We start from the raw sequence: 47,186 nt of genomic DNA, 5'->3' as shown, positions 1-47,186 counted from the left end.
ACTTCCGCTTCGATCTCATTGAATAGCTTCATTGCTTCCACAATACAAACGATAGAATCCGAAGTGACTTCCGAACCTACTTTTACATACGGATCGCTGTCGGGAGAGGAAGCCTGGTAAAAAGTGCCGACCATCGGAGAAACAATTTCATGTAATTTGCTTTTCTCTTCCGCCCCGGAGCTTTGAGTCGATTCAGTTGCGACAGGCGCCTGCTGCTGCGCAGCCGGCTGTTCGAAGCTGGTTACCTTTTGGGAGGCTGGCTGAGAAGCAAGCATAGGTTCTGTCACATATCGGACAGTTTCCTGAACAGGATGATTCCCTTTCTTTTTCATTTTAATTTTACAATCGTCTTGTTTATAAACAAATTCATCAATGTCCGACTGGTCAATCAACTTGATCATTTCGCGGATTTCCTGGACTTTTAACATGGAAAATACTCCCTTTCATTCTTTAACGACTTTATAAAATGCCTCGTGCAAATTCACGAAGCAAATTTTGACAGGTGATTTTGTTTTACTGATCATGGCAGCTTTATAATCATCTAAAAGCTTTGGGGCGTTCTCCTCTTCTGTTCACTTCATTTGCATTCTCGTTCGAGAGCCCTGAACCGCTCTTGTATGCCGTTTTTTCTATGTGTTTGACTACTCGGGGACCATGGCCTCTTTTTTCACTGATTATCGCTAATTACTCTGCTCATCATGATTCATAAGGGCATAAGGGGAAAAATGAAGTGCGAGAGTGCCTGCTTATCGGCGACAAGCATAAGACGAGCGGTGAAGCCACTTTCTCCGATTATTCCATTTACTCGCCTTATGACCGATTCAATAGAACGATTCTCACTAATGGCCGCACAATACTGACCTCGTACCCCCACACATTTACGAAACTCTCAAACCGTGGATGTTACCTTGATATATCCCAGCTTCTTGGAGATTTCATTGGCAGTTTCTTTCGCTTTGCGCTGGGCATATTCCATGTGTTCACCGGATAAGCGGGTGTCGGGCCCACTCACGCTAAGGGCGGCAATCACGTTTGCAGTCCGGTCAAAAACAGGGTACGAGAATCCAATTGTCCCCTCATCCTGTTCACCATAACTTAAGGTGAAGCCCTGTTCTTTCGTCCGTTGGATTTTTTCAAGCAAATCGCTTTTCTTTGTAATGGTGTTATTGGTAAATTTTCGGAATGACATTCCCGAAATAATCCTTTGCTGCTCCGCCTCGGGTAAAAAGGCGAGAAGGAGTTGGGGTCCGGAACCCAGTGAGAGCGGCGATCTTCTCCCTATTCTCGTATACAGCCGCAATGCATGATTGCTCTCCACTTTCTCAATATATACCGCCTCATCCCCTTCCCGGATCACAAGGTGGATGGTCTCGTTAATCTCTGACTGAAGATGTTTCATCATAGGCTGGGCTACCCGGCGCAATTCCAACTGATCCGCTACAAGGCTGCCCAGTTCCAACAGCTTCAGGCCGAGCCGATAGCGGACGTTCTGGTCCGAATGTTTGGATTTCACCAAAAACCCCATATGCTCCAAGGACGACAGTAAACGAAATACTGTCGCTTTGGGCAATTTCGAACGCTGCGCCAACTCGCTCAGGGTAAGGTCAACCTCAGTTTCAGTGAAAAAATTTAAGAGTCCGAGCGCTTTCATAACACTTTGATTCATTTACATTCCTCTTTGTTCACATATTTTATCGGAACGATAAAAAGCTATAAACTCATTTCTAGCTTGCCATTTTTTCAAAAACAGCTATCATTTTTTTCGACGGCTTTGTCAGCTTGCTGATAACGATAATGACAATACATGTAACGATTAATGTCGGAATCATCGGGTCAATTTCAGCCGGAATTACCCCATACCTCTGCATAAGCTTCCAACTGATGGCAATGATACTGCCGGAGATGATTCCTCCCCAGGCAGCCTCTTTTGTCATACTGCGGTAATACATGCTCATAATAATGATTAAGCCACCTGTACTTCCTGCAATTAGATAGGCAAGATTCATCATCTCCATAATATAAGCGGGACGCCAAATGCCAATTGGGACTGAAAGGGCTCCCAAGAAAATAACAAGCAATTTGGTCACAACAAGAAGCTTCTTTTCAGAAACATCCTTATTCAAAAGTTTCTGATAAATATCTCTTCCCAAACTTGTTGCTCCTGCCAAAAGCCAAGTATTTGCAGAGGATAAAATGGCTACAAACAGACCTGCCATTGCAATCCCCACAATAAATGGAGGAACAAGATCAAACGTGTATGTTAACCAAATTGTCTCCGAATCTTCTATATTTGGGTAAATGGTTTTCGCAAAGAATGAAGACCCAAAGAATATAAATGACACCGGAAGATAAATCAATGCAATGGCCATGCCTGCTTTAACAATGTCCCTGACGCTTGAAGCCGCGTAGAATCTGGTTAAGTAACCCGGATTCCCTAAATAGCCGAACAGCCAGATGAAAAGCCAAGAGAATGCCATGAATGGAGTCAATTCACCAGCATTTGTAAAGTAGTCAGGCTGCGCCGCATGTAAAGATTCAGTTACAGGGCCCCAGCCTTCGGTGGCTTTAACCAAGAAAGGCACTGTGATAACCAATGCGGCAGTCAGTATGAACATAGCGATAAAATCGGTATTAAGAACAACTACCATTCCTCCTAAAATCGTAAATATGATCACCATGGCGCAAATAATAATTGTACTGGAAGCATAACTCATACCAAATAGTTCTGAGAGCAATAACCCTCCCTGTACATATAGTGATCCCAGGAGAACAACCATCCAAACAGAAGCAATGATGGAAAATACCGGTCCTAATAGTGGACTGTCAAACCGATTGGCCAGATAATCAGGAATGGTAAGTTGACCAAACCTGCGCAGTTTCGGTCCAATAAAGAAACAAAGAACGAAATAGCTCCAGGCAATTCCTATGTTAATCCAGAGAGTCCCTGCTCCCAGATCATAATAGTAGGACATCATTCCCAAAAAGGAAGCACCGCTAATACCAGATGCGAAAAGTGAACCTAGAATGAGGTACCATTTCCCTCCCCTTTCCGCAATATAAAAGGAAAGCAAATCTTTCGATTTCATATAAGAGTAAACGGCTACCCCAAACATCAACAGTAAAACAACAGCTATACCGAGTAAAATATGTGAATTCACGTTGTTTCCTCCCTAGGATGTAAGACTTTTTGTATCGGTTTCTTTATCTTCAACCCGGTCTCTATTTTTTTCCCAAGGAAACCTATCATTTCTTAAATAGTAAGTACCAAACACAAGGGATAAAATGATCGGAGCTGCACCAAACAGCCAGATCCAAAACATATCAGTAAACCAATTCATGCTGACCACCTCAGTCGTTATTGTTTAAGCAAAGGGCGATTTCACTTCAATCCCGGCCTCTTCCAACCTTCTTTTTATAATTTTAATCATTTCCAATGCTGTCGGCGTATCTCCGTGGACACAGATTGTTTCCCCATTCACTTCTATCTCTTCCCCTGTGATTGCTTTTACCTTGCCTTCTGTGACCATCCGGATGATCCGTTCTGCTACGTACTCCGGATCCGAAATCACAGCGCCTTCTTCTCTTCTGGAAACTAATGAGAAGTCCTTACGGTAAGCACGATCCGCGAATATCTCCAACTTAAATGGAAGCCCCTTCCGCTCAGCCACCTTATGAAGCTGAGAATACGGCTTTACAAAAACCGGAAGATCAGGCCTGACAGATAGGATGGCATCAACGATATTGATCGCCAGCTGTTCGTCGGAATCAGCCATGTTGTTCAAGTTTCCATGTGGCTTCACATGTGTCATGATTACCCCGTGTTTTTGGCAAAAGATATCCAGGGCGCCAATTTGATAAATAATCAGGTTCATCAATTCATCTCTTGGAATGTCCATGTTCCTCCTCCCGAATCCAGCCAGATCCGGGAAGCTTGGATGGGCTCCGACTCCCACGCCGTGCTCTTTGGCGATTTTCACGGTATGATCCATAATATTCGGGTCTCCTGCATGAAAGCCGCAGGCCACATTGGCCGAAGAGATATATTGAATAACTTCATCGTCATTTCCCAGCTTATACTGACCGAAACTTTCACCCATATCACAATTTAAGTCAATCGTTTTTTTCATTGTGGCAATTCCCCTTTCCTATTAGCAAGTCGCTTGTAATATCCGGAAGTTATGTTCCTGCTTTCTTAGCTCTTCCTGTGCTTCCTCTATTGAAATCTTAGTGAAAGTGACGGTATCCCCCGGCTTTACCTGCCCAAGCTTCGGAAGATCAACGGCGATGACTCCCCCGATTTTGGTGTAGCCGCCGATACTCTGTCTTCCGACAAGAAAAATGATAGGCTGTCCATTTTTTGGCACCTGGATGGCCCCGTAAAAAATACCTTCCGAAATAATATCAGCCGACTCCACATGTTCAATAACAGGACCTTCCAACCTGCATCCCATCCTGTCCACTTGTTGTGTAACCTTGTAAGCGGAGGAGAGGAACGTTCGAATTCCCTTTTCTGTAAAAGATTCATCCTGAGGACCGAGAATCACTCGGATTTGGACGTCACTTGGATACTCAGGGATAAGGTTATCAGGCAGGAGCCTCCCCTTCAGCCGGCCATTTGGTTTCGGAAAGACCCGGAGAATATCCCCTTTTTTTAAAGCCCTTCCTTCCATTCCGCCTATTTTTCCAACAAGATCAGTAGATCTGCTTCCCAATACCTGTGGAACATCAAAACCCCCGGCCACAGCCAGATATGACCTGCATCCCGAGCGCGCGCCCTTGAATTCGATCACGTCCCCCTCTGCAACTTTGATAGACTTCCACATTGGCGCCTCTTTTCCGTTTATACCCGGACTGAGGTCTCCGCCGGTGATTGCGATGATACCCGGTTCTCTCACAAGCAATTTCAGCCCCATAAGAGTCACTTCCAACAACGCCGCGTTTTCACCGTTTCCTACTATAATATTAGCCATCCGGTGGGAATACCCGTCAGCGGGTCCCGATACCGCCAATCCGTATTTTTGATAGCCATGCCTTCCCAAGTCTTGGATTGTCGTCAACAATCCCGGTTTCAACACTTCAAATATGATAATCGCCTCCTTTCCCTTGTTGCATCATCCCTTTATGCGTTGGGAAGAGTGGATGTTCCAGGTTTCATTGTTTTTCATTATCATTTCAAACTCTTCTTCAGTAATTGCCTCGAAAAACACCTTGTCCCCTGACTCGAGGAGGAACGGATCCTCTTTTTCCGGGTCGTACAGGCGCATAGGCGTGCGGCCGATCAACCGCCACCCGCCGGGACTCTGAACAGGATAGATTCCCGTCTGATTGTTGGCAATCCCTACACTTCCTGCTGGTATGGAAACCCTTGGGGAGGGTAGCCGAGGGGTACTGATTTTCTCCGACATACCTCCCATAAACGGATATCCCGGAGTAAAACCCAGAAAATAGACCAAATATTCTCCCCCTGAATGAATGGAAATGACCTCTTCTGGACTGAGCTCGTTATGTTCAGCCACATCCTCCAGGTCCGGTCCCCACTCGCCGCCATATAAAACAGGAATGCGAACCTCCCTGCCAGCGGATGAACCGGTGACAGAAACTTCCTTTCCCCACTCCTGCAGCTTTTCCTGCACCTCCGCGTAGGAAAGCTTCAAAGGATTATAATGGATCAGCAAAGAGCGATAACCGAGTATGACCTCTCCCAGACCATTGTCCGACTCCATCTCCGCCAAATAGGAAAGCTGACGTACCATTGTATTTGTCTTTTGATCAATCTTATTTTCAAACTCGACCAATACAGCTTGGTCACCAGCCGGCTTACATATAAATTTCATTGAATATCACCCTAGCTTTTCGTCTAAATGGAAATTTAAGCAAACTGTTTTCTTTTTTGCCTGATAGCACTGACTGTATAATTGGTTGAAATCTGTTCGGGGTTCGCCATCACTTCATTGACGGACAATTTGTTTGCAGCCAAAGCCTCTTAAACTCTTTATCTGTATGGACCTTTACAGCGTGTACACACAGGGATCCACCCATCTTTGCAAAATCGACCAGACGTCCTGTATAGCGTCTGCTAATATAATGGCATTTTTAACCGCTTCGGCGCCGCTGATAAGATAAATCGTCTTTTTCGGAGAACTGCCCGGCACCTGGCTGTTGAATTTTTCTGCCAATTGAATATATGGACACCGGAAAACAGGGCGGATGAAATCATCCAAATGGTTTTAAAGAGTTCGACGACGGGAGCGGGAGAGTGTCCCACATTAAGTGGACCGATTCCTCCGGCTACATCTATGAATTGATTTCCGTCCCCAACCTACACTAAAGCACCGGGAGCTTCCTGCGTGCCAAACGATTAATCTTATAGAGGCATTCGGAACAGCCTCCTGCAGCCGCTTCATCAAATCCTGCGAATTCGGCCCTCTTAACGGTGTGCTCAACTTGATAAAATTCAAGAGTAAAGCCCCCTTGGCAAAATATGATAACCCTTACATTATCCTTTGAGCGAAATACCACCGTTTCATTAAATGAACCATGATTTCATTTTATGAGTTTAGTATAGCAACTCACTTTTTAAATTTCAATCTATTTATAAAATTTCATAAAAGCCCCTTCCCAGAACCCTTCATAAACAATGGATTCCTCTCCCTTTTCTTCAAAGCGATGTAAAGAACCATACACTGTTCAAACGATTGGGGATCGATCCGACTCAGCTCACTAATCTTGTTTAACCGATACATCAATGTGTTTCGGTGGATATAGAGATTTCTCGCAGCCTTGCTGACATTCATACTGCTTTCGCAGTAAGCGATAAAGGTCTCAATCAGCATGTCAGATTCGGGGAACTCCCAAATGTTCCGTATATCGTCGGCAAACATCTCAAGAAAACGAAGGTCGATATCCTCCAGAAAAATATCCGGCAGGATGGACCAACTGTCAAACGAATACACCCTTTCCTCCGGATCACTCCTCAAGCCGGCCTTAGTAGCTTTCTTGGCCTGCTGATAGGAGCGGGCCGCCCCTTCCAGTCCCGTATAACTTTTCCCATAAGCTATGGTGACCCCGCCCCGGACACCTTCCCGGTCCAAAAAGGCGGTCAGTTTGCTAACAGCATCGTCACATGTCCTTTTTAATTTTGGCTCATCCTTCGAATCAACGAGTTTGAAAACAGCCCACTGGTCTTGAGTGACAGGGCAGACAATATCCTCATTACTTTCCCGAAACAAGTGGCTGATCAAGCTTTGCAGCTGTGTTAGCGGCGGGTCTTCCTGCGAGGATAATTCTCCGAGTGCAGGAACATGAATCAGCAAACATACCCTCGGCCTGTTGAAATGCACTCCGAGCAATTGGCAGTATTCTTCAAGTTTGCTTATATCCTTCCAATCTCGATAATGAATCAGGTGCTGTACGAACAACTCTGTCGTCTTCATTTGGACAAGCTCTGACTCTGTACGGAAGCTCTCCCTGAGAAACATCTCAATATGGCTGCGGATAAATTTCACATACCTCCTAACATTTTCCGGCTCGCCAACAATGCCCAATACACCGATAACCTTGTGATCAAACCAAATGGGAGCCGCAATTCCCGGCAAAACATTCTCCAGGTTATCCACCTGTTCTTTCGTGAATACTACCTCTCTTCCCTCTTCAATCACTCGGGAAGATACCGGGTGCAGTGTCCCGATCCTCTCTTTGTTATCAGAACCGATGATGATACCCTTTTCGTCTGTAATACTGAGAGAGATGCCCAGCAAAGATGATGTCTGTTCAACAAGAGGTTGTGCAACCTGCTCAAAAAGCTTCATTTCTTTACCTCCCAACTGTCACGACTCCGGTATAGCAATGATTATACCAACAAACTGGCAATATCGTATTCTAAATTTTGTGCATATTGTTTCTTGAAAGGAAAAAAGACTTAGCTATAATTACATGTACATAACAACAGCCAAGGAGGACTGATAGAAAAAAATCTGAGTTGCATACGTAAGACGGAAACGACCTGACGGATATGAGGGACTTTGTCCGTGACATGTCCCTAAAGAGTTTTGACCCTAAAATCTGTATCGATAAGCAAATGTGTAAGCTTCAAAGCGACTGATTTTAAAAGCGTTTTATTGATTCTTATATTTTTTATTATCCAATCGCATCATTCATATTTCAAGTTTTCTAGAAATTAAACCTTTCATTGGGCTCTTAAATTGTAAAGACCAGTTTCAGGCCCCGGTAAAGCGGCGGCCCGGCATTTCAACGAATAATTGAAAGCGCTTTATTTTTAGAGAAATCATCATTTCAGCAGCAGACTTGACGCCTTTACCCATTATTTTAATCAGATCTTCCCAATCAAACAATAAGGGAGTAGATTATATGAATACGATTATTTTAGTAGAATTCATCCTCTACTGTCTCGCCATGGTCGCTATTGGTTATTATTTCAGCAGGAAAGAGATGGAACACTCCGACTTCCTGATTGGCGGCGGCAAACTCCCCGGTTGGGCTCTCGCTTTTTCCGAGAGGGCCACGGGAGAATCCGCCTGGCTGCTCTTGGGTTATACAGGATTTGTCTTTATGACGGGTTTCTCCGCCATCTGGGTGGCAGTCGGAATTGGACTGGGGGTTGCCTTCTCCTGGCTCTTCCTCGCCAGGAGATTTATGGACGAGGCGAAGAAATATAATGTCATGACACTTCCTGGATATCTTGCAGCGAGATTTGAGTCAAAGGGAAAAATCATTCTTTGGCTATCAACGATATTAATCGGCAGCTTTATGATGTTTTACTTCGGCGCTCAAATTGCCGGAGCCGGAAAAACCTTGTTCACCGTTTTTGGAATTAAGCCGCTGACCGGTATTCTCATCAGCTTTGCCATCGTCATCGCGCTTTCGTATCTTGGCGGATTTGTCGGTGTTGTTTGGACGGATATGATTCAAAGTATCATGATGCTCATCACACTCGTTGGCCTTCCCATTATGGCTCTATTCAAAATCAACTCCGAAGGCCTGTCCGTCATGGATGCCGTTGTAGCGGCAGGTCCGACAATGGACTCCTGGACCGGCGGGTTGACAGGCTTCGCTTTAGGTCTTCTGCTCTTCAATAACTTCGCCTGGTTCTTCGGATTCCTGGGCGGACAGCCTCAGCTCAGCGCTAGATTCATGGCTTTGAAGGACAAGAAAGAGGCAAGAACAGGGGCAACTGTCGCAGTAGTCTGGGTTATTTTAGCCTATGTAGGCGCCTTTCTCATTGGTTTGACTGCATTGACCCTATACCAAGGTCAGGCATTCGCTGATGTGGAAACAATTCTGCCGTTCATGATCCTCGACCTTTTCCCTGAATGGGCAGCAGGCATCTTGCTTGCCGGTATACTGGCCGCCATCATTTCAACAGCGGACTCACAGCTTCTGGTTATTACAAGTTCGGCAAGTGAGGACATTATACGTAATGCCTTAGGCATCAAATTAACTGAAAAGAAACTTGTATTAGTATCTAGATTAACTATTGTCGGAGCCGGAATCATTGGTTTGATGATCGCCCTCTTCTCTAAGTCGCTCGTCTATCTCGTTGTCGGATGGGCATGGGCCGGAGTTGGATGTACACTGTCTCCTGCGATCATACTTACGTTCTTCTGGAAAAAATATTCAGGAGCCGGAGTCATTGCAACAATCATTTCAGGATTTGTGTCAACAGTCGTGTGGATCTCCACACCGCTTGAGGAGATCATCTCCTCGCGGTTTACAACATTCTTTATCGCTTTGGCGTTTGGTATTGTCTTCAGTCTATTATTCCCAGAGAAGCAGACTGGAGCTGCAGAAGATGATGAAGATCTATCTGCCGAAAATGCGATCAACGTCTAATTCTGCGGTAAAAAAGCATCGGGCTTTAAACCCGGTGCTTTTTACTGCGGTGTTCTGCCGGCTCTTGAATGCTGCATTTTCTTTTTGCCTGATCCCGGAAGCCTTGAGGTACGCTTAACTGCCGCTTCCTCTCTTTTCATGAAAACTTGGAATCCTTGGCCCACCTTTTGGCCGATCTTCATGATATGTACGCCCCTTGGCGGTTACATGAGATCCCTTTTTCTGTCGGCAAAGTAATTAGGGGCAGGGCAGCTCCTCCATTTTCAAAGGTCACATGTTTGATAGCTTTAATGCACTTTCCATCACTCCCTGCCTCCATACACTCACACAAAAAACCGCCTAGACATCACTTTACGTGAAGTTCTGGACGGTCCCTATTGTTTATTTTAAATACATGAGGCCAAATCCCCGCTTGGGAGACTCCCACATTTAGTATCAAACCTCCATTTTCGGTGAGAAAGGAGAAATGGTATCCAATGAAATGTTTTGGCCAACCTGTTCCTTGAGTGCTTTTTCATAAAAATATCTGGCAACGACCACATCAGCTACAGCCAGTCCGACCGATTTGAAAACCGTAACCTCCCGGTCGTTATCCCTGCCCGGCAGCTGACCGCCGATAATAAGTCCAAGCTCCCCATGAATGCTATCTCTATGAAACTTTCCCTCATTGATTGGAATCAGCAAGTCACCCGCTTCTTCCATTGCTGAATCGATGGATTCCACTACTACCTTGTCTGCATTTGCTATGACATGGCTGGGCAGTTCTTGCATAGATGAGGTATAGGAACCGATCGCATTGACATGGACACCAGGCTCAAGAGCTTCCGAGAATACCGGCCTACTGGAGCTTGTGGCCGTTACGATGATATCCGCTCCCCGAATCGCTTCATTGGAATCCGAATAGATGATTATGTCCACCTCATGCCTCGCTTTGATATACTCTGCAAGGATTTCGGCCTTTTCCCGCGTCCGATTATATAACTTCAACTGAGTGATGTCCCGTACTGCCTTGATGGCCTCGAATTGTCCGATCACCTGCTCGCCCGTACCGAGTATAGCCAGCACTTTAGAATCAGCGCGTGACAAATATTGGGATGCCGCTCCAGAAAGCGCACCTGTCCGCATAACCGTCAAATAAGATCCTTCTAATAGTGCAAGCGGCTCCCCCGTATCTGTATCTGCCAGCAACACCACTCCGTTGATAGATTTTTTTCCAAGAGCGGTATTTTCGGGAAAGACGGCAACATATTTCATTCCAAGACTTTTCAAACCCTCCGCGACAGCAGGCATAAATATGGCATTGCCTTCCTTCTTCTCCAACTCCAGGACAGTCCGGACTGGAGTTATGGTCCCGGCAGCCGAATACTCCTTCAGCGACTCTCCCACAGCCTCTACCATTTCGGACATATTCAGCAACTTCTGCTGGTCCTCAGCATTAATAATCAGCATGGTTTATCCTCCTTCGCATCAGCCGTCATTTTAAACAGCCCGGTTCGTTCCACTTCTTTTCACTACAACCGTCTATCAAAATCTCAGAAATAACGGACTATTCTATTACATACTATACCGGCTCAGTACAGAAATTCATATGGGCACAATTCACAAAAAAAAGCGTTTACAATTTGTCCACTTTGCTCGTTTTTCAAGAGGCTATACCAGCCATCTGTATTTTAAAAGGCCACACATTGCCATGACTCTTCATAGATAAGGAAAGTTTCAGCTGAAAAAATGCACTCTCACGCAACTTTTCTCTAAAAAGAGGGCTTCCCTTTGTTATCTGTTTTTAAAAAAGAACCACGCCCATCCCCCTATATTTTTCAAAGAAGCGCTTGCAAAAAATAGAAAATTTATACTATAATCGTCTTAACGTATTCCGAAAAAAGGTTTTGTTGTTCCGAATTTCGGAAAATTAGGACCATTTTTGAGCCAACCATCACTTTGGAAAGAAACCACTAATTCGGAAAACAATCACTTATAACTGGAGGGTTACAGAATGAGATTACAAGATAAAGTAGCAATTATTACGGGCGGAAGCCAAGGCATTGGCGAAGGAATCGCCCGGACGTTCGGAAAGAATGGAGCAAAGATTGTTATCGCCGATGTGAACGAACAAGCAGGTAAGCAGGTAATAGACCGGTTTATCAACGAAGAAATTGACTGTCTTTTCGTCAAAACGGATGTCAGCAGCGAAGAGGATGTAAAAAACTTGATCAGCACAACAGCCGAACATTTTGGCGGTGTAGATCTCCTCGTCAATAATGCTGCGGTCAATATTCGGAAATCAGCAGTAGACACCTCATTTGAAGAATGGAATAAAGTAATCGGCGTCAATTTGACAGGAGCTTTCCTCTGCTCGAAATATGCGATCCCCGAGATGGAAAAGCGCGGCGGTGGAGCGATTGTCAATATCGCTTCCTGGCATGCGGAGAAGACGATTACAAGACTGGCAGCCTATGCAGCTTCCAAGGGAGGTATGACAGCCCTGACAAGACAAATGTCCCTTGACTGCGGCCCGCTGAATATCCGCGTAAATGCTGTATGCCCAAGTTCAGTGGACACCCCGCTGCTGCATCAGACATTCGCCAGCCTGGAGGATCCCGATGCTGCGTTTGAAGAAACGCTCAGATTCCAGCCGATGGGAAGAATCGGAACGGTGGACGATATTGCCAACGCCTGCCTGTTCATGTGTTCGGACGAAGCCTCTTACGTCAGCGGCCAGACGCTTATGGTGGATGGGGCAGCCATCAATAAAATTGCACGCCCATTGATGTTTGACTAATTCCGTTCTTCCTTTTACCGCTTCATTGCTGCATTTTACGAAAATATGCCTAGTAAAGGGTGGTCTAAATGAATAAATATGATGTGATTATTGCTGGCGGAGGCATCATGGCCTCCAGCCTGGCCTACAATCTGCGCAAAGACGGGTTCACTGGAAGCATTGCGGTTTTCGAAAAAGACCAAATGTACGAATTCTCTTCCACTCCGCGCAGTGAGGGTGGTATCCGCCTCTCATTCACAACAGAAATCAATATCCTGATGAGCCGTTACAGCCTGGACTTTTACAAAAACTTTGCAAAAGAAATGGAAGTGAACGGGGAGTCGCCACAAATTGATTTTAAGCAGAACGGATATTTGTACTTGGGTACGAGTGAAACAATGCCGAGATTGATAGAGGAAGCTAACTTCCAAAACCGGTGCGGAGCCAACATGAAAGTTCTGTCCGTGGAAGAAATCCATGATATCATCCCGGAATTGAATACGGAAGATCTGGCTGGAGCCACATTCGATACAGATGCAGGATATATGGATCCGTATACAGTCCTTCAGTTTTATGCGAAAAAGGCAAAATCAATGGAAGTGGATTATATCTACCAGCCCGTCCAGTCCCTCCTTGCTGAAAACGGGAGGATAACAGGTGTCCGGCTTGAATCCGGAGAAGAATATCATGCTCCAATCGTTGTCAATGCATGCGGCGCATGGTCTGGTGCACTGAGCGAGACCATCGGCGTCGACATCCCTGTCAAGCCGTTCCGCTATCAGATCTTCTGCCTGGATTTAACAAAAAAATTCTCTAAATCACTGCCGCTCGTTTTCGATCCGACTGGATTTTACTTCCGCGGAGAAGGAGAGAAAGTGATCACCGGTATGCCTCATAAAGATCCGTACAGCTTTGAATTCTCTTCGAATAAGTCCACTTTCGAAGAAGAAGTATGGCCAATCTTCTATGAAAGAAGCCAGCTGTTTGAACAGCTGAAAGTGGAACGCAGCTGGGCTGGATTATATGACTTCAATACGATAGACCAAAATGCGATTATTGGCGGACATCCGGTCATGAAAGGCTATTACGTCATTACCGGCTTCAGTGGACATGGGTTCCAGCAAGCGCCCGCAGCAGGAAAAGGGTTATCTGAACTAATCCGTCTTGGAAAATATGAAACTTTGGATTTGTCTTCCCTCTCTGTTGAAAGATTTGCTAACAACCAGCTGATCCTAGAAACAGCCATCCATTAACCACTAGCCGTGCTTGCCGGACGACAGTGCATCCGCGGGGCTGACAGAGCATATTCGGAATATCTCCCCGCTTTTCCCGAGTCCGGCATGGGCTTACAAAAATCTCTTGATTGCGCGGAGGTCTACCATGAATATTTTTGTATTATTGAAACGGACATTTGATACGGAAGAAAACATTGTGATTGCAAACGACACGATTGATGACAGCAACGCTGAATTCATTATCAATCCTTACGATGAATATGCAGTGGAAGAGGCGGTTAGCCTTCGCGATGAACACGGCGGGGAAGTGACGGTCGTCACTGCAGACGATGAAGAAGCGGAAAAACAGCTTCGCACCGCTCTGGCCATGGGGGCTGACAGAGCTGTATTGATCGAAACTGATGACTTGGATGAAATTGATTCGTCTTCCATCGCTTTCCTGCTTGCCTCTTATCTGAAAGATCAGGATTATGATCTGATCATTGGAGGAAATATATCCGTCGACAACGGCTCAGGACAGGTAGGGCCAAGCATTGCGGAGCACCTCGGCATTCCTCAGGTAACAACGATTACAAAGATTACTGTTGAAGACGGCAAGGCAACCCTTGTCCGTGATGTCGAAGGAGACGAAGAAACAATCGAAGCTTCCCTCCCCCTTCTCGTGACAGCACAACAAGGGCTGAACGAACCCCGTTACCCTTCCCTTCCTGGAATTATGAAAGCAAAGAAAAAGCCGATTGAAACACTGGATTTAGATGACCTCTCCATCGACGAAGACGATGCCGAAGCAAAAACAGAAGTCACGGACATCTCCCTTCCTCCTCCAAAGAGTACTGGCATCATACTGGAAGGCGATGCGAAGGATGTAGTCGCACAACTGATCTCTAACTTAAAAGAGAAAGAAAATATTTTGTAAAAAGTGAGGCTGAATCATATGGCTGAGAAAATTCTCGTGTTAGGAGAAGTGAAAAACGGAGATTTAAGAAGCGTATCATTCGAAGCGGCTGCCGCAGCGAAAAAAGCGGCCCCGAATGCTGAAATTGTCGGAGCTGTGCTCGGCGATGATGTCACAGGCCTTGCGAAAAAAATGATCCACCATGGTGCGGATAGGGCGATTGCAGTCAACGCACCGGAACTGAAGAACTATACGACAGATGCCTATCAGCAAGCGATTATGCAAGTATTGGAAGAGGAAAATCCAAGCGGTATTGTGATGGGACATACAGCGCTAGGCAAAGACCTGGCACCCCGGATAGCCGTTAGAAAAGGGCTTGCATTGATCTCTGACATCGTCTCTTTGGAACAGCAGGATGGAGAACTGCTGTGCACAAGACCCATATACTCGGGAAAAGCTTTTGAAAAAAGAAAGCCGAAAGACGATCATTTCTTCCTGACGATCCGTCCTAACAATATTCAGGCGCTGGAAGTGGACGAGAACAGAGATGGCGAAGTCAGATCCGTAACGCCTGACCTCAAGGATATCCGTACGGTCATCAAAGACATCGCCAAAAAAGCGGCAACAGGCGTGGACCTCTCGGAGGCCAAAGTGGTCGTCGCAGGAGGGCGCGGTGTCAAAGGTCCTGAAGGCTTTGAGCTTCTACAGGAACTGGCGGACGTGTTCGGCGGTGCAGTTGGCGCATCTCGAGGTGCCTGTGATGCGGATTATTGCGATTACTCCCTTCAAATCGGGCAGACAGGAAAAGTTGTCACACCGGACCTGTATATCGCTGCCGGAATTTCGGGTGCCATCCAGCATCTGGCCGGAATGTCGAACTCCAAAGTGATTGTGGCTATCAATAAAGATCCCGAAGCCCCTATTTTTGATATAGCTGACTATGGAATTGTCGGTGACCTATTTGATGTGATTCCGGTCCTCATAGAGGAATTGAAGAAAGAGCCGGCATTAGCTGGGTGACGGCAAGCTTGAACGTTTGACTGCCTCGCGCCCGCGTACCCTGGATACGAAGAGTGAGTTTTCCGACTATCTGGCACCAACTGCACAGCTCTTAAGAATGGGCGTATCATGTATATGGACTCCAATGGATTTACTGGATTGTTAATTTGCTCCCAACAACCCTAGCATTACGGAAGTTCGGAAAAATTTCGGGAACAACGCATGGAAAGCATGGCCAGGCGAAGTGCATATTGGGGAAATAGCAGGTTGTAATCATTTGCTACTAACCTAACGGGGGTTTTCATTCATAGAGTTCTTCAACAATCGGGCGCTTATCGGGAATACTGATGGCGCCCTATTTTGCAGAATCCAAGTTGTGGAATAGAGTTGTTCAAACAACACAAAAGTTTAATCCTTTCCTGAGCAGAGGGAAAGCTTGGAAAGGAAGTTGTTTGACAGATGTTTTCAGATTTGTGAACCGTCTCTGTATTCCATCTGACTATTGTTGCTTTAAAGCTCCGTTCGCCACTGGGATATTTTCCATGTCAAGGACATTCATTTTGCAGAAGTATTCCAGAAAGTTTTTAGCTTCTTTGATTTGCTCTTCATCCGTTTTTAATGCAATGATATCTTTTAGGATTTGAGCGGTCCAAACATTATCAAAATAACGAAATTTACCAGAATTCCATGTAGTTCGGTGAGGATAGTTCTTATTGACATAATAATTCCAGAAAAGCATCTTCTCTGCTTCTTGATCCGTGAGCTCGATTCTAAATTCTGCATGGGACGGGACCATTCCATCTTCGCTAAGATTGCCGGAAAACATTTCATTTACCATGTAGAGGCCTAGAATCCGTCTTCTTGTTTCTGGTTGATCCGACTCTCTTGCAGTCAGAAGGCCTGCGCTGTTTGGACGCAAACGAGCTACTCTGTTTAGCTGACCTTTATTTTTTCCGCTTTGAATCTTGCCAGTAGATACTTGCCAGTCGTTAAATACACTTTGTTGCTCTTCTTCGTCCAGCCAGAAAACAATTTGTGAGCTTTCAGAAATTCTAGGGTTCTTCAGCTTTTCCCTGCGCCGCTGTTCAAACGCCTGTCGTTCTTTCTCTTCTTCACGTTTCCTTTCAAGTTCTTCTTCTTCCATTTTCCTTTTCAAAAGGACTTTCTTTAAAGTTTCTGCAACATTCCGGTCATTTAGTGTAATAAATTTTCCAAATGCATCAGGGTAAACAAATTTTTTTACATCCTTATTAAAATCAACGGTGATGAAAGATTCATCGTGATCCACGATATTTCCTTCACCAAAGACTTTATGAGTTACTTCTTCATTAATTAAATTCACTAACTCACTCTCCTTATATAAAAATATTCAGGTATTTATTGACACCTATTTAGCCTGCTTGAATGGCACGAAAATGAGTTTTTAAATTAAAAAATCGTACTCAATCTCTGTCTAGAAGAAGTTGCGTACGATGATCAAATACTGCCTCAAAACTATTCTAACTGTAGAATATCATATAATCTATATTATTGCAAATTTATGATTGACAATAGCAATTTGTTTATCGTATAATAATTATTTATTTTAATATATAAGTGATCAGAGGGGATGAAAAAATGATATATCCATTTTGGCATTTCTATTAATGATTACCGACAAAAGACTTACATTAAAATGCCTGAAAAAGATACGAATTATTATATATGCTGTTCAAACGCTTGGTATCTTAGGATTATACTCACCTTAAAAAACCTCGCTTGGCTACTTCTCCAACATGTTCAGCGGCGATCGCCGTCGGATCTAATCTGCATGAAGCGCTTGAATCTCCCGCAATTCCTGATCGATCACCACGGAATCATACCCGATTTAATACATCTGAATTTGATAGACCCGGTCAATCATTGCTCATCAAGCTTTGCACAAACCTTCTATATTAAACGGTAAAGCATCCACCATAGCTTTACTTCCTCTCTGATGATAATTGCCCTATTAAAGTATTGTATTTGCCCATTAAAGAACTCGAAACAAAACGGGATGTCCACCGTATCCAAAACTGGTCCAGGTCAGGAACCAATTGCTCCTTCAAGATGGGTTTTAAGATATTTGAATAAAGTGGACTTACACACTTCATTTGACAAACCCACTTTTCAAAAAAAGCAAGAACCCCTCGGCCCTTGCTTTTACCTAAACCCCTATATTAATTTGACTCTACAAAAGCTTCCTGCTTAATCTTTTCTCTCTTCTTTTCCCACTCTACACACCAATTTGAGCAAAATAATGCCGGTTGTTCTTTTATGTTTACTTGTTCTATACGTTCTTCATATACCAGCTTTCCGCATACAGAACATTTCTCATATTTTTCGACATAGTAACCGTTATTTGAAAACTTCATGAGAACAGTCCCTTCCTAAATATTTTAATAGATTGTCTCCGATGCTTTTTTAGATATAAATCCATCCAGTACATCTTCCTTGATCATGTCTCTATCTCTCTCTTTCGGTGAACCATAGCCGCCACCGCCCGGTGTGACGATTTTGACTCTGTCTCCTCGTCTGATCGGGATATTTGAGAACTTACTGGACGAAACCTTGCCATAGCCCTCGACAACGTCTTTCCAATCTTCTTCGCCATTTTTCTGAACCAATGTGGCTCCAAATCCGCCTTCTTTTCCTTCAAATAATCCATAAGGAGCAATATGATGTCGATCTGTCATTTGGCTGATTGTGATTAAATCGGCATTACATTTTAGTATTTTCTCTGCGCCCAGACCTCCGCGATATTTTCCTGCACCACCAGAATCTTGGTTTAAATGAAACGACTCTACGAGCCAAGGAAATCTGGTTTCAAACACTTCAACAGGCGTTGTTCGGCAGTTTCCATTGATCGAGTCAACCATGTCATTTCCGTCAGCATATGGACGGGCCCCCCATCCGACTGCTTCCAAATCATAACAAACATAATACTCCTCATAGTCATCATGATACCCGCCAAAAACAAAATTGAGATGGGTACCGCCCTCGCAGGCAATGACTTTTTCCGGAACGGCTTTAGAGAATGCCCCAAGCACGGCAAATGCAATCCTTGGATGAGTTTCTGTATTACCGCCTACTTCCGGTGCAGGGTAATCAACGTTTACTACTGTTCCTGGAGGCGCCACTACTTTGATGGGCCTAAAGCAGCCAGAGTTTTTGGGAATGGAAGCATCCGTCAAGTTTAGCATCGCATTATAAGCTGCTGACACCGACACTCCATACGTTGCATTGATAGGACCCCTGGCTTGCGGGGAAGTCCCCTCATAATCGATAATGACTTCCTCGTCTTCAACATACACATTGGCTTTAATTGTAAAAACTTTATTTTCAATTCCATCATTTTCAACATAATCCTCAAATTGATATAAACCATTTGGAATTTCTTTAATTTCTGCACGCATCCGGCGCTCTGAGTAATCCATTAAGTCATCCACTGTTTTCATGAAAAAGTCTTTTCCATATTTATGAATCAACCCTTTTAATCTCTCTTCACCGAGATCAGCGGCACTGATAAGAGCCCTTAAATCTCCAAAGTTATATCGTGGCGTTCTCACGTTTGCTAGCATGATTTTCCATACTTCTTCGTTATCTTTTCCTTCTTTGACGATCTTGACAGGAGGAAGCCTAAGTCCTTCTTGGAAAATTTCAGTAGCCTCTCCGGCGAATCCTCCCGGAGTCATGCCCCCGACTTCGGCCAGGTGTCCAATGGCAACCGCATAAGCCACCACTTCACCGTCAATAAAAATAGGTTTAAAAACGGTGTGCTCCGGAAGATGCAGTCCACCTCTGTATGGATCATTGTGAAGGATTACATCACCCGGATTCATTTCCGATGCCGGGATCTCTTTTATGCAGTTTTCTATCAAAGTCGGCATCCCGCCAATCATGGCCGGGCAGTAATCTGCCACGGCAATAAGTTCACCTTTCGCATTGGCGAGCCCGCAGGTAAAGTCCAACGCTTCATTGAAAATGGTTGAATAGGAAGTCTTCATAAGTGTAATACCCATTTCACGACAGACGGATACCATTGACGAGTTAATAATATTAACTGATACTACATCCATATTGTTTACACTCCTATCTTTTTTCGATATGCATATTTCCAAAGGAATCAACCGTTAACTTATGCTGTGGACCTACTATTGTGGAAGAAGCATTTTCTTCAATAATGGCCGGTCCCACAATTTCATGGCCGTCTAAAAGAGTTTCCCGATCATAAATAGTCGTCATAAGAGACTCTTGATCAAAACGAACCATTCTCTCATCCTTTTGCACAGCTTGGCTTCCGTTTGCTCTAGCAATTTTTTTGGCAGCAGGTTTGTCCGTTTTACTGATAATCGTTACTTTAAATGTAACGACTTCCATCACTTCTCCATCAATCTTGAAACCAAATCGATCATCGTGCATGGAATGGAATGTATTCCATATGGTTTGGACGTTTTCTTCATTGATTTCCTCTTCGTTAAAAGGAATATCCAACTCATAGTTCTGGCCAAGATAGCGCATTTCAATCGATGTGATAATGTTGTAGTTATCCGTATAACCCTGTGAAGATAAATCCTCTAAACCTGCGTTCTTCAGTTGCTGGAAAACTTCATTCGCTCTGGAAATATCAAATTTTTTAGAGGTCATTTGAACTGTGCGCTGGAGATCAACACGGGCATCTGAATACATGAAGCCGACAGCGGAAAACTGTCCAGGATGCATAGGGATCACAGCTCTTGGAATCTCTGCAATCTCCATGAGGTCACTTGCATGCAACGGACCGGCTCCGCCAAAGTTCATCAATGTGAAATCCCTGGGATCATGCCCTTCCTCTACCAATACCATTCTCAGTGCCCCTACCATGCTGTTGTTAGCAATTTTAATAATGGAATCAGCTGTCTCTTCAGCTGACATGTTCAGTTTTTTCCCCAATCTATCCAAGGCTTGGTAGGCCGCATCATAATCAATCTTCATGGACCCGCCCAGAAAGTTATCCGGGCTTAACCTTCCTAAAATAAGGTTGGCATCTGTTACTGTTGGATTTTCTCCGCCTCTCTCATAACATACAGGTCCAGGATCTGCCCCCGCACTTTCCGGCCCAACGTTAAGCATGCCGCCATTATCAATCCAAGCTATGCTTCCGCCGCCTGCGCCGATCGTTCTGATATCTATCATCGGTACCTGAATTGGAATACCCCATTCGATTTCAAAATTGGTTGTCAGTTCTTCGTTCCCATTTTTAATGATAGCGACATCTGTACTGGTGCCGCCCATATCTAGAGTAACGAGATGGTCAATGTTGCATTGTTCCACAATCCTCTTTGCCCCTACAACTCCGCCTGTAGGACCCGAAACAGCCGTATTGATCGGAGCTTTTTTAGTAGCAGCCAAAGTCATAATCCCGCCATTTGACTTCATAATACCCACATTTTTCGTGATATCCTTCTCTTGAAAGCGCTCACTTAATTGGTCTAAATAAGAAGAAACAATTGGTTTAATATAAGCATCAGCGATGACAGTGCTTCCTCTCTCATACTCTTTCCATTTCGGAAGAACATCATAAGAAATGGAAATTGGCATGCCAGGCAGGAATTCTTCTAAGAGGCTCCTTAACTTTTCTTCATGTTTAGGGTCTACATAAGAATAGAGTGTACTAATGGCAACTGCATCTATGTTTCCTCTCTCTTTAATTTGCTCCGCCACTTGTTTTACTTCTTCTACATCAATTTCGGCTAAAGTTTCCCCTTTATGTGTTAGACGCTCATTAATTTCAAAGCAATTCCGCCGCTTCACAAGCGGTTTGGGCTTGATCCAGCTTAAATCATAATGTGACTTTCTATTGGCTCTCTGGATAAAAGGGACATCTTTGAAGCCCTTAGTGGTAATATAAGCAATCTCTGCTCCTTTTCTTTCTAAAATGGCATTAGTTGCAATCGTTGTACCATGCCGGATTTGGTCAATATCTTCTACATTCTCAAATTCGCTTAAACCCGTTAGTACCCCATTAATAGGGTGCCCAGGAGTTGTTAGGTTCTTCCAAACCTTCATTTCCTTTGTTTCTGGATCAAACGAAACAAAATCAGTAAATGTACCACCTACATCTATACCACTAATATAATTACTCATTGATGTTCCTCCCTTATAAAAACTAATGATGTAATCAAGTGCGCCTTGGCGTATTTGCGCCCAGATTTTATCGAACTCCACTCGATAAATTTCGTCTGAAATCTGAGGCATCCGCCGCAAGGCTTTAACTTTATTCAGCCGGGGTTTGAACCCCCACTGAATGGAATACCTATATGCTTTCAACTCACCACTTACAGATGTGGGAAATTTCTACTGAATGAAGTTAAAGGTTCATCATGATATTGAGTCATTTAGCACAAATAATACCTGTAATGAAAACGAAGATTATGCTCATGGTTGCCGGGATACCTGGGTGAAATTTCGAGAGTTTTTTCTCCATAGAAAATTCCTCCTTTCATTGGATAACAACAAGCCTACAGCTACGGTTACCTCATCTCCTTATAGTTAATATTTTTACTCCTCAAAAAATCAACTTCCTCTCTAAACAATTCCATATGCTCTGTCATCGTTTGGATAGCCAAATCCTGATTTCGGGTTTTTAATGCTTCAATCATCACCCAATGCTGCTCCTGCGCCTTGCTAATAATATCCAAAAAGTTACTAGTATACTTGGTCAATGAAAACGGGGATTCTTCCGTCATTTCAAAAAAAGAATGAACCAAGGCGGCAAATATACGATTTTGTGAAGAGTCAGCTAAAGCCTTATGAAATTTCAAATCACACTCTAAAAAACCGCCTACATCCATCACTTGATCCATTTCAGTGCATATCTCGATAAGCTTATCTATATCTTCCGGAGTTGCCTTCAAAACCGCTTTAGAGATGACCGATAATTCCAGCTCCTCCCTCACCTCTAAAATCTCTTCTATAGTAGAATCATATTTTTGGGCAACTCTCTTAAAAGACTCCGTTAAAATATCTTCATTGTAAGAGGTGACATAGGCACCCTTTCCCGGAGTGATTTTTATCAGCCCCTTTTCCTTAAGAACTGTTAGAGCTTGTCTAACTCCATGCCTGCTGATCTCATAAGTTCGCGTTAATTCTCTTTCCGAAGGTAATTTATCCCCTTCTTTTAGAGCCCCATCGTTTATCTTTTTTTCAATATCCACAATCACGCTGTTAAAAAGACTACTGCCGCCGTTCATATTAATCACCTATTTAAACCATTTTGTTTTTTAAAATTAAACCGCTTCCATTTTATTAGAAACGCTTGCAATTAAGTAAAATATTTTGCTGGTGAAACTGGTGGAACCAGTTCAACCGAATGTAGGGTTTACTATACTATATCCTTTTTATACTTGCAATACTTTTTTTGTTTTTTATATTAAAAATTTATCTACCTTATCAAATTTTCAATTAACTAGGGGTCTAGAAAGCCTTAAACCTTTTGAAAAATTAAAGGAGGGATTGGAAGCTAAAAATCCCCCCAATCCCTCCAATTTATTCCCATCTGAATATCTCTGTCATTACTTTAAACGCCTGGTTGAAGCGCAGCGGACAGGCAAGAAATCATTCCTTCTGCTCGGCAAAAAGCAAGAGAAAATAATTTCTTTTTTTGGCTTATATAACTGCGGTGATTACCGATACGATAAGCTTGAGGAACATTACCATCAAGACATTATGCAGTTGCAGGTATACCATTTCTCCCAATCTGTCAGAATCCTGTTAGAGATTGCCATCCAACCTTCAATGCCACTTGCGTTGATCGAATCATTAGTTGCAGTCAGCCTATCAAGCTTTCCACCGCTCCTAAACCCCCCGTTTGTTTCCCCAAACAAGGGTATGAAGCTGAGGCAGGACTTTCACGTTCCTTAACTCGTGATCTGCTATCACCTTATCAACCAGCCATCCATATTTTTGCAATAGGTGTCGGACAAGCTGTTGATTGTCCGTAGTCTGATAGTCATCATTCCCTACCTGCAAATAAAATGGAATGCCTGGATATCTGAGATGCACTTTTTTGGCATAGTCAAAATCCTGGTCATCAAATATGACCACCTTTAAACTGCTATGCGTTGAATCAACTCCTTTTAATTTCTCCAAAATCGTATCAAGAATATCGAAGTTGGTCACCATCCCGGAGCTTGGCGGTTTTGGCGAAACCGTTAATTCATCAATCTCCAAAAACCAATCCTGCCACTTGCTTCCTTGTGTTTCCAATCCAATTTGTATGTCGTTCTTCTTTAACAGTTGGGTTAAGCTGCCGAGGTTTTTTAATAATGCGGGATTGCCGCCGGATATGGTAACAAAAGAAAAACCGTCACCCCCAAGCAGCTTGAGCTCTTGCCAAATTTCTTCTGCGTCCATTTGCTTGATCGAATCTTTTCCCGAACCGTCCCACGTAAAAGAAGAATCACACCATGAACAAGAATAATCACAGCCGGCTGTTCGAACAAACATCGTCTTTTGCCCGATCACCATTCCTTCCCCTTGGATGGTTGGGCCAAATATCTCCATTACAGGTATTTTACTCAATTTCCATCCACTCCCGCCTTGTTTCCGCGTAACTGGTAGGTGTTTCATATAAACGGACAAATTCCACCTGGACACCATTATTCTTTTCCGGCCGGTTGCTCAGTGACTCCTTCATCTTTTCGTAAATCCAGACAACCATGTTTTCAGCAGTCGTGTTCATGTTGGGTAAGGTCTCATTTATATAGCGGTGATCAAGGTAAATCTCAATTTCCTCTTTCCAGATCTCTTTAATATCCCCGAAATCGATCACAAGACCGATTTCATCCACAAACCCGCTAATGCCGAAAATCACTTTATACGTGTGACCGTGCAGGTTCTTACATTTCCCTTCATAACAGTGAAGATGATGTGCCGCATCAAACGTGAATTCCTTGCTGACAAGTACGCGTTTATGATGGTATTTCAGCTCGTCTTTTTTGATATCCCTATCCAGTTTTTGCAGATCTTCTACAATCCGAAAGCCAAAGAAGTCTTTCTCCATCATTCTTTAACTCCTTTTTGCGATGCGAGATATTTTTCCAACCCATTTTTTCTCAACTTACAGGCCGGGCATTCTCCGCAGCCATCACCTATCACTCCTTCATAACAGGTCAATGTCTTCTCCCGGACGTAATCCAGTACATCCAGTTCATCGGCAAGCTTCCAAGTCTCTTCCTTGTCCAACCACATGAGCGGTGTATGAATCACAAATTCTTGGTCCATTGATAGGTTGATGGTCACATTCAGAGATTTAATAAAAGCATCCCTGCAATCGGGATATCCGCTGAAGTCTGTTTCACTCACGCCCGTGATCATGTGCTTTGCATTCACCTGGCTTGCCAAAACAGCCGCAAATGACAGGAAAATCAAGTTGCGTCCCGGAACGAAAGTAGATAGCTGCTCTCCATCACCTCCGTCTTTTATGTCAATGTCGTTCCTTGTTAATGCACTTGGAGCCAATTGATTCAGCAGATGCATATCCAACAAGTGATGCCTGACATTTACCTCTTGTGCAATCGCTTTTGCACACTCAATCTCATTTTTATGCCTTTGGTTATAATTAAAAGTAACGACTTCGACTTCCTTAAAAGTTTTCAGCGCCCAAAACAAGCACGTGGTGCTGTCTTGTCCACCGCTAAAAACAACAATCGCTTTTTCATCTTTTAACATGGATAAAACTCCTTTTCAAAAGAAAAAGCAATACCCCAAGATAGAGTACTGCTTATCTTAGTTTTTTTAACGAGGGGGGCTAGAACCTCTATTATACTTATCTGCAAATATTATAGTAACACAAAATTTGGCAGAGCGGCACAGGGTTTGCAGGCTCTCCAAATCAATAGCTGCTACACAATTCCAAGTTGGGTAGAATCGTTACAACGATTACCCTGCCACTACATCATAAACTCGTACGGGACAGAATACCTAAGATGATCAAAATAACTATCCCGTCACAGGGCACCTTGATGTGTCCACTTCTCCTGCACTTGAAAGGAAGATACCACTTGCAACAGGTCGAAGTCAGCTGGTTCAACTATCCTATCTATTTTCAAAGGCCAGACGTTTAACTTCATAATAAAGCACTTGAATAAATCTTTTCGTATTGATTCGGGTCCCAGTAGTTGATGGAGAGGATCCGCTTTTTATTTCCATCATCCTTTTTCGAACCACTTTAAAATCAAAAAACTTGGAGGCGTAATCCTGGAACGCTGGATTGGCAAAATCTGTTACACCTAGTGCGGCCAGGTGGTTTAAAGACTGGTAAACAATTCTTCGAACACGCTGCTGGGAAGCTTTGACCTCCCTGCTAATTTTGGAATGGGGTGCAGCAGAACCATATTTTGTTTGGGCAAGGAAAATAAAAATATCTTTGAGTAAGGGCGGGTTAGTCTGATATCCTTCATTCCCTTCACTTTTATACAAAAAGTTTAAAATTTCCAACAAATCCTCGCAGCCGTTTTCCCCAATCACACCTAATTCTGATAAGAGGAATCGACCGGAAGCAGTCAGTTTATCTTCCCTTAGAACACTTCTTTTTTCATTTAATTGTAAACGAGGTCCTACGTTCATTACGTTACTTAATGACTTATGTATATTAGCAATTGATCTCTCCAATTGAATACGTTCGCTCACCTTTTTTATCACTGAGAGAACTTCAAACCTATTAATGGGCTTCATGATATAGTATTCTATTCCAAGTGAATAGGCCTCAGCTATTAATTCCTTTGTCTCCACCTGCGAAATCATGATAAATTTCCCCGGGAACGAAGGGCCGATCTGGCGGATCGTTTCTATCCCATCCCTTACAGGCATTATTAAATCAATCAATACGATGTCTATCTTTTTTAAGTTCAAAAAAGAGAGATCTACTTGAGCGCCATTTTCTGCTTCCCCTACCGTTTCCCCCAAATCCTCATCTTCGATAATTTCTGCCAATATGGAACGAATGGCCTCATCATCATCAACTATATAAAAATGCATTTGCACCCCTCCTGCCTGAGAGATTACTAATAATATTTGACATCTTTCTTTATAATCCTTTATTCCTCGATGGAAGTTTTTGATTGTAAAAAGTTATGGGCTCCTGAGGTAATCGTAAACGCTGCTCATGTACTTCTTAGGATACGCGTCAATATAACCAATTATCTTTATGAACCGAATTTATTGTAGATTACTGTATCATTATGTAGTCCACCATTTACCATTACATATATTTACAGCACGTATAATCTCAAAATTTAGCGGGAGAGGAGGTCATCATTTTTTACGGTCTGCCCCAGCAGACCAACAGGGGGAAACAGTGACAATGAAATGGAGGGGATAAACCTTACTTTATTTTTCTGATTATTTGTAATATAAGCGAATTTTATGTTGTCAAAAAAATGCTTTTAAAAGAGCAGTGAAAGGGGTTATTAAAGTAATTTACAGGATTTCATCGTAATCGGGAAAACGAGGAGCTTCTTTTAAATGAATAGTATTGAAGGAGGATATATTATGAAGGATATTGTGAAAAGGGATATATGGAAGAAATTGATGTTTTTTGCTGCAGCCTTACTGTTAATGTTGATCCCGGTAAGTGAAATATCTGCTCAAGCTGTACAAGATCCAATTGAACGGGATTGGATGACCAATGATGAATTTCTCCAAAAACTAGACGAAATTGAAAAGGCTAGTTCCGGCAGGGTTAAGGTTGACGTTGCCGGCCATTCATCACAAGGAACTGAAATCATGTCTGCCCGTGTAGGTACGGGTGATCAAGTGTTATTAATCAATGGCAGCATACATGGTAACGAAAAGAGTGGCGGCGAGGCAATTGTGGAAATATTAGACTACCTTGGAACGAGCGATAGCTCCTTCGCCCAATCTGTTCGTGACAATGTTACGATCGTTACCATTCCACGTTTTAACGTTGACGGTCTCGAATTTCCACAAAGACAGAATGTATTTCCGTGGGATGAAGTTGTTACTGCCTACCCACAACTGGCTGGCGCTGCTCCGGCTTGGTACTACAATGAGAGGAATCGAGGCTTTGACATCAATCGGGATTTTCATGCTGATTTGAACTATCAAGTCGTACCTGAAGATTTACCTGGAACGACTCTTGATTTTGGTTTTTTCATAACGAAAGAGTCCCAACTTCTTAGAGATCTTTATGTAGATCTGCAAAAAGAGTTCGGTAAAGTAGAAGCTTTCGTCGATCTGCATCACATGGGTGCTCCAAAGCTTAATAAAACAGGTGAGGATGTCACCATTGCAATTGATTTCCCGCCATTAGGACCTGAAGACAGCACGAAATATGATGCTTGGCCATTATTGGATCAGGAAAAGTCCAAACGCTATGCGTTGGCTGCTGCCCTTGGCGTAAAGGAATTCTCCGATATAGAGGAACCTGGGGTATCTCAGTATGTTCACTTTCAGGAACGTGATTATCCCGGACAAGCAAGATCTGCCTTCGCTCTTAATGGATCAGCAACTGTTCTATTCGAAATGCCTGGACAACAACCCCAAGTTGGCTATGATCAAAAACTGGTGAACCGTGTGGAAAACGGGTTATGGGGGATTATTTCGCACATGGCGGATGGTTCTATCGATGATTTGAATGGCGACGACTTTCTTACCAAAATACCAAGATATTGGACTGACAACATCACTGACATGAGAGATGTTTTAGAGCGCTTTGCAAAAGAGGGTCAGTTTAAGAATAATGGCCTTGCCCGTTCATTAGCGAACCATTTAAAGTCTCTGGAAGTTTATGAAAAGCAAGAGAACAGCAAGAAAATGGTCAAGCACTTGGAAGGATTTAAAGTTGCTCTTGATAAACAGAGGGAAAAAGGGCAAATCGAACAAGAAGCTTATAACAGACTCAACAGCGATGCTAACACTTTACTAGAAAGATGGAAAAAGAAATAGTTTTATAGATTATGAGATTAGTGTTTTAAGTCCAGTTGCCCTTGCAGTAATTAATCCCCACCTGTTTTTTCAGCTGGGGATTTCCTTAGGAACTCGGTACTCCTGCAGAAATAGCCGGAAATCGGCCCATTTTATATTGGGAGCTGTCTGCTGTGTCGCATTGAGCACAGCGAATATGCAGGAACATTGCCAGTAACAATAGAAGAACCGGAAACATCAAATCAAATGAAAATGCTGAAAACAAATGAATGAGCCTGCTTTCCATTTATCAGAAAAAAATTCAAAATGCATAGAGACAACAGTGGATTTCTACTATTTTAACAATCTATATCACGAATCCAGGCTTAAGACACAAGAATCATTGCAAAAAGAATCAAAGGGCGTCTAAATATTTTTCGGGAGTGAAAATGAATGAAAAAAACAATGGTTGCCTTATTATCAATGATTCTGCTATTTTCAATCGCGACCAGTACATTAGCTGACAACAAAGAGAAGCCTAAACCCGCTGCCGCTCCTGTAGTGGAAGAGGGTGAGCTAGTCAGGATTTTAGTACCTGGCAGCGATGTCTTGGATACCCTGCAAAACAAGGGATATGATCTTGCGGGCGGTGTCAAGCGCGTGCCCGATGGCATTGAGGTGGATGCCTTACTGACAAAAGAACAACTGAACACACTGCCTGAATATGGCGTCATATTAGCTAATGATCCTAAACGGGCTGCCCCGAAAAAGGCAAAGCGTTCGTTAGCATCGACACCCGCTAAAGATAAACTCACCATCGGAAGAGTGGACTGGTTCACCACTCATGGACAAGCCTTCTTGTCAGTAGAAGCAAAAACGACAGCTGAAGATGGAGCAGATTTAACGCTGCATTGGGGTGACAAGTCTCAAAAGATGGAACTTTATAGAGATTCCGGTGTTTATATGTACCACCGGGTACTTGCTAAGGTCGACGGGCCCCGGCCTGATACAATCAAAGTTTCAAGCTCGCTCGGCACCGAAAGCAGCGCAGAGGTGAAAGACTGGCTCTACCCTGTTGAAGCCGATATTGATCGTCCGGGATACAAGAGCGCCTTTGCCGATGAATACAAAAATCCAACACAGCTGTATAAACGAATTGAAGAACTAGCAGCGGAACATCCTGAACTCACTGAAATTATTGAGCTGCCAAACAAAACGAATGGCTATCGCAGGCATGCACAGGCACAATTTGGCAATGGAACAAGCGGTGCAAACGGAGATCTCAACAGTACTTTCTATGTCACGTCAAAAAAATACGGCCATGAAGGCGGCAATGATATTTCCGTAGCGTTGAATGGCCAGTCCGACGGGGATAAAATGTCAGTCTCGGTCAAGGGGAACGATATCACTGTACATCTAACGACAGACAAAAATGACCCAAGCAAAATTGGCACGACGGCAAAAGAAGTGGTCGACGCAATTAATAATAACGCAGAAGCAAGCGCATTAGTAACCGCAAATCTTTACCGCAACGGAAATGGAAGTGGAGTTGTAAAGGAGGCTGCAGCGACTAAGCTGTCCGACTTCTTGAGTGGACCCGAGGAGATTTCCCGTGAGCCATATACAATCAAAGCCCTCCGCATAGGCAAACATAGCGATGGCTCAAAGCCTGGTGTCCTGATTCAGGCCCAGGATCATGCACGCGAATGGGTAACTCCCCTTGTAGCTCTTGAATCAGCCGAAAGGCTACTGGCAAACTATGAAACTGATCAAAAGACAAAAGAGATCGTCGATAACGTAGACATTTTTATCATCCCATCCAATAACCCGGATGGCGCTCACTATAGTTTCTTTGACCGGAATATGCAGCGGCGGAATATGACAAACCATTGCGGTCCGGAAGATGCGGATCCCGGGCGCAGGCATAACTGGGGAGTCGACCTTAACCGAAATTACTCGGTCGGTTCAGTTTACGACGGGTATTCCGGAGGGTCAACAGTTTGTACATCCGATACGTACGCCGGCCCTGGAAAACTATCTGAGCCTGAAGCGAAGAATGTTGTCTGGCTTGCAGAAAATTTCTCAAACATCAAGTTTTTTATGACTGTGCACAGCTATGGAGGCCAATTGTTCTGGCAGCCTGGCTCCTACAAAGCGGATGGCAGAATTACAACACCACGCCCTCCACTTCGCGATGAACAGTACTACTGGCAGATAGCTGAGAAAATTTTATCCAATGTTAAAAGTTTGCGTGACTCTGTTGTTCAGCCGCGGAACATTGGAGGCTCTTCCGATGTACTTTATTCCTCCGCAGGCAATGTCCGGGAGGAACTCTACAACAATTATGGCATCTATGCATTCGGATGGGAAGTCGGCGGCGAACAGTGGGACCCAGATGCTCAGAAATGGCTGGCTCCAGGCGGATTCCAGCCTGCATGGGAGGAAGGAAATCTTCAGTATCAAGAGTATGCCAGCGGTGTTATCACTATGTTTGAAATTGCGATGGAGTACGGGAAGGATAATGAGCCGGCCACTACAGAAATTGTAAAGGATAAGCAGCCCGATGGTTCCGTAAACATTACATTCTCACAAAATAAGCCGGCCAGCATTCACTATACGACTGACGGAAGCACTCCAACAACCGATTCACCAACTTATGAAGCTGCAAATATCCGTGAGCCTGGCGAGATGATCAAAGTTTACGAGAATACCAAGTTCCGCTGGATTTCCGTCGACGTTAAAGGCAACGCCGAGAAAGAACAAAGTGTCGATGTAGAGGTAGAAATAAGTGCGGCAAATATGAAAAAGCTTGTAGAAAACTTCCAGGAAGAAGGGGAATTCACAAATAACAATGCTGTCAAATCCCTGATAATGCATCTGACCGCCCTAAGCCTCTACGAAGAAAAAGGATTAACGGAAAAAGCCCATAAACATATGAAAGGCTTCAAAGTACTGCTGAACAATCATAAATCAAACAACTTCATTTCCGAAAAAGCCTATAATATATTACAGGCACACTCAGATTATTTACTCAATCAGTGGAAATAGTATTTAAGAATTTAGAATTCCCTTCAGCAATGGAGGGAATTTTTTTGGGGGTCAGACCCCCGGTACATTAACGCGTTAACGTTGTGGGGGTCTGACCCCTTTTTTGTTATTCCACCTTCAATTCAACGGCATCTTGCAGGTGTCCGTACTGATCTTCCCCATGATCCATTGATTGAACCAGATTCATGACGGGCAATCGTATTTTAAAACAAGTTCCAGTAATCTCCGGCTTGCTTTGCATCGAAATATCCCCACCGAGGCTTTCAACGAGCTCTTTTACATATGTAAGTCCAATACCCGTGGACAATTTTCCATTTTCATCATATTTAGTCGTAAATCCCGGCTTGTAAATAAACCGTCTGTGCCTGGACCCGATCCCGGGGCCATCATCCCTGATTTGGAATTCAACAACTTCTTGATATTTAAAAACGTATATACTGATAACTCCCTCACCTTTAATTGCCTCTATCGAATTGATTACAAGATTATTTACGATGGAGAGAACCTTATACACATGATACTTCGGATGTTCCCCAATCATATTAAATGAAATTTCAATGTTTTTCCCCAATAACCGCGCATATTTTTGATTAGCCTGTGCGGTAATGTTCATCAGTTCATGTGTATCCATATATTCCGAAAAGCCCTCATCTGATATCAGCTTTGAGAGCCCCGAATAAATTCTTTGATTATCTTTTTTTACCTCATGGCTCTCCCCGGCAATCTTGAGAGCGATTTGATAGAGCCTTTCGATTGGAACGCAAGTCTTTTTAACTTCAATTTCTTTTAAAAGCTGATATAAATTGTAGGCTTCCTTTGTGACATTTTCACTGTTTTTCAAAGTTTTATGTAAATGAACCGCTTCTTCATACAGGTTGGAAATAATCATGACCAGCTTGGCATTCTGTTTATGCATCTCCTCTTTCCTCAATTGAGCTTCGTATAACATGATCAAATTAAAAAAGCCCACGGTAAAAAAACCCCGGAAAACGGCGATAATACTCACCTTACGTATATCCTCATAAGTTACAGGAGATTGGAACGCAATGTATTGAAAAGTGAGCTCAGCTGAGCTTGCTAAAATATCAAACAAGACACCCAGAGATCCGATTAGCAAAGGCCGGCCATAAAAGCGGCGAACTTTTAAGAAGTAAAATAAACAACCAAAGGTAAAGTAATAGAAGAAGGTTGGATAATGAGCTTGAAAAGAATGCGGGAAATGTTGAATATCTATGAAAGTACGAAAAGCGACTACAGAGAACCCAACGAAAACACCCGATAAAATGGCAGGATACCTCTTCAATATCAATATAAAAAAGAAAAATGTAGGCATTCCAAAGCTTACTCGAAAGGTATTGTTAAAGGGATAGAATTTTACTTCACCAGCAAGAGGAACAATGAGTAGCATTAAAATAAAAATCTGCATTTCCCTATTTTTCGATAGACTCATAGCTGAATCACTGCCTCCTTTTTGCCAGAAACTCACTATGAAAATTATTTCAAGATCATTTTGTTACTTTCTGTTTATTAGTGTAGTTCGAATTTTATAATGGAAAAACAAATTTGTAAAGGAGTTGTTTAAATAGTATGAATCTTTAAGCGCAGGACTTATCAGTAAAGTTTCCGGAAATTTACAAAGCAAAAAGCTCGCAGTAGGTTTTCGGGACTAAGTTGCCAATCTCCCTTTGCTTGAAATCCGGGTCTTAAGATTGGTAAGGAAAGCTTGGCTGCCATGCCTTTGTACCTCGAACGAACAATTTGAATGAGGAGGAAATATGATGAGGAGGATTGCAAGGTTAGGACTATTAACTCAAATTTTAATCGCTTTTGTAATCGCTGTCATTTTAGGGATTGTTTTTGGACCTGCCATCAATGTTGTTCAGCCATTGGGCGACCTTTTTTTACGCCTGATTAAGTTCATTATCGTGCCGCTCATCCTATCAACTTTGGTAATGGGAGTAGCGAGTACAGGCGATATTAAAAAATTAGGTAGAATTGGAAGTAAAACCATTGGTTATTTTTTAATCACTACATTTGGCGCGGTTTCTATCGGATTAATTCTCGGCAGTATATTTTCTCCAGGAAAAGGGGTCAATATTTCAGTCCCCTCTGAAGCAGCCCCTCCCCCTGAGACAGAAGGCGTCATCAATATTTTATTAAACATCATCCCGACTAACCCTATTGCCGCTTTAGCGGAGGCCAACATACTGCAAATTATCTTCTTCGCCATTTTCATCGGGTTAGGAATCACAATGGTGGGGAAAAAGGCGCAGCCTCTTCAGGATTTCTTTATTGGGCTCTCCGAAGTAATGCTTAAGATCACCGGAATCATCATGAAGTTTGCCCCCATCGGCATATTCGGTTTAATGGCCCCCATTATCGGAGAATATGGGGCTTCCGTTTTGCTTCCTTTGATCAAACTGGTACTCTCTGTAGGGGTCGCCTGCATTTTACACGCCGTGGTCATCTACTCATTTACAGTAAAAACCTTCGGGAAAATGAGTCCCATCAAATTTTTCAAAGGAATCTTGCCTGCCAGCGTAGTAGCCTTCAGTACACAAAGCAGCTCGGGAACATTGCCTGTCAGCATGAAAAACTGCGAAGATAACCTGGGTGTTTCCAATGAAGTCAGCAGCTTCGTCTTACCGCTGGGCGCAACCATCAATATGGATGGAACAGCAATCTACATGGGCGTTGCAACCCTATTTATCGCTCAATTTTACTCCGTCTCACTGACATTTGAACAATTTCTTCTGGTCATTCTCATCGCTACATTAGGATCCATTGGCACTGCAGGTGTACCGGGAGCCGGATTAGTGATGCTGACAATGGTGCTAACCGCTGTCAACTTACCTTTAGAAGGAATCGCTCTCATAGCTGGAGTGGACCGCTTCTTAGATATGTTCAGAACCTCTGTCAATGTCACGGGAGATGCTTCAGCAGCCGTGATTATCAACACATCGGAAAACAAATTAAACGTAGCCTTGGAGCAAAGCTCCAATAAAGTGGTCTAATGTTGAAGAACATTTTATAAGGATTCAATATCAAGGGCATTCCGGATTGGGATGCCCCTTTTAAACACAAACACTACTGTCTCTTCGGGTTCTTCAAATGATTCAATGCCCAAAAGGTTGCTTTACCGTTATACTTTCCAATGCTTTAAGGTTCCAATTCCGGTAAATCTGCCTCTCTTTTAAAAATTCTCTTTGTGTCATCTAAAAATATCAACTCCATTAAAAATGTTAATCATGCCATGTAAGCCATTACTACCAACCGTCATTCGTTAAACAGATAGTTCGCCCTATACCAACTCTTTAATTTGAATAGTATAATTATTCGTAATATATGTAAAAGGAGGCATTATTTTGAAGAAAAAACTGTTTTACCTTGTACTAACAGTTCTTTTTGTCCTCTCTTACTCTACTTCAGCCTTGGCCAAGCCTATGTCGCCGGAAGAAATCCATTTTAATTCTATTATTACAGACGGCCACAGCGACACCATGAGCAATGTTGTTGATTCCAGCACTTGGCTTCCAAAGGTGGACATCGGAAAAGATACACCCTTTGAGGTTGACATACCCAAACTTCAGGCAGGAGGCCTCAACGTCCCTTTCTTTGCTGCCTATACATCCGGATACTATAATAATACTCCTCGAAGCATCAGTCGAACGCTTGCCTTGATCAATGCACTGTATTGGACAGAGAAAAATAACCCTGACACATTTAAGATTTCAACTTCTTTAAAAGAAATTGAAAAAACAGTCCATGCCGGTAAAATAGCAGCCGTTCCAACCATAGAAGGTGCTTATTCCATGGACGAAGAAAATGCGATTGAGCTTTTACATCAATATCGTGATCTGGGAATCAAAGAGATTGGATTTAACTGGAATTACTCCAATGCACTTGGTGAAGGAGCCAACAGGGAATACAACGATCCGAATAGAACGCCTTCAGAGGGCGGCTTAACGGATCTGGGAGCCGAAGTGGCAAAAGAAATGAATAAATTGGGAATGGTGATTGACGTTTCCCATATGGCCGAAAGTACTTTCTGGGATGTCATTCAAGTTTCCAAAGCGCCTATTGCAGCCTCCCATTCAGGTGTTAAAGCCATAAAAGACCACCAACGCAACCTTTCGGATGATCAATTAAAGGCCTTGAAAGAAAATGGCGGTGTGATCAACATCGTTTTCTACCCGGCATTTTTGACAAATAAACCCAACACTTATATTACAGACGTTGTCGATCATATTGATCATGTTGTGAATTTGATTGGCATCGACCATGTTGGACTCGGTTCAGACTATGACGGCGCCACCCTGCCCGAAGATCTCCCAAATGTATCCTATCTGCCTAAATTAACGGAGGAGTTAGTGGATAGAGGATACACAAAGCAGGACATAGAAAAAATCCTTGGAAAAAATATGCTTCGTGTCTTGAAGGAAGTGGAGAAGGCAGCTGAGCATAACCCTGCGAATGTTGGCAAAGGACCTACAATTAAACCGGAGTATCAAATGGGAGAGATCATCCAGGATAGAACGCCGCTTCTTTCCGCTAAAGTGACAACAGAAAAAGGTGCTAAAATAGACGCGAACAGCTTTAGAGTCATTGTTGACGGCATCCCCTATACCCCTGCTTTTGACAAAAAAACATCTACAATATCATTGGAGCTGAATGAAGGCTTAAAAGAAAGATTCCATGTTGTCACCTTTGAAGCAGCAAACAAGGCTGGAAAAGTGACAAGGGAAACGAGAATCTTTTATATTAACGATTAGAAACGTGAGAACAGGATGATTTAAAGCATCCTGTTCTTTTTCGTTACATGGACATTTTATTATCTTCCAGTCCCTACATTCATACTATCTATGGTCCCTACGTGGAGCAACTCTCTTAAATAAACATATATGTAAACTTCATTAGTACTTGTAACATCTCAAACTACCTACATAGATGCAGGTGGACTATAAAGGAATGCAGGTAAAACCCTTTAGGGAAAACTCATTAAGTCAGTAACGAATGAACCGCTTATTAGGATATCAATCCCTATTAGGTTCTACTCTTTTATAAAAATATCAGAAATATTATATCGGAATTTAGAAATGTTTTTATGGAAATTTCTCCTACAATCATGACCTTTAAATTATGTCAGCATTGCTGATTCCGCTCGAGTTCCCACAGGATATCCTTTTCCTAAGAAGCGCTCATTATTAAAGCCTTAAGAGCATCAAATTCAGGATGATCATCCCTGTACTATTCCACAATCTCCACCATTGAAGCAGCAGTGAGAAAGAATTATGCCAATCCTGCACCATTTTGCAGAACTAGATGGGATATAGCCATATACTTCTATTTGCCATTGAGTTTGTCGATACCTTGATAAAAGTAAATTGTTTCTAGGATTCAGGCTGAATAAATGATTAAGAAAAATAGTATCGCACCTTTTCTATTGAAAACTACTACTAAATATTAGACAATGTAATCTGCAACTATTTTGTAGGAGGAATATATTTTGAAGAAGCTACTTTTATTACTAGCAGCTGCTATGCTTTTTTTATCAGCATGCGGTGATAATACAGCTGCACCAGAGAACAAAGAGCCCAAAGAAGATGCAAAACAGGAAAAGAAAGAGCGAGCAAAAGAAGAAGCGAAGGATCAGCCAAAAGATGAACCCACAGAAGAATCAAGCATTGATACCAGTATGTATAAGTATTCAAAGAGTGTGGAAGTAACGGACGGAATTGACATAAATAATTATGTATCATTGATCATTAAAATGAATGATAATCTACAACCCGGAATGGCATTTCAGCATGCGACAACTCAAACCTATGACTTTTTGCAACAGCCAGAAATCGAAGGGGCTGAAATAGTCGGCATCAATATAATTTTGAATGACAAAAAGATTGCGATGTACGAGGTTGACATAAGCAAATTTCAGCCAAATGATGATGAACCAATGGCAGATGTGGTGATGGAAGCATCTGTGGTAGAGATGATGACACCAGAAGTAGAAGAATATTCAAACAATATGGACATACCCTTGAATAAAGAATAATTATAATAACATCTATCCAGTTGGGTAGATGTTATTATGATGCGCAAAAACAGACTCTGTTCCGCCTTCTCTTGATGAATCAGCTTTACATCATCAGATTGATCGGTGAGATGCTCCACAAAAGATTCTATAAGAGGAAGCCACCATTTCATTTTTTGAAACTAAACCAAAAAATGAAAAATTGAAGCTTCCCCGGGATTGTCAAATAAAGTGTGTAAGTACACTTTATTTGACAATCCCCGCACTTCACCTGTTGACTCTGTTCCCATCAATTGATTTCTTCATTCACTCGCCCCTCGAAACCCTTACAATAAGAATCTTTTATAACCAACAAACAATTCTCCACCATAATGATCAAGTGTAGATTGAATGAATGAAATGAGTTCAGTTTTATCATTTGTATTCATGTATGTTTTTGTATATTTAACTAATTTATCACACATAACTTTATCATATGATTTAAGATTCCTGGCAACCCACTTTCCTTCACCAAACCAATGGCCATCTGCCCTTAAAACCAGTTCAGTTAACGTATTTATTAACTTATTTAAAATAAATAAACTTTCTTCGAAGTCTTCTGAACTTCTAAAGTCTGACAAAAAGTCTGTCATTTGATACCTTGCTTTATTTACTTGATCCTCATCCCAAGGTTGAGGACCCTGTTCATAAAGCTTTTTTGCCTCTTGTTGGAGTTCCTTTCCCTTCCCTTGTTTATCTTCTAAAAGCAGACCTTCGGCACACATTTTAATAATGGTGGGCATTCCTATATATCTAGCTGTTTGAAATTCAACCTCTAGAGATAAAGCCGTAAAAATAAATGCCTCTATTTTCCATCCAAGAAAGTGATAACATTCAATTCTTGGTGTTTCGGTTTCATCCATAATAATTAAGTCAATATCAGATTCTGTTGTTAAATTTCCATAAACAGCACTTCCACCTATCAAGACTATATCTGATTCAGGAAAGTGGGAATCGATAAACTGTTGGGCTATTCGCTTGATCGAGTCTCTCATATGAAATACCTCCCATATCAGGATATTCATGGAGATGGTTAGTGTTCTAGAACGCAGGAGCTATTTGTAAAATACTTCCTGACCATTTGTAACCGTCAAGTGGTCTGAACATTTTTTGCTTGAAACAAAGTCTCTCGATACTTGATTCTATGACTGGCTCCGTCAAACTGAAGCACTTCGAATAAAAGCATTCAAACATTGTTAGCCATGGGAGGGGATCCAACCTCTCAGGAGTGCACCACCATCTGAATGGTTATCTACCACTAGGTCTCCTCCATGCCGCCTCATGATTTTTTTTGAAATAGTCAATCCTAACCCCACGCCTCCGGTTGAACGATTTCTCGATGCTTCCCCACGATATAAAGGTTCAAATACTCGTTGAAGGTCCTCCGAGGAGAAACCCTCCCCTGTATCCTGAACAGTAAAGATCACTTTGTTACCATCCTTAAAGCATTGGACAAAAACTTTACCGTAGCATGGTGTATGTCTGACCGCATTATCCAATAAATTGCTCATGGCTCGCTCCAGCAAGTGCGAATCGCCCATGATTACGCAATCCTCCCCAAAATGATCCACGATAATCGAGATGTGCTTTTTCCGAGCTGAAGGAGTCAGGCTGTCAATCGACTTCTGTAATACAAGCGGAAGATCGACCGTGTTTTCTTTCAGTTCCACATCCAAATATTCTGTCTTTGTAAATGTAAAAAGTTCCTCTACAAGCCGGTCCAATTGCGCTGACTTTTCTTTACAAACCGCCAAATATTTTGCCATTTTATCCGGCGAATTGGCAATGCCTTTCTCCAGGCCGTCCAAATAACCCCGTAAGGCGAATAACGGTGTCCGTAAATCATGGGCAACAGCAGCAATCACAAACCGCCGTTCATCATCTAATTCCACTTGTTTTTGAAAAGATTCATTTAGACCATCTACCATCACTTTAAATCCGTCATGAACCTCAGCAATTTCTGTGATCCTAGATGAAGGTAACTGAACATCCAAATCTCCTTCTGAAATCTGCCGAGCACAGTGGCTCGTTTTCTCCAAAGGTATGAGAATATATCTTCGAATGGCATATCCGACAATAACAAAAGCCGATAATAGACCAACGAATGCCGCAAGCATTTGTGTTACTTTTGAATTTGCTTGATACATAGCAACCCGTCCAAGTACTTGATCATCCTGAATGATCGAAAAATGTTCTGCTCGCTTAAAGGAGGGCTCCCGTTCAGAATCCGTTCGGAAAATCTCCTGATTAGAGTCGGATAGAATCGAGACATCCATATTCATTTTCTCTAATTGTCTGCTCAATTGTTCTTGCCAAGCGGGGTCTGTCCATTTATCGGTGTTTGTCTCGATCAAGCGAATCGTTGATTCAACATTCTCTTTTTGAGAATCATCCATTCCTAGCCGGACAGTTTTCGTTTCAATAAAATGGGCGGCTACATAGAATAACCATGGCAGAGTGAGGATGAGAAATAAGCTGAGTATTGTAAACTTGCGAATGCGAATTGTTTTCATTTTATTCACCTTTGAAACGATAGCCGATGCCCCATACATTGACTATGAATTGTGGATCATTCGGATCGGCTTCAATTTTCTCACGAAGTCGGCTTAGATGGACGCGAATGGTATGTTTGTCGCCAATTCCACTCCAAAATTTTTCAAGTAATTGGTCATATGAAAAAACATATTTTGGATGTTCGGCAAACAATAGCAGCAAATCATACTCTTTCGGTGTGAGTGAGATGGGCCGCCCTCCTACAAATACTTCTCTTGTGGACAAATCCAGCGTAAGACGTCCATAATCCAAGACCCTCCTCTTTAATTCTTGGTGAGAACTGGAGCGTCGTAATACAGCCTTCACTCTGGCAACAATCTCACCCGGTGATGCGGTTTTAACTATATAATCATCTCCTCCAAGTGCCAGACCGCGAATCTTATCTACATCATCGCTGCGAGCACTCAAGAAAAGGATAGGTACGTTGCTTTCTATACGAATCTGTCGACATAACTCGAAACCATTCATTCCTGGCATCATGATGTCAAGTATGATGCAATGAATTGTACCTTGTTTAAGCACTGCCAGTGCCTGAATAGCATCATATGCAGTTTCCACATGAAAACCGTCATTCTCTAAGAAGTCCCTCAATAGTTCGGCAATGCTTTTGTCATCGTCCACGACTAGAATCGTCTGTAATTCCTTCATGAAAATCCCGCCTTTCCTCCGATGACTCTCCCTGGATCATAACCGATCAATCTAATTTCATATTTAGTCTATCATTTTTTACATGAGGAACAAGGAAAGTTATAGGTTTGATAATGGATTGTGATTGTATTGTGACTTTTTTGCACCATCGTTTGTGATACTTAGAGGTTATTCTTTCATTGTGAACAATCGGCGAATATCCATTACAAACTGAGTGCAATGTTTCACCCACTCTTTAACTACTTGAAAGGAGGAATTTCAAATGGGGTTCGAAAATGACAGTTTCGCATTTTTTCCATTCGGTGCATTGTTTTGCCTTGTCCTTTTCTGTTTTGCCGCGGTTCGAGTATTTGAAATTCGATACCGATATCGTGCTTCCAAACAAGGAGACCGAAACATCACCTCGATTCTTCAAAGCCGGTTAGCCAAGGGAGAACTTGACGAGGCGGAATATCAAAGGTTGAAAGATCTTCTTACAAAATAAGAAAAACCTCAAGCGTCACTGAATCTCAATTCATTAGATCGGATGGTTTCGCCTGATCTTAAAATGGAGGAATATGTATGCATGTTCAAATTGTTTTATTTGATGGATTTGATTTATTAGATGCCATTGCACCATATGAAGTATTTTCCTCTGCTGCCATGCTCTCCAATGAGGAGATAACAGTAGAGCTTGTGTCCGCTGAAGGTGCGGGAATGGTAACAAGTGGAATTAATCGGTTAAAACTCCAAGCAACTGGTACATTGGATTTATCCCGTAAAGGAATCATTCTTGTTCCGGGAGCATCCGGTACCATTCATGATAATGGGCCAGATTCCATTCCAGTAAAATTAAAAAAAGCCGCTGAATCTGAATTAAGCAATCTACTACGAGAAGCAATGAAGAAAGCCGATATTTTACTTTCCACAGTTTGTGGCGGTTCTCTCATTTTAGCAATGGAAGGCTTATTAGAAGGCCGCCATGCAGTAACGCATCATATGGGAATGGGTCTTTTGAGTGCTACCAACGCTATTCCAGTTAATGCTCGTATCGTAGATGATGGCGATCTTGTTACTGGCGGTGGCGTTACTTCGGGGCTCGATGTTGCCCTTTACTTAGTTGAACGTGAATTAGGCCCTCGGATAGCACTTGCTATGGAACAACTATTTGAGTATGAACGTAGGGGTACTGTTTGGAAAGCTGAAGGAAATGCACCAAAGGAAAGCCAGCAAGAAAATTCAAATGAAACGACAAGGGATCATTCCTCCATCCAAGCTAATCAGAATGTTAATTTTCAAGGGAAATGGGATACTACCATTTCCACTCCTATTGGAAATCTTTCCGCTATATTAGATTTAACTTCTAAAGATGGACAAATAGTAGGAACTGCAAAGCAAGGAGAAGAAATGGTCACTTTGGACAAACCTGTACTTGAAGGGAATCAATTAAAGTGGTCCATGAAAGTGACGAAGCCCATGCGTCTAACTTTAAAATTTATCGTTACTATAGTTGAAAACAAGATGTATGGTGAAGCAAAAGCTGGAATGCTTCCTTCATCTAAATTAACTGGACATCGTATTTCTTAAATTGGGGTGGGAACGATGTATTCAATTATTGTACTTTTTCATGTAGTGAGTGCTTTATTTTTGGGAAGCTTGCTAGCTCTCCCTTTAGTAATAAATAGCTTTTTTTCTCGCACGAGTAATGAATTAAAGACAGCACTTAAAACAGCTTTAAGCTTTACTCGAGCAAGTCATTATGCATTAGTTTCTTTAATGATTTCAGGGGTTTGGATGGTCGTTGCGCATTCATCCTACCCTTCTATCTTATGGATAGGGATTGCCATCCTGCTACTGATCCTTATTGGTGGCCTGATAGGAATGATGCATAAAAACATAAAACGGATCATATTTGCAGAAAACCCTGAGAAGAAATTATTAGAGCATGTGTCAACGTTAAAATGGTACAGCTGGATCACATTTTTACTCATCATTGCTTCTATCTTTATGATGACAAATCGCAGCTTATTTGCCTAAAGGAGGAATAGACCTGATGAAAAAAGCCATTGGAATAATCGTTTTAATCCTCCCAATCATGTGGGTATTACATACATTTTCAAAGAATTTTATGATCGATCCTGCTTTCGAAAAGTTTATTTCAAGAAAAGATCTGATTCTAACAGATCAATCCCTATGGATATTCATGATTCGTATTCATATTTCGCTGGCTATTATTTCGCTTCTCACGGGCCCGTTAGGCGTTATTAAAAGAATACGAGTGAAATCTATCAAGTTCCACCGTTGGAATGGCCGATTGTATGTCTTGTCTATCATTTTAAATTTCATTCCCGGAGTCTATGTCTCTTTCTTTGCAACCGGGGGATGGCCAAGCACAATAGGGTTTCTTATTTTAAATACATTATGGTTCGGAACAACTATCCTCGGTTATTGGTATATCAAGAGACAAAAAGTAACCTTACATATTCAATGGATCATTCGAAGTTTCTTTCTTTCCTTTGCGAATATGACTATTTATATAATCGTAGCCATTGCCCATAACGCGTTGAATTTTTCCTATGGAAATGCCTATACGATCGCTGTCTGGTTATGCTGGACACTTAATCTGCTTATAGCTGAATTCATCATTAGAAAGAGAGCATTCTCATAAACTTCGACTATGTCATTTTCGTTGGGATTCCTTTCCCTTTGTGTATATACATTTTCACATGAGGTAAAAGGCTTAATCAGTAAAGCTGACTAAGCCTTTTTTAGGCAACTATTTCATAACGGTTGGAACATTTTTTCCCCGATTTGTCCTTTTCAAAAAGAAAACTAGCCAACGAATTTGATAAGCCACTCTTTGTCAAGCTAATTTGATTGACCACTATTTGTGTGGTAAGGATTACCGTAACGCATCAAATGAGATTTTTCCTATATTTATTTTTTTAATTGCAAAAGTTCATTCACTGTAACAAATTTGTATCCTTCGTCTGATAATGCTTGTAAAATTCCTTTAATTGTTTTTAGTTCTTCACCAGTATTATCATACATTGGATGTATCAGGATAATCGAACCTGGCGTTACATTCTTTTTGACATACTTCACTTTATCAGCGGCAGAGGAGTAATGGGTATCCGGTTCAAGGGTCCAGGTTATCGTATCTCTATTATGTTTATCTAAATAGTAAGGCAATCCAATAAGTTTTTTCCCATTCGGCGGACGAAAGTCTATTTTACCTTTATAGCCGGCTTCGCGAATCAGCTTGTCTGTTTTTTCAATCTCATTTTTAATGTAAGAAGGGGATTTAAACACCATTCGCTGATGGGAATACGTATGACTCCCAATTTGCTGACCCGCGTCCACAATCTTTTTTGCCTCTTCAGGATTTTTTTCGATTTCATTTCCAATTAGAAAAAAGGTGGCTTTTGCATCGTATTGATCCAGCAATGGCAAAATTTTATCAACATTTTTTGTCGGCCCATCATCAAAGGTCAATGCCACTACTTTTTGGTTCGTCTCCACATGGTCAGTTATCCTGCCAAACAACTGAAAAGTTCTCGAATTCATTAACTTATAGGTACCAAATAAAAGAAAGACAAACAGCAAAATACCTATCCCAATAAAGATTAATTTCTTTTTCATTAAATATTTTTCCTTTCATTTTATCAATAATAGTTTGATGTACGATTGCCTATACAAACATTCTCTGGTAGTTAACTTTAGCCAAAAGTAATAGAACGTTATAAAGACAAAATACAGGACACACATCATAAGGCCATTGGCAAAAAGAACCTGAAATGTATGGACTACTTTTGTAACTTAACTAAATTTATTATACTATTAATTTCAAATTTTCAAATCTTCGCATCCGAAAAGTTAGTTGAAAATTCACTTGAGAAATAAATCTAAAAGTGAAAAAAGACCACTTATTACTATAAGTGGCATCCTTTAAAAACCTCATTTACTTATGATACGGTTCACCGTACCGGTTTATATAAGCCAAAATTAGTTACAGGGCAGCAGGTTGTATTTGCCGCTACCTTTAATCCTACTGGATATATAGAGATGCTGATTGTAGGATGGAGTCTCTGTAATCCAAATAGACAAAAAGTGCATGTTATCATGGATTTTCTGACCGAGGAAGAAAAAGAAATCTTCGAAAAAGGCTTTAAGATCAGTATTCATATCTGTGAAGCGATACTTATTGCACGAAAGGAGCAGGTTAGTGGAAGAAGGATTAGTAAAAATTGAAGGTGAATAGTACTGTAATAAAAGATCCTCAGATGGATTTGCTTTTTTTATCAACATATATTATACTAGCCAAATCTATTTACTAGTATTAAGAAAGGAGGCAAAAAGCCATGGGAACTGTTTTCAGAAGGATTGCAACAGAAGTAAAGTCATATTTACATCTAGGTGATTTACTTTCAATGGGACCAGTCTGTCCTTTTTTAAGCAAACTTCATATAGAGACCAGCTACCGGAAGCTTTTTGTCTATTTATTTTAGAATCTGTAGAAAACCCTTGAATTGTGCATTTTGGTTAAATACTAAGCAATAACTAGACGCAGATTTTATATGGCGTCTTTTTGCATTTTTACAGGTAAACAATTGAGATGAATATGTATATACAGCCTCTTGTTGGATGAAACTCATGAAAAAGTGAGGTAGTAAGGGACCCCCAAATACCGAAAAGCCTAGTTGTAATAATTCGTGTAATCCCAATAAAAAAGTTTTTAGAAAGGGTGAGACATTTGTTTAAAAAACTTAGGCAAAATAGAAACGTTTCAGTGTTCCAACCGCTTCTAATTTAGAAAAATAATTAGAAGCGAGGAATAATAATATGAAAAACCAAAAAATCTTTAATAAATCATTTCTATTTTTATTTATAAGTAACTTTTTAGTTTTTATAGGGTTTGAAATGTTGCTCCCTATTTTACCAGCCTATTTGTTAAGCATGAATGCTTCTTCCATTCAAGTTGGTCTAATGACAACATTATTTACACTAGGTGCTGTTCTAATCAGACCTTTTATAGGGTACTACTTAATTGATAACCAACGGAAAAGTCTTGCCATTATTGCAAGTGCAGCTTTAATGTTTATTACAATGCTGTATCCTTTTTTAAATATTATTTGGCTTTTACTATTGTTACGACTTTTCCATGGCGCAGCGTGGGGAGTATCAACCACAGCCAATAGTACAATGGTAGTGGATTTAATTCCTAAGACAAGGTTAGGAGAAGGTATAGGGTATTTTTCTATTTCAACAACGGTAGGGGCTATCATTGCGCCGAGTATAGGTATCCTTATCTATGACTCTTTTTCCTTCAATATTTTAATCTGGTCATCAGTAGTACTCAGTCTATTGGCAGTAATTGCGCTTCAATTTGTATATTCACCTACTCCTGTTAAACATGAGAAGCGACAATTTCAATTTTTTGAAGCGATTTTTGAAAAAGACGCATGGTTCCCAGCATTACTGACGGTTATTACAACGCTTGGTTTTGGAGCGATTATTACTTTTTTAGTTCTTTTTGGAAAACAAAAGGGATTGGATCATATTTTTCTATTCTTCCTTATAAATGCGACTGTCTCAACTTTACTACGTCCATTTACAGGAAAATGGTATGATAAAAAAGGACCTTGGTCTATCATCGTTATATCAGCATTGCTAGGATTTTTGTCACTTGTAGTGCTGTCTTATACAACAAATAATCTTTATCTTATGATTGCAGCGATTTTATTTGGTGCAGGTTATGGAACTGTTATGCCATGTTTACAAACATGGACGGTTCAAAAGGTAAGTCAAGAAAAAAGTGGCGCAGCCAACGCGACCTTTCTTTCAAGTTTTGATGTTGGTGTTGGAGTTAGCGCATTTGTATTAGGGATTCTAGCTGAATGGATTAGTTTAGACATAATCTTCCGGGTCGTTAGTCTAAGTTTTATTTTTGTTTGTTTATGGCACACTAGAAATGTAGGAAACGGCAGCTAATTTATGTACATAAAAAAGGCCACTTGCCAACATCCGAAAAAATACATACACTCCTGTTTGGGCATATCTTTACAGGAGGTAGTATAGGAGATGTTAGCAATGGCTGAAGTTAATTATATCAGATACGAAACGAATACAAAAGGTCGCAGCTATGCAGAAGTAGCACGGCAGATGGGGGTAGATCGGCGGACGGTGAAAAAGTATTCCGACATGGAAGATTTCAATCCGGAGAAACCG

The 47,186-nt window shown here is 41.9% G+C and carries 41 protein-coding genes; 17 read left to right on the top strand and 24 right to left on the bottom strand.

What is annotated here, in order from left to right; all coding sequences use genetic code 11:
• The 7 genes from accB to pxpB form a co-directional block, all read right to left on the bottom strand.
• Positions 1-428 (bottom strand): acetyl-CoA carboxylase biotin carboxyl carrier protein (gene accB, locus C509_RS0120940; RefSeq protein WP_018708898.1); only part of this gene is annotated, 428 nt, incomplete at its 3' end.
• 461 nt (positions 429-889) lie between these two features.
• A complete protein-coding gene (locus C509_RS0120935) occupies positions 890-1,666 on the bottom strand; it encodes an IclR family transcriptional regulator (RefSeq protein WP_018708897.1) in 777 nt (258 codons plus the stop codon).
• Between the two features lie 58 nt (positions 1,667-1,724).
• Positions 1,725-3,158, bottom strand: coding sequence for a sodium:solute symporter family protein (locus C509_RS0120930; protein WP_018708896.1), 1,434 nt, complete (start codon positions 3,156-3,158; stop codon positions 1,725-1,727).
• A 12-nt stretch (positions 3,159-3,170) separates the two neighbouring features.
• On the bottom strand, positions 3,171-3,338 hold the full coding sequence (locus C509_RS26270) for a hypothetical protein (protein WP_018708895.1): 168 nt from the start codon (positions 3,336-3,338) through the stop codon (positions 3,171-3,173).
• A 24-nt stretch (positions 3,339-3,362) separates the two neighbouring features.
• Complete coding sequence (locus C509_RS0120920; RefSeq protein WP_018708894.1) at positions 3,363-4,127, bottom strand: LamB/YcsF family protein; 765 nt, start codon at positions 4,125-4,127, stop codon at positions 3,363-3,365.
• 21 nt (positions 4,128-4,148) lie between these two features.
• Positions 4,149-5,075: a 5-oxoprolinase subunit C family protein gene (locus C509_RS0120915; protein WP_018708893.1), complete on the bottom strand. Its 927-nt coding sequence runs from the start codon at positions 5,073-5,075 to the stop codon at positions 4,149-4,151.
• Positions 5,076-5,111: 36 nt separating this feature from the next.
• Complete coding sequence (pxpB, locus tag C509_RS0120910; RefSeq protein WP_018708892.1) at positions 5,112-5,834, bottom strand: 5-oxoprolinase subunit PxpB; 723 nt, start codon at positions 5,832-5,834, stop codon at positions 5,112-5,114.
• 342 nt (positions 5,835-6,176) lie between these two features.
• On the opposite strand from pxpB, the gene C509_RS27285 reads away from it, so the two are divergent.
• Complete coding sequence (locus C509_RS27285; protein WP_281168099.1) at positions 6,177-6,305, top strand: hypothetical protein; 129 nt, start codon at positions 6,177-6,179, stop codon at positions 6,303-6,305.
• A gap of 297 nt (positions 6,306-6,602) precedes the next feature.
• Here C509_RS27285 and C509_RS0120900 read toward each other — a convergent pair whose 3' ends face one another.
• Positions 6,603-7,808, bottom strand: coding sequence for a CdaR family transcriptional regulator (locus C509_RS0120900; RefSeq protein ID WP_018708890.1), 1,206 nt, complete (start codon positions 7,806-7,808; stop codon positions 6,603-6,605).
• Between the two features lie 559 nt (positions 7,809-8,367).
• Here C509_RS0120900 and C509_RS0120890 point away from each other — a divergent pair.
• Positions 8,368-9,849: a sodium/proline symporter gene (locus C509_RS0120890; RefSeq protein WP_018708888.1), complete on the top strand. Its 1,482-nt coding sequence runs from the start codon at positions 8,368-8,370 to the stop codon at positions 9,847-9,849.
• A gap of 41 nt (positions 9,850-9,890) precedes the next feature.
• Here C509_RS0120890 and C509_RS26265 read toward each other — a convergent pair whose 3' ends face one another.
• Together C509_RS26265 and C509_RS0120875 are read right to left on the bottom strand one after the other, a co-directional pair.
• Positions 9,891-10,031 (bottom strand): hypothetical protein, encoded by a 141-nt coding sequence (locus tag C509_RS26265; RefSeq protein WP_018708887.1) that lies wholly within the window; start codon positions 10,029-10,031, stop codon positions 9,891-9,893.
• Between the two features lie 253 nt (positions 10,032-10,284).
• The gene (locus C509_RS0120875) at positions 10,285-11,298 is read right to left on the bottom strand and encodes an ornithine cyclodeaminase family protein (protein WP_018708885.1); all 1,014 of its coding nucleotides are present in this window, start codon (positions 11,296-11,298) and stop codon (positions 10,285-10,287) included.
• A 544-nt stretch (positions 11,299-11,842) separates the two neighbouring features.
• On the opposite strand from C509_RS0120875, the gene C509_RS0120870 reads away from it, so the two are divergent.
• From C509_RS0120870 to C509_RS0120855, 4 genes are all read left to right on the top strand, one after another.
• Positions 11,843-12,628, top strand: coding sequence for an SDR family NAD(P)-dependent oxidoreductase (locus C509_RS0120870; RefSeq protein ID WP_018708884.1), 786 nt, complete (start codon positions 11,843-11,845; stop codon positions 12,626-12,628).
• A gap of 68 nt (positions 12,629-12,696) precedes the next feature.
• Positions 12,697-13,860: an NAD(P)/FAD-dependent oxidoreductase gene (locus C509_RS0120865; RefSeq protein ID WP_018708883.1), complete on the top strand. Its 1,164-nt coding sequence runs from the start codon at positions 12,697-12,699 to the stop codon at positions 13,858-13,860.
• 127 nt (positions 13,861-13,987) lie between these two features.
• Positions 13,988-14,758, top strand: coding sequence for an electron transfer flavoprotein subunit beta/FixA family protein (locus C509_RS0120860; protein WP_018708882.1), 771 nt, complete (start codon positions 13,988-13,990; stop codon positions 14,756-14,758).
• Between the two features lie 18 nt (positions 14,759-14,776).
• The gene (locus C509_RS0120855; protein ID WP_018708881.1) at positions 14,777-15,757 is read left to right on the top strand and encodes an electron transfer flavoprotein subunit alpha/FixB family protein; all 981 of its coding nucleotides are present in this window, start codon (positions 14,777-14,779) and stop codon (positions 15,755-15,757) included.
• A 478-nt stretch (positions 15,758-16,235) separates the two neighbouring features.
• Here C509_RS0120855 and C509_RS0120850 read toward each other — a convergent pair whose 3' ends face one another.
• Positions 16,236-17,078 (bottom strand): hypothetical protein, encoded by an 843-nt coding sequence (locus tag C509_RS0120850; RefSeq protein WP_018708880.1) that lies wholly within the window; start codon positions 17,076-17,078, stop codon positions 16,236-16,238.
• A 468-nt stretch (positions 17,079-17,546) separates the two neighbouring features.
• On the opposite strand from C509_RS0120850, the gene C509_RS27280 reads away from it, so the two are divergent.
• The gene (locus C509_RS27280) at positions 17,547-17,681 is read left to right on the top strand and encodes a hypothetical protein (RefSeq protein ID WP_281168097.1); all 135 of its coding nucleotides are present in this window, start codon (positions 17,547-17,549) and stop codon (positions 17,679-17,681) included.
• A 253-nt stretch (positions 17,682-17,934) separates the two neighbouring features.
• Here the strand turns inward: C509_RS27280 and C509_RS0120845 are convergent, their stop codons facing one another.
• The 8 genes from C509_RS0120845 to C509_RS0120805 form a co-directional block, all read right to left on the bottom strand.
• Positions 17,935-18,129: a hypothetical protein gene (locus C509_RS0120845; RefSeq protein WP_018708879.1), complete on the bottom strand. Its 195-nt coding sequence runs from the start codon at positions 18,127-18,129 to the stop codon at positions 17,935-17,937.
• Positions 18,130-18,153: 24 nt separating this feature from the next.
• A complete protein-coding gene (locus C509_RS0120840) occupies positions 18,154-19,833 on the bottom strand; it encodes a hydantoinase B/oxoprolinase family protein (protein WP_018708878.1) in 1,680 nt (559 codons plus the stop codon).
• A 13-nt stretch (positions 19,834-19,846) separates the two neighbouring features.
• Positions 19,847-21,880, bottom strand: coding sequence for a hydantoinase/oxoprolinase family protein (locus C509_RS0120835; protein ID WP_018708877.1), 2,034 nt, complete (start codon positions 21,878-21,880; stop codon positions 19,847-19,849).
• Positions 21,881-22,266: 386 nt separating this feature from the next.
• Positions 22,267-22,986, bottom strand: a complete 720-nt coding sequence (locus C509_RS0120825; RefSeq protein WP_018708875.1) for a FadR/GntR family transcriptional regulator — start codon at positions 22,984-22,986, stop codon at positions 22,267-22,269.
• Between the two features lie 604 nt (positions 22,987-23,590).
• Entirely contained in the window at positions 23,591-24,316 is a 726-nt protein-coding gene (gene queE, locus C509_RS0120820) for a 7-carboxy-7-deazaguanine synthase QueE (protein ID WP_018708874.1), read from the bottom strand.
• Entirely contained in the window at positions 24,309-24,797 is a 489-nt protein-coding gene (queD, locus tag C509_RS0120815) for a 6-carboxytetrahydropterin synthase QueD (protein WP_026320004.1), read from the bottom strand. The genes queE and queD overlap by 8 nt, the downstream gene beginning before the upstream one ends.
• Positions 24,797-25,465 (bottom strand): 7-cyano-7-deazaguanine synthase QueC, encoded by a 669-nt coding sequence (gene queC, locus C509_RS0120810; RefSeq protein WP_018708872.1) that lies wholly within the window; start codon positions 25,463-25,465, stop codon positions 24,797-24,799. The genes queD and queC overlap by 1 nt, the downstream gene beginning before the upstream one ends.
• A 366-nt stretch (positions 25,466-25,831) precedes the next feature.
• On the bottom strand, positions 25,832-26,773 hold the full coding sequence (locus C509_RS0120805; RefSeq protein WP_018708871.1) for a response regulator: 942 nt from the start codon (positions 26,771-26,773) through the stop codon (positions 25,832-25,834).
• Between the two features lie 513 nt (positions 26,774-27,286).
• On the opposite strand from C509_RS0120805, the gene C509_RS24385 reads away from it, so the two are divergent.
• Both C509_RS24385 and C509_RS24380 read left to right on the top strand, forming a co-directional pair.
• A complete protein-coding gene (locus tag C509_RS24385; protein ID WP_018708870.1) occupies positions 27,287-28,702 on the top strand; it encodes an FIMAH domain-containing protein in 1,416 nt (471 codons plus the stop codon).
• Between the two features lie 411 nt (positions 28,703-29,113).
• Entirely contained in the window at positions 29,114-31,708 is a 2,595-nt protein-coding gene (locus C509_RS24380) for a M14 family metallopeptidase (protein WP_018708869.1), read from the top strand.
• Positions 31,709-31,814: 106 nt separating this feature from the next.
• On the opposite strand, the gene C509_RS0120790 is transcribed toward C509_RS24380, so the two are convergent.
• Positions 31,815-33,158, bottom strand: a complete 1,344-nt coding sequence (locus tag C509_RS0120790) for a sensor histidine kinase (protein WP_018708868.1) — start codon at positions 33,156-33,158, stop codon at positions 31,815-31,817.
• Between the two features lie 328 nt (positions 33,159-33,486).
• Here C509_RS0120790 and C509_RS0120785 point away from each other — a divergent pair, with 328 nt between their 5' ends.
• The 3 genes from C509_RS0120785 (at position 33,487) to C509_RS0120775 (ending at position 37,760) form a co-directional block, all read left to right on the top strand.
• The gene (locus C509_RS0120785) at positions 33,487-34,722 is read left to right on the top strand and encodes a dicarboxylate/amino acid:cation symporter (protein ID WP_018708867.1); all 1,236 of its coding nucleotides are present in this window, start codon (positions 33,487-33,489) and stop codon (positions 34,720-34,722) included.
• Positions 34,723-35,073: 351 nt separating this feature from the next.
• Positions 35,074-36,480, top strand: a complete 1,407-nt coding sequence (locus tag C509_RS0120780) for a dipeptidase (protein WP_018708866.1) — start codon at positions 35,074-35,076, stop codon at positions 36,478-36,480.
• A gap of 734 nt (positions 36,481-37,214) precedes the next feature.
• Complete coding sequence (locus tag C509_RS0120775) at positions 37,215-37,760, top strand: hypothetical protein (protein ID WP_018708865.1); 546 nt, start codon at positions 37,215-37,217, stop codon at positions 37,758-37,760.
• 305 nt (positions 37,761-38,065) lie between these two features.
• Here C509_RS0120775 and C509_RS0120770 read toward each other — a convergent pair whose 3' ends face one another.
• The 3 genes from C509_RS0120770 to C509_RS0120760 all read right to left on the bottom strand — a co-directional run bounded on the left by C509_RS0120770 (position 38,066) and on the right by C509_RS0120760 (position 40,979).
• Complete coding sequence (locus C509_RS0120770) at positions 38,066-38,773, bottom strand: nucleotidyltransferase domain-containing protein (RefSeq protein ID WP_018708864.1); 708 nt, start codon at positions 38,771-38,773, stop codon at positions 38,066-38,068.
• A gap of 201 nt (positions 38,774-38,974) precedes the next feature.
• Entirely contained in the window at positions 38,975-40,291 is a 1,317-nt protein-coding gene (locus C509_RS0120765; RefSeq protein ID WP_018708863.1) for a sensor histidine kinase, read from the bottom strand.
• A gap of 1 nt (position 40,292) precedes the next feature.
• Positions 40,293-40,979 carry a response regulator transcription factor gene (locus tag C509_RS0120760; protein WP_018708862.1) on the bottom strand — a complete coding sequence of 229 codons (687 nt, stop codon included), beginning with the start codon at positions 40,977-40,979 and terminating at the stop codon, positions 40,293-40,295.
• 262 nt (positions 40,980-41,241) lie between these two features.
• On the opposite strand from C509_RS0120760, the gene C509_RS0120755 reads away from it, so the two are divergent.
• The 4 genes from C509_RS0120755 to C509_RS0120740 all read left to right on the top strand — a co-directional run bounded on the left by C509_RS0120755 (position 41,242) and on the right by C509_RS0120740 (position 43,626).
• Positions 41,242-41,463, top strand: coding sequence for an SHOCT domain-containing protein (locus C509_RS0120755; RefSeq protein WP_018708861.1), 222 nt, complete (start codon positions 41,242-41,244; stop codon positions 41,461-41,463).
• A gap of 77 nt (positions 41,464-41,540) precedes the next feature.
• Positions 41,541-42,545: a DJ-1/PfpI family protein gene (locus C509_RS0120750; protein ID WP_018708860.1), complete on the top strand. Its 1,005-nt coding sequence runs from the start codon at positions 41,541-41,543 to the stop codon at positions 42,543-42,545.
• A gap of 15 nt (positions 42,546-42,560) precedes the next feature.
• Positions 42,561-42,995 (top strand): hypothetical protein, encoded by a 435-nt coding sequence (locus tag C509_RS0120745; protein ID WP_018708859.1) that lies wholly within the window; start codon positions 42,561-42,563, stop codon positions 42,993-42,995.
• A 16-nt stretch (positions 42,996-43,011) separates the two neighbouring features.
• Positions 43,012-43,626 (top strand): DUF2306 domain-containing protein, encoded by a 615-nt coding sequence (locus C509_RS0120740; protein ID WP_018708858.1) that lies wholly within the window; start codon positions 43,012-43,014, stop codon positions 43,624-43,626.
• 269 nt (positions 43,627-43,895) lie between these two features.
• On the opposite strand, the gene C509_RS0120735 is transcribed toward C509_RS0120740, so the two are convergent.
• The gene (locus C509_RS0120735; RefSeq protein WP_018708857.1) at positions 43,896-44,600 is read right to left on the bottom strand and encodes a polysaccharide deacetylase family protein; all 705 of its coding nucleotides are present in this window, start codon (positions 44,598-44,600) and stop codon (positions 43,896-43,898) included.
• Between the two features lie 1,200 nt (positions 44,601-45,800).
• Between C509_RS0120735 and C509_RS0120720 the strand changes: the two genes are divergently transcribed.
• Positions 45,801-46,949 (top strand): MFS transporter, encoded by a 1,149-nt coding sequence (locus tag C509_RS0120720; RefSeq protein WP_018708854.1) that lies wholly within the window; start codon positions 45,801-45,803, stop codon positions 46,947-46,949.
• The last annotated feature ends 237 nt before the right edge of the window (positions 46,950-47,186 follow it).

The organism is Siminovitchia fordii DSM 16014 = CIP 108821, assembly GCF_000374565.1.
Classification (GTDB): domain Bacteria; phylum Bacillota; class Bacilli; order Bacillales; family Bacillaceae_C; genus Siminovitchia; species Siminovitchia fordii.
Note: the sequence above shows the minus strand (reverse complement) of the source record. Positions and strands in the feature narration are given on the sequence as shown.

Bases quoted from the DNA above. Each gene is read 5' to 3' on its own strand.
- queD (WP_026320004.1), bottom strand. From the start codon at position 24,797: ATGGAGAAAGACTTCTTTGGCTTTCGGATTGTAGAAGATCTGCAAAAA.
- C509_RS0120835 (WP_018708877.1), bottom strand. From the start codon at position 21,880: ATGAGTAATTATATTAGTGGTATAGATGTAGGTGGTACATTTACTGAT.
- C509_RS0120720 (WP_018708854.1), top strand. From the start codon at position 45,801: ATGAAAAACCAAAAAATCTTTAATAAATCATTTCTATTTTTATTTATA.
- C509_RS0120770 (WP_018708864.1), bottom strand. From the start codon at position 38,773: ATGAGAGACTCGATCAAGCGAATAGCCCAACAGTTTATCGATTCCCAC.
- C509_RS0120865 (WP_018708883.1), top strand. From the start codon at position 12,697: ATGAATAAATATGATGTGATTATTGCTGGCGGAGGCATCATGGCCTCC.
- C509_RS0120900 (WP_018708890.1), bottom strand. From the start codon at position 7,808: ATGAAGCTTTTTGAGCAGGTTGCACAACCTCTTGTTGAACAGACATCA.
- C509_RS0120760 (WP_018708862.1), bottom strand. From the start codon at position 40,979: ATGAAGGAATTACAGACGATTCTAGTCGTGGACGATGACAAAAGCATT.
- C509_RS0120745 (WP_018708859.1), top strand. From the start codon at position 42,561: ATGTATTCAATTATTGTACTTTTTCATGTAGTGAGTGCTTTATTTTTG.
- C509_RS26265 (WP_018708887.1), bottom strand. From the start codon at position 10,031: ATGAAGATCGGCCAAAAGGTGGGCCAAGGATTCCAAGTTTTCATGAAA.
- C509_RS24380 (WP_018708869.1), top strand. From the start codon at position 29,114: ATGAAAAAAACAATGGTTGCCTTATTATCAATGATTCTGCTATTTTCA.
- C509_RS0120750 (WP_018708860.1), top strand. From the start codon at position 41,541: ATGCATGTTCAAATTGTTTTATTTGATGGATTTGATTTATTAGATGCC.
- C509_RS0120890 (WP_018708888.1), top strand. From the start codon at position 8,368: ATGAATACGATTATTTTAGTAGAATTCATCCTCTACTGTCTCGCCATG.
- C509_RS0120785 (WP_018708867.1), top strand. From the start codon at position 33,487: ATGAGGAGGATTGCAAGGTTAGGACTATTAACTCAAATTTTAATCGCT.
- C509_RS26270 (WP_018708895.1), bottom strand. From the start codon at position 3,338: ATGAATTGGTTTACTGATATGTTTTGGATCTGGCTGTTTGGTGCAGCT.
- C509_RS0120790 (WP_018708868.1), bottom strand. From the start codon at position 33,158: ATGAGTCTATCGAAAAATAGGGAAATGCAGATTTTTATTTTAATGCTA.
- C509_RS0120875 (WP_018708885.1), bottom strand. From the start codon at position 11,298: ATGCTGATTATTAATGCTGAGGACCAGCAGAAGTTGCTGAATATGTCC.
- C509_RS0120870 (WP_018708884.1), top strand. From the start codon at position 11,843: ATGAGATTACAAGATAAAGTAGCAATTATTACGGGCGGAAGCCAAGGC.
- C509_RS0120755 (WP_018708861.1), top strand. From the start codon at position 41,242: ATGGGGTTCGAAAATGACAGTTTCGCATTTTTTCCATTCGGTGCATTG.
- C509_RS27280 (WP_281168097.1), top strand. From the start codon at position 17,547: ATGAAGCGCTTGAATCTCCCGCAATTCCTGATCGATCACCACGGAATC.
- C509_RS0120935 (WP_018708897.1), bottom strand. From the start codon at position 1,666: ATGAATCAAAGTGTTATGAAAGCGCTCGGACTCTTAAATTTTTTCACT.
- C509_RS0120765 (WP_018708863.1), bottom strand. From the start codon at position 40,291: ATGAAAACAATTCGCATTCGCAAGTTTACAATACTCAGCTTATTTCTC.
- queC (WP_018708872.1), bottom strand. From the start codon at position 25,465: ATGTTAAAAGATGAAAAAGCGATTGTTGTTTTTAGCGGTGGACAAGAC.
- C509_RS0120855 (WP_018708881.1), top strand. From the start codon at position 14,777: ATGGCTGAGAAAATTCTCGTGTTAGGAGAAGTGAAAAACGGAGATTTA.
- C509_RS0120825 (WP_018708875.1), bottom strand. From the start codon at position 22,986: ATGAACGGCGGCAGTAGTCTTTTTAACAGCGTGATTGTGGATATTGAA.
- C509_RS0120845 (WP_018708879.1), bottom strand. From the start codon at position 18,129: ATGAAGTTTTCAAATAACGGTTACTATGTCGAAAAATATGAGAAATGT.
- C509_RS0120840 (WP_018708878.1), bottom strand. From the start codon at position 19,833: ATGGATGTAGTATCAGTTAATATTATTAACTCGTCAATGGTATCCGTC.
- C509_RS0120860 (WP_018708882.1), top strand. From the start codon at position 13,988: ATGAATATTTTTGTATTATTGAAACGGACATTTGATACGGAAGAAAAC.
- C509_RS0120740 (WP_018708858.1), top strand. From the start codon at position 43,012: ATGAAAAAAGCCATTGGAATAATCGTTTTAATCCTCCCAATCATGTGG.
- C509_RS0120805 (WP_018708871.1), bottom strand. From the start codon at position 26,773: ATGCATTTTTATATAGTTGATGATGATGAGGCCATTCGTTCCATATTG.
- C509_RS0120735 (WP_018708857.1), bottom strand. From the start codon at position 44,600: ATGAAAAAGAAATTAATCTTTATTGGGATAGGTATTTTGCTGTTTGTC.
- pxpB (WP_018708892.1), bottom strand. From the start codon at position 5,834: ATGAAATTTATATGTAAGCCGGCTGGTGACCAAGCTGTATTGGTCGAG.
- C509_RS0120920 (WP_018708894.1), bottom strand. From the start codon at position 4,127: ATGAAAAAAACGATTGACTTAAATTGTGATATGGGTGAAAGTTTCGGT.
- C509_RS24385 (WP_018708870.1), top strand. From the start codon at position 27,287: ATGAAGGATATTGTGAAAAGGGATATATGGAAGAAATTGATGTTTTTT.